Raw genomic sequence first — 55,163 nt, 5'->3', positions numbered from 1 at the left:
CACGTCAGCATGATGTACATTGCCCGTTACGCCTGACGACCATAGCGAGCGTGAACCACCTGATCCCTTGCCGAACTCAGTAGTGAAACCGCTTAGCGCCGATGGTAGTGTGGGGTCTCCCCATGCGAGAGTAGGTCATCGTCAGGCACTTATTATGAAAAATCCCCCCGGGCTTGCGCCTGGGGGGATTTTTTTTGCGTGAAAGAAAAGTCAGTGCACTTCACCATTCGATACGCTCTCTAGTCCAATCTCAGAAGCTACCGCTATCTTCTGGCGTGCACTTATTGATAACAGCCAGTATCTGTCTGGTGGGCTGGCTATCCAGCAAGCTTCTGCTTTAACGCAGCTCGCCCCTCCTCGGTAAAGTGAGCGAACTGCCCCGCTCGTCGTTGATGACAAATGATTGATGGGTAACCATAGTAATTCGGCCAGTACGCGAGGAGGCTAAGAGCTGATTTAAGAATGCATAGCCAGACGCCGGTAATCAAAGCCGTATAGCTGCCAGGAAGTATGGCTAGCCTGTAAGAGCTTAATGCGAAATAGGAGAGTTCTTATTGAAGCCGTAGAGAGGGAGTCTGCTTATTTAGGCCGAGGCGTTAATTCTTCCGGACTGTGCTCCGGTTCGGCCATTTGGCTTGTATAGCGTCTTTTCAGCAATCTGTCGTATATAGTTGAGCATTTCTTGGTTATGCTTCATGCGCAAGGAAAGCATCTGCCCGGTTAGTTCGTTCATTCTGGCTGCCCGTTCGCTTTTTGCAAGCAGGGCTTCCCAGGCGTCCAGGCACTTGGCATCGCTCGCGGCCGCTCTTGCACCGCTGGCGTTTTCTTCATAGCCAAGGCGCTTTTGTACATTGCGGCGCAGCGTCTCGATACGCTCAATCTCGGTAAGGAGTATTTGCTTGTCGACTGCTAAACTGGCGAGTGCTTCGCCGTCGATGTCGCCCTGCGTTAAAAGTGTCTGCTCACGCGACAGCAATGCCGTGAGTTCTTCAAGGCGTTGTTGTTGATCAGAAAGCAAGCGAGCAAGGCTCATAACCATCTATCCTATGATTCTGTGAGACTAGCAATTAGACCATCGGCGATACGCTCAGCGTTCATCTCAAGGCGGCCTTCGCGAATAGCATCACGTATTTCCTGGACTCTCGCCATATCAATATCGTGCGTTTCATCAAAGCGCGACTGGCTAAGCTGAGTGGATTCGCGCGAGGAGTTGCCCGATTCCACAGGTTTGATACCGTTCGCTTTTTGAGTTTCATCGCGCTGATGTGCTTGGCTCGCACGTAGCAGCGAATTTACATTATCAATTTTCACGTTGTGTGCCTCGCATGGTCAACGTCTGTGTATTCGGCGCAGTGTTACAACTATCGGCTTGGGTGGCTAAAACTTTAGACCAGAATTAAAAATCCACCACTAAAATACCCTGCCCACTAACACGCGCCGTGACAATTTCACGTGTATCAAAGCGCACGCGGATACGGTCGTTCTGCCCCCCATCTTCAAGCGCTTCACCCTCTCGAGATACTCGAAACGAGCTGCCCTGGGCAATCACCGTAACACGTTGACCACGCTCCACAAGCGCAGGGGCTTGCAGTGAGTGGGTTTGAAACGTACTTCCACTACGAATCGGGCGTTGAGCGACTTTGCCCACTATGTCTGCTTCATCAATTAACGCCTGAGAGGGTAGTGCACTTAAATTGCCGCTCTGCTGCGTTAGCATATCGGGCGTAATAAGCGTGCCTCGCTCAATATTATGCTGAGCTACCCAGTAGCTACCGATAACATCGACCTGCGCTTGGAGATAGCGTACCTGCTGGTGTGTTTCGCCGCAGCGAACACCAACCGAGACGCGCCCAAGCGGTGACTGGCCCGCATTAGGCAAAAAAGGCTCTGGCTGAATACAAGGTGGAAGATGCGGCGAGGGCGGGCGCAGGTCAATGATTACTTCTTCCCCTAGCGCCTGCGTCTGCTGATATAAAAACTGATGCACCTGCTGGAGAAGAGCGTCGTCGGCCTGCGCATTGGGGAAGCAAAGCAAAAAAATGCCTAGTAAAAAGTAACGCTTGAGTACTGCCAGACAGCAGCGTGCGACGTGCAGCAGATATGGCATGGTGGAGGGCTCAAAAGGGGAAATAACGAAATCTGGCTGATAAGTGTAGCGAAAAAGGCTTAAAGGAAACAGGCGAAATACTGGTGTAAATACTAGCTGTTCCATGCTTTGGCTGACAGCCGGACGCGTATTCTCCACCATCAATAAATTTCATTTTGTTTTTGCCCCCAGCGAGTGAGTGTTCGGCATGATTGATCAGCTAGAGTCTGCCTTTAACTTCCATCAGCGGGCGCTCGGCTTGCGACAAGCACGCCATGAAGTGTTGGCTGCCAATATTGCCAACGCTGATACGCCCAACTACAAGGCGCGCGATATTGACTTCGCAAGTGAGCTGAAGAAAGCGGTTGAAAGTGGTGGTGCTCAGCAAGGCAGCCATGGTGGTTTAACACTATCGCGCACTTCTGAGCAGCATATGGCAGGCACAGGGCCCGCTTGGCGGGGCGTTGGAAATACGGATCTGCTATACCGGATTCCTGATCAGCCGAGCTTAGATGGCAATACTGTTGATATGGATCGTGAGCGCACTCAGTTTGCTGATAATGCCGTTCGTTACCAGGCGGCGCTGACGATCATGAATCGCCGTATCCAGGGTCTGAAAAACGCGATGCAGCCCGAGTAGGCTGATTGATTGCGTAGGAGATAAGTTATGTCGATGTTTTCAGCGTTTGATGTTGCTGGTTCTGCCATGAGCGCCCAGTCGCAGCGTATGAACGTTACCGCCAGCAATATGGCCAACGCCGATAGTATTGCCGGGCCTGATGGGGAAACCTATCGCGCGAAGCAGGTAATGTTTGAATCGCAGGCACAAAACACCCGCTATGGCGTGGGAGGAGTGAGAGTCTCAGAGATTGTCGAAGATGACTCGCCGCTACGTCTTGAATATATGCCGAATCACCCCGCCGCTGATGAAGACGGTTATGTGGCCAAGCCCAACGTAGAGCCTGTTCATGAAATGGTGAATATGATTTCTGCGTCGCGCTCCTACCAAGCGAACGTCGAGGTTTTCAATACTACCAAGCAGATGATGATACAGACACTGTCGCTGGGTGAGGGATAATTATGAACATCGATACAAGTGTCCTAAATAGTGTCAACAGCGGTGGTTCAAATGGCCTATCGGCGCGGCAGTCAGATGAGCTGCGCAGCAGCTTCATGACCCTGCTGATTACCCAGCTACAGAATCAAGATCCGCTCAATCCCATGGAAAATGCGGAGATGACCTCTCAGCTGGCACAAATCAATACCGTGAGCGGGATTGAAGAGCTTAATACCACGCTAAGCGGTATTACCCAGCAGATGGATGCGGCGAAAACGCTTCAGGCAGCGGGGTTGATCGATAAAGCCGTATTGGTGCCTGGCAATAACGTGATGGTCAGTGTTGACGAGGAGAACGGTTCCTACGCAACCCCGTTTGGTATTGAACTGGCTTCATCCGCTGAGAAAGTTGAAGTTACTGTTACCAGTAAGGCAGGCGAGGTGCTTTACACCAAGGATCTAGGCGCGGTGGCAGCAGGCGTTGAATCCTTTAGCTGGGGTGGTTTAACCAATGCAGGCGTGGCAGTACCTGCAGGTGCCTACAGCGTTAACTTCAAGGCGACTAATGCAAAAGGTGAGCTTATTGAGTCTCGAGCGCTCAACTATGCGCTGGTGCAAGGAGTATCGCCAGGCGCTGGTGGCAGTGATGTTCGTCTGGATCTGGGGGCCATCTATGGTCAGGTAGCTCTCGATCAAATTAAACAAATTCTTTGATTCTTCGCTAAATAACACCTTTTTCAGGGGAACATTATGAGCTTCTCACAAGCACTCAGTGGCTTAAACGCACAGCAACAAAAACTAGGCGCTATCGGTAACAATATTGCCAACTCGCAAACAGTAGGCTTTAAAAGCTCTAACGTTCAGTTTGCTGATGTTTATGCCGAGTCGCGTATTGGACTTGGTGTTCGCACTTCTGCCGTACTGCAGGATTTCAGCCAGGGCAACATCGAGACCTCATCGCGCAATATGGACCTTGCCATTTCAGGTGAAGGTTTCTTCCGCTTTCAGCAGCCGAATGGTGAAGTGGGATACTCGCGCAATGGACAGCTGACCATGACAGCAGATGGTCGCCTGACTAATGCCCAGGGCGCGCAGATTATGGGCTACCCGGCTGATGCAGATGGAAATATACAGGCGGGTGGCAACGTGCTGGGGATGCAAGTGCCTTCTGGTGATCTTCAGGCTAATGCAACCACTGAGCTAGATATATCTCTTAACCTGGACTCAGGGCAGCCAGTTATCGATCTTGCGGCTACCCCGTTTGATGCCAACAACGCCAATACTTATAACTATTCTACCAATGCTACCGTATTCGACTCTCAAGGGAATGCGCGTAACCTTTCACTATATTTCACTAAAACTGCTGATAATCAGTGGGCTGTTAATGGACGAATGTCAGGTGGGCCTGCCGGTGGTGGTACTTATGATATCGGTTTAGGCAGCTTAGCCTTTAATCAAAACGGCACATTGAATGCCACTACGAATATCAACAATGCGGCTTTTAATGGCCCGGGTTCTGAGTTTGGTGCCGGGAATCCGTTTGAAGCATTAGATATTGCAATAAGCTTCGACGGCTCAACACAGTTTGCCAATAGCTCGACTGTTAATGATATTAACCAGAACGGCTATACATCAGGATCTCTGGTAGGTGTGACTATCCAGGATGATGGCACCATCATGCGTAACTACTCTAACGAGCAGTCCCGCGCAGCTGGCCAAATCGCACTTGTCAGTTTTCGTAATCCAGAAGGCTTAAAGCCTGAGGGCGATAACCTTTGGACGGCCACGGCATCTTCTGGACAGGAATTAGTGGGTGCAGCGGGCACAGGTCTGCGCGGTATGATTCAAGCAGGTGCAACGGAAACTTCTAACGTTGATATGGCCCGTGAGCTCGTTGATATGATTGTGGCCCAGCGCGCGTACCAGGCAAACTCGAATACGATCAGCACCCAGGATGAACTCCTGCAAACCATTATGAACCTTTGATAGTGGATCATTCTTGTAAGGAGTAAGTCTGAGTGGATCGAATGTTATATACCGCCATGAGCGGTGCTAAAAACGCTATGGATCAACAGTCGGTGGTGACCAACAACCTGTCGAATGTGACCACTACCGGGTTTCGCGCCCAGCTGCAGGCCGCACGCTCGGTGCCTGTTCAGGGCGACGCATTGCTGACAACGCGTACTTCAGTGGTTACCACGACGCCTGGCAGCGATTTTTCCCAGGGGCCGGTCGAGTTTACCGGCCGTGCGCTGGATGTAGCGATGCAAGGCAACGCCTGGATGGCGGTATTGGCAGACGATGGCACTGAAACCTACACCAAGCGCGGCGATCTGCAGCTCGATAGCGATGGTGTGCTGCTTAACGTCGGACGCCCAGTTATGGGCGATGGTGGCCCGATCGCGGTGCCTCAGGGCGCCCAGGTATCCATTGGCGCTGATGGCACGATCAGCGCCATTCCTGAGGGCGAAGGCCCCGAGGCGCTGGTGGAAGTTGGCCGTATCAAGCTGGTTACGCCTGATGAGCAGGAGCTGACGCGCGGCAATGATGGCCTGTTTCGTGGCCCGCTTAATGAAGAAGGTGAGCCTGGCGCCTTGCCGGGCGACGAGAACGCTCGCCTGGTAAGTGGGGCACTTGAAGGCAGCAATGTCAGCGCCGTAGATGCCATGGTTTCAATGATCGATGTTGCCCGGCGCTACGACATGCAAATGAAAATGCTCAGCACCGCTGATGAAAATGCTCAGCGCGCCAACAGTATTCTCTCTATTCAGGGCTAAACCCTAGCCGCTTACCCAAGGGAACACGATTCTCATGATTACTTCTTTGTGGACCGCCAAGACGGGGCTGGAATCTCAGCAGACAAAGCTGGATGTTATCTCCAATAACCTGGCCAACGTCAGCACCAATGGCTTTAAGCGCTCACGTCCTGTATTTGAAGATTTGCTTTACCAAAATATGCGTCAGCCGGGTGCTCAGAACAATATCCAGGACCGCCTGCCATCCGGTATGCAGGTAGGTACGGGGGTTCGAGCCGTTGCCACCGAGCGGTTGCATACGCAAGGAGGTCTGGAAGAAACCGGGAACTCACGTGATATTGCCATTAACGGTGAGGGCTTTTTTCAGGTGTTACTGCCTGATGGCACCAATGGCTATACCCGAGATGGGAGCTTTCAGCTCAATGAAAATGGTCAGATGGTGACGGCAAATGGTTACCCATTAGAGCCCGCTATTTTTATACCCGAAAATGCACTATCGGTCACTATTGGCGAAGATGGTACGGTCAGTGTCCGTCAGCCTGGAATAGCCCAGGATGCTGATATTGGTCAAATTAACGTAGCGTCGTTTATTAATCCTGCAGGCTTAGAAAGCATAGGCGGCAATTTATATTTGGAAACAGGCGCTTCTGGGGCACCTAACCAGAACGTACCGGGTAATAATGGCGCAGGACGTTTATTCCAAGGCTACGTCGAAACCTCGAACGTTAACGTGGTGGAAGAGATGGTCAGCATGATCCAGACCCAGCGTGCGTATGAAATTAACAGTAAAGCGGTATCTACCAGCGATGAAATGCTGGCACGTTTAAGCCAGCTGTAAGGGCGCTTTGAGGTCTACTGAGCCATGCGGGAATTTTATAATGTTAGCCGTCAGCTAAGCGTCATTGCTTTGCTGTTTTTCATATTGCTGGCTGCTGGCTGCGCGCAGATACCCCGTGCTTCGGTTGTGGGTGAGCAGGAGCAGATTGAAATTGTGGACCGCCCACCGCCCGTTCCCAATGGCTCAATCTATCAGGCCCGACGTGGCTACCAGCCGCTTTTCGAAGACCGCCGGCCAAGAGCCATGGGCGATATCTTGACCATCGTGCTGGATGAGCAGGTCAGTGCAAGTAAGAACGCGCGCACGAATGCCTCGCGTACCGGTAGCTCTTCGCTTGAGCTTGCTCAGCTGCCTGATGTGCTGGATACCTTGGCCGAATATGGCTTTGATCTTTCTGGTGCCAGCGACTTTAACGGTGGTGGGGGAGCGCAGGCGAACAACTCCTTTACCGGTACGATTACCGTCTCGGTACTAGAGGTCATGAATAACGGTAATTTGCGTGTCAGGGGTGAGAAACAGATCGCTATCAATCAGGGAACGGAGTTCATCCGCTTTTCAGGCGTTGTGAATCCTCGAACGATTACTACGCAGAATACGGTGCCCTCCACCCAAGTAGCCGATGCTCGGATTGAATATGTCGGCGATGGTTATATCAATGAGGCGCAGCATATGGGATGGCTGCAGCGCTTTTTCTTAAATGTCTCGCCTTTCTAATGCTATTCAGAATGGCTAAACAGCACAGTGACCTAGAGTGATGGCAATGCGGCAAAACGGTTTTCGATCAATTAAAGTGCGGCTAAATCAACTAGGTACTGTGCTATTAATGTGCCTGCTCGCCTTGCCCGTTCATGCTGAACGCATTCGTGAGCTGGCCAATTTTGCAGGCGTCAGGGATAACCAGCTTGTAGGCTATGGCCTGGTCGTAGGCCTGGACAGCACGGGCGATCAAACAACCCAAGCACCCTTTACCGGCCAGAGCCTGACTAACATGCTCTCTCAATTGGGTGTCACCATTCCCCCAGGTACTAATATGCAGCTGCGTAACGTAGCCGCTGTTATGGTGACGGCTGATCTACCTCCTTTCTCCCGCCCAGGTCAGCGTCTGGATATCGTGGTTTCATCGATTGCCAATGCGCGAAGTTTGCGTGGCGGTACACTCTTGATGACGCCCTTGAAAGGGGCCGACGGTGATACCTATGCGATCGCCCAGGGCAATATGCTGGTAGGCGGCGCGGGTGCCCAAGCCGGCGGTAGTAGCGTACAGATTAACCAGCAAGCCTCTGGGCGCATTCCCGGCGGCGCGCTCGTCGAACGTGAAGTGCCGCTAAATTTGGGTGGCAATGGCGGCATGCTGGAACTGCAGCTCAACGACGCTGACTTCGGTACCGTGCAGCGTATGGTCGCCGCTATTAACAATGAGTTTGGCCAGTCGGTTGCCTATGCCCGTGATGGGCGTGTCATCGCATTGGATGGCCCTCTTGATCCCAATGCACGCGTCAACTTTATGGCGCGGGTAGAAAATGTGCAGGTAACGCCGACAGAAGCACCGGCCAAAGTGGTGTTAAATTCACGAACGGGGTCGGTGGTCATGAACAGCGCCGTGACGTTACGCCAAGCCGCAGTCGCCCACGGCAGCCTGTCGATCATGATTGATACGCGCTTTGGTGTGAGCCAGCCAGCACCTTTAGGGCAGGGGCAAACCGTCGTGGTGCCGGATGCCGATATCAATATCGAACAACAGGAAGCCTATCTTCAGATTGTTGAAGGGGCACAGCTTAATGAAGTGGTTAACGCTCTGAATGCGCTGGGCGCAACACCGCAGGATCTGATGTCGATTCTGGAAGCTCTAAAAGCGTCCGGCTCGCTTCGTGCTGAGCTGGAGGTTATCTGATGAGTATCTCCAATGATATGACCAGCCAGTTTGCACTCGATATGCAGGGGTTTCAGCGCTTGCAGCACACCGCGCGCGTTGATCCAGAAGCGGGGGCACACTCAGCCGCGCAGCAGTTTGAAGCGCTCTTTGTACAGATGATGATGAAGAGTATGCGGGATGCGATCCCTACCTCTGGACTAATAAGCAGCACCACAACGGATACCTACCAGCAAATGCTGGATCAGCAATGGTCACAGGTGATTGCTTCCAAAGGAATTGGGTTAGCTGATGTGCTGGTCGAGCAGCTACAGCGCCAGGGCGCGATCGGTGGAGCTTCCAATGCAGATCAAGAGTTGCAAGCGCTGATTGCAGGCATTCCACGTGGAACGCCACGCGTACTGGATGGCGCGTTACAGCCTCAAGGTGAACGCGCCGTGGGAACTCAGGCGGACGGCCGATTCTTGAGCGAGCTTGAAGCCATACGCCAGAAAACCATCGCTGAAACAAGCGCACCGGCTGTGGCTCAATCATCGACGCCAACAAGTACAGCTGACCATGTACAGCGGTTTATAGACAAGCTTGCCTCGCCTGCCCAGGCTGCCAGTAAGGCCAGCGGTGTTCCCGCAGAGCTTATTCTAGCCCAGGCAGCCTTGGAAACGGGTTGGGGGCGGCACGAGATACCAACCCACCAGGGCGGGAATAGCCACAACCTGTTTGGCATCAAGGCAGGAAGCCATTGGCAAGGTAAAACCACGGATATTGTGACTCATGAGTATATTAACGGCCAGCGCACCCAGGTGGTGGATACTTTCCGGGTTTACGATTCGTTTGAGCATGCGCTTACCGACTATGCCAATCTGATAGGCAAAAATCCGCGTTATGCCGAGGTAGTGCAGGCGCCTAATGCCGAGCAAGCCGCCCATGCGCTTCAACGGGGAGGGTATGCAACAGACCCGCGTTACGCTCAAAAACTCGTCGCTGTCATGAACACAATGGGGACGCTGCCCGCCGAGAGTACCTTCCTGGCCGATTCGCGCTAACGGGTTCTTAAGTTTTTCAGGATGCTGCCGATAGACTAAGTATCGGTCTGAGGATATAAATTATGAGCATGTTTTCTGTTGGTTTAAGCGGTCTGAGTGCGGCACAAAACGCCCTTAATACGACCAGCAACAATATCAGCAACGTGTTTACGCCAGGCTATAACCGTGAGCTTACTCAATTGGGAGAAGGACGCACGGGGGGCGGTGTACGCGTTGACAGTATTGAGCGTCAGTTCAATACCTATGTGGCCAATCAGCTAAACAGTGCGAAAACCCAATCCAGTGCTCTGGATACCTACAATAATCAGATTTCGCAGATCGATAATTTATTGGCAGATCGGGCGGCGGGTCTTTCCCCGTTAATGCAGAATTTTTTCTCATCCCTGGAAGATCTGGCAAGTGCGCCTTCTGACCCGGCGGCTCGCCAGGGCGTACTGGGTACCGCTAATACTCTGAGTGCCCAGTTCCGCTCTTTTGATGGCTACCTGCAGGATATGCAGAGCAACATCAATAATCAGATAAAAGATGAAGTTACCCAGATTAATAATACAGTAGAACAGATTGCCGGATTAAATAAAGAGATTGCTTTAGCGCGTGCACGCTCTGGCGAGGCGCCAAACGGCTTACTTAATCAACGTGATCATCTGGTTTCTGAGCTTAACGAGCGTATGGATCTGCGTCTCAATGTTCAGGATGGCAAAACGTATAATATCAGTCTGCCTAATGGTCAACCGTTAGTAACGGGGACCAACTCGTTCAAACTGGAGACCATGCAGGCCGATTATGATCCTCAGCGCACCGTAGTCGGCTATCGTGATGGCGGTGGAAACCTAACTCAGTTAAATGAATCGACTATTAAAGGTGGCGCGCTGGGTGGGCTGATGAGCTTCCGCTCAGAGACGCTGGATAAGACCCAGAACCAGATTGGCCAGCTAGCAGTTTCTCTTTCAGTTGCCTTTAACGAACAGCATAAGAAGGGCATTGATCTTAATGGGGATAATGGCGAAGACTTTTTCAACGTGCGTGCGCCCCAAGCGTATAGCTACGCTGGAAATAGTGCGGATGTAGCATCCATTGAGTTCGATGCTGACAACCTGGGACAACTGCGAGCAACGGATTACATCGTCAGTTATAGGGACGACACCTTTACCGTTACGCGTAACGACAATGGTGCCAGCGTTGACTTCGAATGGAGCAACGACACGCTCTCATTTGGTGGTGTGGATATTGCCTTCACCAACATGCCAGCCAATGGCGACAAATTTGAAATCCAACCCGTTCGCCGCGCAGGCAATGGCATGGAGGTCAATATTTCAGATGTAGATCAGATTGCCGCCGGAGAAGAGGCTTCTTCAGGTGATAACCGTAATGCCCTGGCGCTGCAGAATCTGCAAAGTGAAAATATTGTAGGCGGTAATGCGTCCGTAAGCGGCGCTTATGCATCGATCGTAAGTGATGTGGGTAACCGCGCTAATATTACCCAAGTGAACCTGGATGCGCGGCAAGGGCTAACCGATCAGCTGCGCGCGGTTCAGCAGTCCGAGTCCGGCGTTAATTTGGATGAAGAGGCCGCCAATCTGCTTCGCTACCAGCAGTACTATATGGCTAACGCGCGTGTTATCGATACCGCGGGCTCAATCATGGACACCATCCTGAATTTGCGTAACTAATTTTCGGAGTTCCCGTTATGCGTATTAGCAGCGTTACCATGTTTGAGCAGAGCACGGCTTCGATGAATCGCCAGCAAAGCGATTTCTTGAAAGTGAGCCAGCAAATCGCCAGTGGCCGCCGTGTGGTAAATCCCTCTGACGATCCTCAGGCCGCCGCGCGTGCGGTGGGGGTTGATCAGTCGATGGCCATCACAGAACAGTATGCGGATTCGCGCGTCTCGGCCCGCAATTCGCTTTCTCAGACAGAGAGCATTTTAAACAGCGTCAGTGATGCGGTAACTAGCGCCAAAACACTGCTAATCCAGGCCTCCAGCGATACCCTTAGCAACGCTGATCGTGAGTCGATTGCAAGTGAGCTAAAAGGGGTCTATGAAACGCTGATTGGCCAAGCTAATGCTACCGATGGCAATGGCCGCTATTTATTCGGTGGCTATAAAGATAATGCGCCGCCTTTTAGCAAAACGGATGCAGGCATCGAGTACCGAGGTGATTCGAATGGCCGTAAGCAACAGGTAGATGCCTCGCGACAGATGCCAGTGACTGAAAACGGCAAAGCCATTTTCCAAAGCGTCACGGGTGGCGCTGGTTATATAGCGAAAGCTGAGCCGCAAAATAGTGGCAATGTGACCTTCTCCGGGCCTACTGCTAAAGATGTCAATGATGATAGCTATGGTCAGGCATTTACCATCGAGTTCAGTGTCGATGATAATGACACTACCTATACCGTGACTGGGCCCGAGGGTGAAATTACTTCGGGCGCGTATGTCGGCGATGGACAGCAGATCTCATTTGGCGGTATCAGCCTTGCCCTTAAAGGGGAGCCGGCCAATGGAGATAAGATTTCCATGGCCAAAGCTGGGAGTGAAGATATGCCAGCGGACCTCTTTAAAACTTTAGAGGCCGCTATTGGTGTGCTTGAAAACCCTGCTGAAACCGATGCTGAGAAAGCGGCTCTGCGCAATACCCTAAATAGCTCCATGCGGGAATTGGATAACGCATTGGATAACGTACTGACAGTACGTGCATCTGCAGGCGCACGTCTGAATGAGCTGGACGTGATTGACGCAGTCGGCAGCAACCGCATGATGAACTATACGCAAACACTATCGGATCTGGTGGATCTGGATTATGCCGAAGCTATTTCCGAATATAGCTTGCGTCAGGTGGGTCTACAGGCAGCACAAAAAGCATTTGTAGATATTAAAGGTTTATCGCTATTTAACTATATGTAAGGCAATCTAAACGTCTTGTGACTTCCCTTAGCCTCCTTATGGTTATCCATTAAGGGGGTTTAGTTTAAAGGGCCATGGTTTCAATGAGCATTTGTACCATGCCAAGGCCCTGGCTGAAGAGTGACTGTAGGAAGCGCCCAATATCCGTCATAAGTACCATCATAAGGATCAATCCTACAATTAATGAAGTAGGAAAGCCGATATTGAAGACAGTGAGCTGCGGTGCCGAACGGTTAAGAATTCCGAGGGCGAGATTGATAATTAAAAGAGAGCCCACAAGCGGCAGTGCCAGCAGCATGCCCGAGGCGAATATAGTCCCTGCATAACGAGCAAGAAGCTCAAAGGCGCCAGGGTTAAGGCCCGAAAGGCCGATGGGCAGTGTCTCAAAACTCATGATCAGCGCTTCGAGTACCATCAAGTGGCCATTGAATGCCAGGAACATCAGTAACGTAATCATGTATAAAATACGTGAAAGCACCATGATGTTGGTGCCGCTTGAGGCATCGAAAAAGCTGGCAAATCCTAGCCCCATCTGTAGACCAATATATTCCCCCGCCGCCTGAACAACGGCAAACACCATATGCATGACCAAGCCAATGGCCAGGCCGATAATAATTTGCTCGACCATAATACCAACTCCTGCCCAGGACATAATGGCCACATTGGGCATGGCAGGCAGTATGGGAGCAATAACGATGGTCACCAGAGCCGCAAGGCCCACCTTTGCCTGATTAGGAATACTGGTATGCCCCCAGAGCGGAGCGGCCGCCATGAAAGCCGTAATACGTGCAAAGGGCCACAAAAAAGCGATTAGCCATGCTTGTAGCTGAGCAAAAGTGATTTCCACCATGGCGCTACATCACCATATTGGGAATATTACTGAACAGCCGGTAGGTAAAGTCAGTGATCAGACCAATCAACCAGGGGCCTGCCAATACTAAAACAGCAAACACCGCCAGGATCTTAGGAATAAACGTCAGCGTCATTTCATTGATTTGAGTAGCCGCTTGAAAGAGGCTGATGATCAAACCCGTGAAGAGTGCTGCCAGCAATACCGGACCTGCAAGAAACAGCGTTACCCGCATGCCCTGATACGCCATGCTCATTACCATTTCTGGGGTCATCTCATTGCTCCTTTAAAGCACATAAAAGCTTTCGGCCAGTGAGCCAATGATCAATTGCCAGCCGTCGACCAATATAAAAAGCATCAGTTTAAACGGTAGTGAAATGGTTACCGGCGGCACCATCATCATACCCAATGCCATCAGGGTACTCGCCACTACCAAATCAATAATCAAAAAAGGAATAAAAACAGTAAAGCCAATTTGAAAAGCCGTTTTAAGCTCGCTGGTCACAAAAGCGGGCAGAAGCACTCGCATGGGAAGTTCCTCAGGGCCTTGCAAAGGGCCAACTTCGGCCAGACGAACGAACAGCGCAAGGTCAGGCTCCCGGGTCTGGGCAAGCATAAACTCCCGAAACGGCAGCTGCGCGCGAACCAAAAACTCTTCAAAATTGATGGTCTCATTGGATAACGGCTGCCAGGCAGTGTCGTACACCTGGGCCAGTACCGGCGACATAATAAAGAAGGTTAAAAACAGTGCGATACCCAGCAAGACCTGATTAGGAGGTGTGGACTGAGTACCCATCGCCGTGCGTAATAGGCTCAGTACAATAATAATGCGCGTGAAGCTGGTCATCATTAACAGCATCGCGGGCAAAAACGCCAGCGAGCTTAAAAATAGCAGCGTTTGAAGGGACAGTGACCACTGCTGACCACCGTCTTCCATCGGTTGCGAAATAATACCGGGCAACTGTTGAGCGCAGGCGGAACCTGCCAACGTACAAAGCGCGATAGCAATACTAAATAGCAGCCAACGCTGCCCGTAGGGCCAGGGAGAGCGCATCCTATGCCTCATGGTGTTTGATGTGGATCGTCGTCAGCGCGGTTACGCCGGTGTTTGGCAAGCGCTTGAGAGAGCCGTTGTGAAAAGCGTGTGGTATGGGGGGGGGCGGTATCATCAACTGGACGTTCATCTGGCGCCGGGCGCTCATGGAGCTTGGTGATACGCCCGCCGCTGACGCCAAGCACCAGCCAGGTATCTTCTATTTCCACGACCACGACCCGCTCGCGGCTGCCCACGGCGGTACTGGTAATGACGCGAAGATGAGCACCCTGGTGGATGCGTGCGCTCTGCCAACGCTTTAATAGTGCTGTGCAAAGTAGAATAAGCGCAATGACAAATGCCAAGGCCGCAGCTGTCTTGCCTAGCATTGCCAGGCCCACAAACGCATCGCTGCCATTACCCAGCGCATCCAATGCATCCTGTTGTAGCGGCGCTGTTTCGACACTCATCGGTTAAGCTTGTGGATACGCTCAGAAGGAGTAATGATTTCCGTAATACGAATACCATACTTATCTTCGATAACCACTACTTCGCCTTGGGCGATTAAATAACCGTTGATCAGAATATCCATGGGCTCGCCCGCCAGTCCTTCCAGCTCAATAACGGATCCCTGAGCAAGCTCAAGCAGTTGCTTGATGGTCAACTTGGTGCGGCCAAGCTCGACAGTCAACTTGACCGGAATGTCCATGATCATTTCGAGATCCCGGGCCTGCTCATTTCCAATTGCAGGGCTCAAGGGTCTGAATATCTCATCGCTTGCAGCTTTGGCAGCAGAAGTGTCAGGCGCCGGGTCGCTGGGAGCCTGGTCTTCCTCTGCGGCTTCCTGCTCCGCCATAGCGGCTGCCCACGGATCTTCCTCATCGGCGATATCTGCGGTATTTGACGTTTCTTCTTGTTCAGACATGGCGTCCGCCCAATCGTCGTCGGAGACATTTTGATCGGGTTTATTAGGATCAGTCATGCTTTGGGTTCCTTGGCTTTCTGTCGCGTCGAACCTTTAATAAAGTCCTTTGACGATACGTTATTCATGGCGGCATGGTCGATCATACGGAGTACGCGCAGCGCACGTTGCTGGCGCTGGCTACCATACTCGCACTCCATCACAGGAACACCATCAACACGAGCGGTAATCGTATTGGGAATGTCCAATGGCAGTACGTCGCCTTGCTTTAGCCCCATTACATGAGCAATGCGGCTGGGTATTTGGGCAAACTCGGCTACTAGTTCAACTTCTGATTGGCGTAACTCACTGGCCATACGCCGTGACCAGGTGCCGTCATGATCGTGATTGCTGTCATTGATGGGGTTGGCAAGCAAGTCGCGCAACGGCTCAATCATGGCGTAGGGCATGCAAATCTGGAAATTACTTGAAAGGTTGCCCACCTCGATATTGAACTTGGTATTAACCACAATCTCGTTAGGAGAGTTGGTGATGTTGGCGAACTTGGACTGCACCTCAGAACGCATGAAGTTAACTTCAAGCGGGTACACGACCTTCCAGGCTTCCTGGTAAGCATCAATGGCCAGATTCAACAGGCGATAAATAATACGCTGCTCCGTGTTGGTAAACTCACGGCCGTCTGACTTGGTAACAAAACGCCCATCTCCGCCAAACAGGTTGTCCACCACCATAAACACCAGGTTAGGGGGGAACACTACCAGCGCTGAACCACGTAAAGGCTTCATCGACACCAGGTTAAGGTTGGTCGGCACCGGCACATTACGCGAAAATTCGCTAAAGCTCTGGTAGCGTACGGACTCAACCGTGATGTCGGCACTACGCCGAAGCAGGTTAAACAGACCGTTGCGGAAGTAACGGGCAAAACGTTCGTTAATAAAGTCGAGCGCATGCAGGCGCTCACGAATGACCCGGTGCTGTGTCGAAGGATCATAGGGGCGAATTCGCGCCTCTTCTTTCGACGATGACGATGATGCCGATGGCTCATCATCACCACTGACGCCTTTCAATAAGGCGTCAATCTCTTCCTGGGACAGTAGATCGTCCTGCGACATGAACGGCTCCAGTTCCCGGGTTATTGCACGATAAATTCGGTAAACAGCACTTCACGCAAATCAAGCGGCGGCTGGTTTTCCGTTAAAGGGACGCTAAGGCGGCTGATAATGGACTGCGCCAACAGCTCCTTGCCTTCAGTGGAGGTGAGCTCGCTTGCCTGCTTGCCTGATAGCAAGATTAGCAATCGGCTACGTACCTGAGGCATATGCTCTTCAATGATGGCCTTGCTCTCCTCGTTACCAACGCGCAGCGTAATGCCTGTATACAGTAGGCGCGAGCCGTGTCGATCATCGGCAAGGTTAACCGTAAAAGGATCAATACGCGTAAAGACCGGTGTTTCACGCTCCAGCGGTTTTTGGGGTTCGCCCTCAGCACCGTCGCGCTGGTCAAGCACCATATAAATGGCTGCTGCTGCACCTGCCGAGGAGAGCAGCACCAGAACAATCATTATCCAGAGCAGTTTTTTGGACCCGCCGCTTTTCTTTTCAGCCATTTGCCTTTCCGTTCCCATAATCACTACACATGCTACACGGCAAGCATTATGCCTAATGTGGCTGTGGGTGATGAAATGAACAGGCTCGCTTGGCAAGCCTATCTTTTGGTTTAGCTGTTTTGCACCTGTGCCGCTTGTGCGCTTTTACTCATCGTGCTGATGATCAGGCGTAGAGATCAACCCGGCCATCAGCCATCAATGAGGTGTTTTCATTGGCTGGCAAGACTACGGCGCTATCGCTGCTGCCCGTAATACTATCCCTGCCGCCTAAACCATCTCTTTTACCCTGGTGGGCAAAGGCCTGTTCTTGGGGATTCTGCTGTTCGCCAACCGAGGTTTCACCTAATGATATGCCCTGTTCCGCCAGCGTTTCGCGGAGCTGAGGGATAGCCTGTTCAATTATCTGACGAACCTGCGCATGCGCTGATAAAAAGTGCGCTTGAGCACCCTGCTCGGTGACTTTTAAGGTAATTGCCAGCGGCCCAAGCTCTGCCGGATGCAGCTGCATCTGTACCTGCTGTTCGCCGCCGCGTTGGGTAAATTGAACCAGCTGTTGGCCAAGCTGCGAAGGCCAGGCAGGGCTAGTAACAGAAGTGCTGATAAAGGGGCTTAGCGCTGTACTGGTTTGGCTTGCTGGGGTCGATGGCTGAAAACCGGCAGCCAACTGGCTGGGCCGCAAAGGTGCTAAGTCCTCAAGCGCAGGGGAGGCCTCGCGGTTGCCAAGCGGCGTGAGGAAAGCCTGCGTTGCCAGTGCTTCTTGTGCATTGGACAGCGAGGCCGGCTGATTGCCGAAAGCCAGCGCCGATGTACTCAAGGGCCCTGAAAGCGTGGTGTCCCCGTCGCTGATCACACCAAGCCCCTGCTGTGTATTGGATGCCAGCGAAGAAAATGCATAGCGAAACGGTTCTGCTGGTACGCTAGCTACCTGTTTGTTGTCACCCTGTAACGGGGCGAGCAAGGTGCTTAGTGCACTGCTGATTGAGGCGAATTCACCTTCTGTAGGATCGATCAACTGGTCCAGAGCGCTAATAATATCGGCTGCTTTTTCTTCGCTAATAGCTAACTGCTGCGCAATGCTTTCAAGTGTCGGCACTGCAACAAGAGAATCCTGTGGTGCTGACATTTCGGAGAAAGCGGCCACCAGCCTTAAGCGTTCAGCAATTTCTTCAAGAGGCGATAGGGATTCGTTAGTTGACGGATCTAGCGACAACTGAGAATCCATCGCATCACTATCTATCAGTGAAAGTTGGTCCAGCAGTGAGGCGAGATCGTCTTCGCCGATTTCAACGCCACGATCTTGCAGCTGTTGCGCCAAGGTCGCAACTGGCCCGGCACTAGAGGTGTGTACAGTGGTTGAGCGTAACGGCGTATTAGCCGCTTGGGAAAGCGCCTGACGAAAAATACCTTGGGAGGACTCCAAGGTGTTGGATAGTGACTGTTTGGCTGTCGAGGCCGAGCCTTGATTTTGCGCCCCTGAAAGCAATAACTGTATATTCATGTCGTATTCTCCGGGGCCGCTAGTGCGGTGTTTCGTTACGTTGGCGAGCCAAGCGACCCGTTACCAGCTCATCGTTATTTTTTTGCTCAGAGCGTTCGAGACGGCGATGCTCTTCCAATAGCCTGCGTGAGGCCAACGTGTCGTAGGAAGAGAGTTTGCGCTGCTCTTGTTGCCAATGTTGCTGGCTTTGTTGAACCCGCTGCTGTTGAGCGATTAAGGCCTGGCGGGCACGGCTTAACGCCGCGTCAAGTGACGCTAGAAACTGCTGGTAATTGTACATGGTGGCCGGGTCTATGCCTTCACGCATCGCCTTTTGTAAGCGCTCGGCATATTCCGCGCGGTACTGGTTAAGCGATTGCAGTTGGGCAGCCGTTTGTTGTTCGGTCTGGCGCTCATGAGCGAGCAGTTTGCCCGCCTGATCACGGGCATCCTTGGCCATACCTGTTAGCATCTCAAGCTGTGAATGACTCATGTTCGGCCTCCCACCACGGCGTGCAGTGCTTGGTGTGCCTCTTCAAGCGTTGCTCGCTCATCAATGTTCTGTTGAAGAAAACGCTCCAGTGCGGGGAAAAGGTTCACCGCTTCATCAAGCCTGGGGTCGTGTCCCGGACTGTAAGCCCCAACGCTAATCAGATCGCGATTACGCTGGTAGCGAGAAAACATCTGTTTGAAAAGCCGCGCCTCTTTTAACTGTTCTGGTGTCGCAATCGCTGTCATGGCACGACTGATAGAGGCTTCAATATCAATCGCTGGGTAATGACCGGCTTCGGCCAGGTTACGCGATAGCACAATATGACCATCTAAAATTGCCCGGGCTGAGTCAGCGATGGGGTCTTGCTGATCATCGCCTTCCGTCAGTACGGTATAAAACGCGGTGATGGATCCTCCGCCGCGCTCAGCATTGCCGGCACGTTCAACCAGGCCGGGCAGTTTGGCAAATACCGAAGGCGGATACCCCTTGGTTGCCGGAGGCTCACCAATGGCCAGGGCGATTTCCCGCTGAGCCATGGCATAGCGCGTAAGTGAATCCATGATCAGTAGAACGTTACGTCCTGCATCGCGGAATCCCTCGGCAAGGCGCGTGGCATAGGCGGCTCCTTGAAGGCGTTGCAGCGGAGAGGTATCGGCAGGTGCTGCCACCACCACCGAGCGGCGTCTGCCCTCAGGTCCTAAAATATGATCAATAAAATCCTGTACTTCTCGGCCACGTTCACCAATCAGGCCTACCACGATGACATCGGCCTGGGTGTAGCGGGCCATCATGCCGAGTAGAACCGATTTACCCACCCCGGAGCCTGCAAATAACCCCATCCGCTGGCCTCGGCCAACGCTTAAAAGCGCATTGATCGCGCGAATGCCCACGTCAATCTGATCTTCAATGGGGGCGCGGGAGAGCGGGTTAAGCGGCGCTGAGCTGAGGGTGGCATGAGGTACGTCTTCAACGCTTTCGCGATCATCCAGTGGTTTGCCATTACCGTCTAGGACGCGTCCCAAAAGCTCATCACCAATGGGAAAGCGGCGCGCGCTATGGCCGCTGCCATCGCCAATTGGAGAAACGCGAGCGCCGGGCATCAGTCCGGAAATTTCCTCCAACGGCATAAGAAAAAGTTTGTCACCAGCAAATCCCACAACTTCCGCTTCGGCATGCCTGCCACTATCAGCCAAACGGCCATCCGGCCCTGGTAGCTCTATACGACAGGCGCTGCCCACGGCTACACGCAGGCCAACCACTTCGATCACCATGCCGGTCGCGCGTGTTACCCGCCCACTGCTGCGATGGCGTGGCAAATGGCTTACCCGTTGCGTGGTGCGGCGTAACGCTTTATGCCAGCGATATTGATGAGGACAAGTGGAATCTGACATGCATGATCCGCCTATGAAGACACAGCACTGGGTGAATGACGCTTACGGGTCTGGGCCTGTATCGCTTGCCAACGGCTTTCAAAGGTCGCATCCAATTCACCCTGAGCACTAGTGACCCGACAACCACCTCGGGCTAACTGGTCATCAGGCTGTAACTTCCAGTTTGCAGCGCTGAGTTCGTTGCCCAGATGGGCTTCCACCACGGTATGGTCATCAGGGTTTAACCATAAGCGTTGCTGACCTACCAGGGGTGGCTCGGTATGTAAAAGCTCACGAACAATATTTAAAATCTTCTCAGGTGTTTCCTGCAGGGCTTCACCAGCAAGCTGTTTGCCTGTAGCCAGAGCAAGTTCGACCAAGTCATGAGCAACTACCTCATCAATACGCTCCAGGGCATCAGAAAACTGTTTTGCCAGTGCCTGCAGCGGGGCTACCGTTTGACGTGCCTGTTCCTTTAGCTCATCACGCGCTTGGGCGCGCCCCTCTTCCAGACCTTTGGCCATACCCTCAGCATGGCCTTTCTCAAGACCCGCCTGGTAGCCTGCCTCTTCTGCTTCCTGACGAAGGCGTTCATAAAGCGCCTGACGTTCTTGCTGTTCGCGCTGGTGCGCCTGCTCCGCTGCCTTCTGGGCGGCCAACACCTTGCGCTGATGCGCGCTAGGCTCAGCAGTAAATATTTCACTGCTACTTTCGCTAGATGAACCAAGCTCATCCATTTGCCAGCGTCGCCAGTTGCCATGGCGATCAAACTCGGGGGGGGACGAGTTAGACATACTCGTCATCTCCACCGGCCAGGACAATTTCACCTGAGTCCGCTAAGCGGCGAACCACTTGCAGGATGGCTTTTTGTTCCGTTTCGACCTGTGAGACGCGTATGGGGCCGCGCGCCTCCATATCTTCGCGAACCAGATCGGCGGCGCGCTGAGACATATTGCGCAGGAATTTGTCGACCAACGCCTCCTGAGCGCCCTTGAGCGCCACCACCAGCGAGTTGGTTTCGACTTCCTGCAGCACCATTTGAATGGCACGGTTGTCCAGGTCGAGCAGGTTCTCGAAAAGGAACATTTCGTCGATGATCTTTTGGGCAAGATCCTCGCTGTGTGCCCGGACAGTTTCGATCGCCGTTTCTTCCTGGGATGAGTTCATCAGGTTGAGTATCTCGGCTGCCGTTCTTACGCCACCCATCTTGCTGCGTTTAAGGTTCTGGCCATCCAGCATGCTGGTCAGCACCTCCGTTAATTCTTGCAGTGCGGCTGGCTGAACGCCGCTAAAGGTCGCGATGCGTAGCACGACATCGTTACGCAGTTTCTCTTCAAAATGCTCAAGAATATCAGCTGCCTGATGGCGATCCAGGTGTACGAGAATAGTGGCGATAATCTGTGGGTGCTCATCTCGGATAAGCTCCGCTACCATGGTAGCTTCCATCAGATTAAGGGCATCAATGCCTGAATTTCCGCCTGTCGTTTCTAGAATGTCCTCAATCAGGCTGGTGGCGCGTTCGCTGCCCAAGGCCTTGGTAAGGACAGAGCGGATGTGCTCGCTGGAGTTAAGGTTGAGCGCCACAAACTCTTCGGTTTCGCGATGAAACGCTTCTAAAACCGCTTTCATATCTTCATGGGACACCTGGTTCAGGCGCGCCATTTCCATACTGATCTCTTGTACTTCACTAGCACTCAGGTACTTGAAGACCTCAGCCGCGCTGTCTTCGTCTAGAGCTAGGAGCAGAATGGCGCTCTTGCGAGCACCACTCATATCGGCCGTTGCGCTACTCATTAGCATTCATCCAGCTGCGAATGATCATGGCGACCATGCGAGGATCTTCTTGAGCCATTTCGCGTAGGTCGTTAAGGTTGTGCTCATACAGCGACGTTTTACGCCGACGCTTGGGCTTGTTGCCGTAGGTATCATCTTCCTCATCGACAGTTTCGTCTTCATTGTCATCTTCCTCACCACCCACGCTGGTAGTGAGCGTACGCCCTGGTTCTGCTGCTGGCGCTACTACCGGTGTCTGGGTGTAACGCTTGATCAAAGGACGCAAAATCAGCAGATAAAGAAGCAGTGAGGCAATCGCCACTAGCAGGTAGCGGCCCAAGGTGCTGGCAATGGCCAATGTATCGGGGTCCTTCCACCAGATGGTTTCTGCTATCTCTTCGCGCGTATCGGCAAAGGGCGAGTTCACTACTTCAATCTGGTCTCCGCGTACCTGAGAAAAGCCAATGGCCTGCTGAACCAGCCGCTCAATTTGCTCAACTTCCACGTCTGTTAAAGCAACGCGCTCAACCTCGCCATCTTCATTGACGATATTGCGGTAGTTGACCACGACCGCAGCTGACAGCCTTTGTACCTGCCCTAACCGATGTTGAACATGCTCAACGCTGCGATCGACTTCGTAATTGACCACGTCTTCCTGGCGCAGGCTGCGCAGTGCGTCGGGCGGTGTATCTTCCTCATTGCCCTCTTCGCCATCAGGCTGGTTGATGGGTGAGAGCGCTGTGCCGGGCGGCGTATTGCTCAAGGCGCCGGGGATGCCGCTAGCCATAGGGTCTTGGCCATCAAGCGATAGGCTAAGCTGACGGCTACGTACGGCCGCTTCGTTAGGGGGCTGGTTCGGGCCATAGCGCTCAGACGTTTGTTCGCGTCGAGAAAAGTCAATCTGTGCGGCGACCTGAGCGCGTACGTTAGCACTGCCCAATAGCGGGGTAAGAATATGCTCGATACGCCGCTGGTAGGAGCGCTCAACCTCGGCTATATACTCAAGTTGAGTGCCGTCCAGGTCATTCCCTTTTGTCGTGTCGGCAGACAACAGTCGACCGTTTTGATCAACGACCGTCACATTTTCTGCCGCAAGCTCCGGCACGCTGCTGGAAACCATATGAACAATGGCACTTACCTGCCCATCGCCCAGTACACGGCCGGGGAGTAGGGTAAGTATCACTGATGCCTTGGCCGGCTCGCGGTCACGAATAAAGACCGAAGGCTTTGCCAATGAAAGGTGCACACGAACGCGCTCAACGGGGCCAAGGGATTCAATGGAGCGAGCAAGCTCCCCTTCCAGTCCTCGCTGAAAATTTACCTGCTCCGCAAATTGGCTGATCCCGAAGGCCTGGGTATCCATTAACTCAAGCCCAAGATTGCCGCCACGGGGCAATCCCTGTTCGGCAAGCTGTAGCCTTAGCGTGTGGATCTGGTCGCTAGGTACGAGCAGCGCCTGGCCACCCTCACTAAACTGGTAGGGCACACCGCGGCTATCAAGCTCGGCAATAATTCTTCCCCCGTCAGCTTCATTAAGGTTGCTATAGAGGACGCGGTAGTCAGGGCTACTTGCCCACATGAAAAGCGCCGCCACCACGGCAATAGACGCGGCGCCCGCAATAAGCAGCATTACCAACGGGTTGCCGCGCAGCTGCTTTAGCATGCGATCGATCGCTGGTTTGCTGCTTGCGTCGCTGCCTGTCGAGTTACTGCGGGGGGCGTTTTGTGTCGTGCTGTTTTGACGGCCTGCCGATGCACCAGTTTCGCTCATGCGTTCCTCCAAAGAGGTAAGCAAAACAGGTGTCGGCTCAGGCGCATCACCAAAAAAGGCATAGGCTATATCCGTCAATCGCGGTTATCCGCCAAACAAAAAGGGGCGGAATTGTGATGGGCGCCATTATCCCGGGGTATGTCGAGCATAAACGAGCGAAAAGGTTGGCTTTTGGTACTTATTTGTTCGTATGAGGGTTGGGGTAGTGGTGTTAGGCTTCCTCATCTTTTTATTTTAAGCCGATGAGGCATATGTATGAGTACGCCGGCGATTCAGGCAGCACTTCAGCAAATGCAGGGGCTGGCCACACAGGCGGCAGCGCAGCCATTAAAAGGTGGGCATGTCGCGACAGCCGTGGGGCAGGGCAGTTTTGGCAGCGAACTTCAGGCTTCCATTCAGCGCATCAACCGTCTTCAGAAGGCGGCGGACGCAAAAGCCATGGCCTTCCAGTCCGGGGAGCCGAACGTTGCGTTGAACGATGTTATGGTGGATATGCAAAAAGCGAGCGTTGCCTTTCAGATGGGGCTCCAGGTGCGCAACCGCTTGGTAACGGCTTACCGCGATGTGATGAATATGCAGGTGTAATCGCTGGAGGCTCCTTGGTTGTAACGCTAAGACAGGAAGAGCGCAGTTTGCTCATGCGCTCATTCTTTCAGCCTTCTTTTTATACTTCTAATGAAATAAGGCGGCCCTGTATTTCTTCTAGGCGTTCAGCGATCAATATGACCTCCTCTGCAGGAATCTGTCGGATAACGTCGCCTGATTCGCGATCAATGACACGTGTAATGATGCGTGATGACTGTTCACTCATCTCAAACTCCAGCCCATGGGGCCGCATGACAGTATTGATGCGCTGAAGCGGCTCGACTAATTCACCCTTGTTTATAGGCTCTTTATGGCTGGCCGTTTGGGCAGAAGCATTATCGGCGATGGAAAGCTCGGTTAGCGTACTATCCAGGCGCTGCTGCGGCGTTAAGCGGGGTGATGAAGCAGCTAGTAGCGATGTTATTGTACCCGTGAATGGTGATGTCATGTCAGCCGTTCCTTAGTGAGGTTAAGCGCTAAATATTAATTACCCATTGATAAAGCTTGAATTTAATGAAGCTGAATATCGGTATCTGTTATTGAGCTTCATCAATGTCATCGGCTGATACACCGTAAACTTTATGTGTCAGGACCACGGTGACGTATTACCAGGCCGTATGTATGAGCATTGGTGTGGAGTTACTCGGCTTTTTTAAACGATAGATAAGTATCGCCTGGCAGGGGCAATATCGGAGTCTAATGTAAAAAGCACCTAATATGCTCTGCCACTTTGCAGTAGATTTCGAACGGTAGTTTTCGATTAACGCGGTCGCTAAAACGAGGCGGACATGCTGGCGCAGCAAGATGAATATGAGACGATTGCCAACTCGGCGGCAATTGAGTCGCTACTAGATGCCATGATTGAAAGCGGTGGCGTGTCGCTGCGCATGGACTCGCCTGATGCAAGGGCTGAGCCGATCGTCTTGATGGAACAGCATCCGGGTGAAGCACTTGTGCTGGATCTGTCATCGGTCGACTATTTGCTTGGTCGTCTTCAAAACGGCGAAGCATTTTATCTGTATGCGCAGGCTCAAAATAAAGTTGTTCGTACCCCTCTTCTTTCGCTGACTGAAGCGCGCCGCTCAGGAGGGCGTTTTTTATGTTGCAGCGACTACCCGGCGACCGTTGATGTTTTGCAGCGCCGCGAGTCCTTTCGAGCCGAACTGCGCATGGGGATGGCCGTATCTGCGACCTTATTCGGTGTGCTGGGTAATACAGCCGTAGGCGAGTTGCGCGATATTTCCCAGACAGGCTGCCAGCTGGAGCTGCCCCTTGCCGCCAGCGGTGTATTGGCGGAGACGGATGGTCCTTTCAAGCTGGTACTAAGATTTCCCGACGGCTCCTATTTCGAGGGTCACGGCGTTGTTCGCCATCAAAAAATTGATCCCGAAAGGCACTTGCTGCGCGTCGGGTTTGAGTTTTCAGGATTGACTGCCGAACAAGAACGTCAAGTGTGGTACTTCGTATGTGAAATAGAGCGTGAGGCGGCCCGCTACAATCAGGAGAGTGCGGATGAGCGGCAGCCCTCACCGCTATTTGAACAGTCCAGTAAGCGCGCCAACCTGGAGCGTGTTGGGCGGCGAGATATAAAGCATTATGCAACGCCTATGGCACGTCGGCTTGTGAAAGTGGCTGCCTACCTAGATGCCCAGTTGCTGCTTTTGCAGCAAGGAAGCGATATCGATGCTCAGCGATTGTCACGCAACGCTGACCGTGTGTTGGCACTTCATGAAGAAGATCGTGAAGCATTATTGTTTGCCTCTCGCTGCATGTCGCTTGAGCCGATGCTGGTGCGTCACGGCATAGCCGTTGCGGTGCATTTGCTGGACCTGGTGGGCGCTAATATGCCTCGCGAAATACGTAAAGCTATTGTGGCCAGCGGTTTGATCCACGATTTGGGCAAGGCGCTGGTGCCTCAGGTCATTTTTAGAGCGCCGAACTTTGAGGCGACTCACCGCCAAGCCATGAGCGAACATGTGACCCTATTGGTCGATCGTCTCCAGCATTGCCAATGGCTGTCGGTAAACATTGTCCAGGCGGTCATTGGCGGGATTAACGAGCGCCTGGATGGCAGTGGCTATCCAGGCGGCTTGAGTGGTGAAGATATCAATGAGCTTGCTAAGGCCTGTGCCGTGGTTGATGTGGTCGAAGCCATGCGACGCGACCGCCCTGATCGCCCGGCTAAAACTACCCAGCAGATCTATCGGCATCTTTTAAGCCACCCCCATCAGTTCGATTTGCGTTGGGTAAAGCGCTATATCGAACACTTCAAAGGGCTGCCGGTTGGCTCTCTGGTGCGCTTTACCAGTGGGCAGCTGGCGTGGGTGACGCGCTTGGATGAAGCGGGCGTGCCCATCGAAGTATGGCCGACTCGCCAAGCCGAGCCTCCAATGGGCGATACGCTTGGAAATCTGGTAAATGGTGACGTGCGGGAAAGGCTTGGAATACCAGCGCAGGAAATAGCCGTTTCAGCTTAAGGTAAGAGCTAGGTCATTGGCCAAAGCAAAAGTAAGGTTAAGCGTTAAAGTATGCCCCAAGAATGCCGATATAGTTTATAGCTGGGCATGATGTGCTCGTATCTAATGATGAAAAGCATGTGGCGCTGATTGGTGTCTAGTCAACTGCCGCCATACATAAGGAGCTTTAGCTAATGACATACTCTCGCGGCAATGCTGCCTACGGACGCGGTGCTAATGCTTATGCACGCGTTGGCGTAGAAAGCGGCGTTATGTCAGCTGATCCGCATAAGCTTATTGTAATGTTGTTTGAGGGAGCGCAGACGGCTATTCGTGCCGCGCGTATTCACATGCAGGATGGCAATACAGGCGAGAAGGGCAAGGCAGTTTCCAAGGCGCTGGATATTATCAATAACGGACTTGCGGCCGCACTTGATCAGGAGAAGGGGGGCGATATCGCTGAACGATTGGCATCGCTGTATGACTATATTGCACGTTTATTACTTACCGCTAATCTTCGTAATGATGAAGAGAGTTTAAATCAAGCAGAGCAGTTGCTCGAAAATATCGCCTCCGCATGGCGTGAAATCGGCCAGCAGCAAAGCGCATGAGGCGACCATGGCAGCTTCCGTAAATGCCCACAACGCCACACAGGACGCGCTTTTAGACGCGTATGAGGGGTTGCTGGTTCACGTATCTCAAATGCACGAACTGGCCAGCACCGAGCAGTGGGAAGAGCTGATTGAACAGCGCACACACTACGTCATGCTGGTAGAAAGGCTGCATGAACTTGATGGCGGAGTGATACTAGACGAATCGGGCAGGCAGCGTAAGGCAAAGTTGCTTGAAGATATTTTAGGATATGATGTGGAAATCCGGCGCCGACTGGTTACTAGGCGCGATGAATTGGGCAAGCTGATTGGTGTCTCCCTGCGCCAGCGTGATTTGCATCGTGCTTATGCGCCTCAGCAGGGCGTTCAGATGCATAACGATGATGGGGTAGATGCGTGAGTGGAATTACACCGCTGATCGATACGCTGATGCACCAAGTGCTGGGTCGGCAGGGTGAGGTGTCGCTCCAGCGTGCGTTAAGTGAGCCGGTCAAGGCTATTCCGCCTGGTGAGGGGCCGCGTGCCCTGCCGGGGGATTCAAGCCTGGATGGCCGCGCTGCGCCAGGAACGCTAAATGATCTAAGGCGCCTGCCTGAGCTGCCTGTTGGTGAGCGCTTGCCGGCGAGGGGGGACACACCGGGGGCGCCGCCTGGGTCAACGCAAACCCATTTTAGTCCTGCAGCGCGTACTATTGCAGATGTTTTATTGCGCTTTCCTGCGCCTGTGCCCGTTATACGCCCTGCAGCGCCATTGCTAACCGCACAAGAGCCGCCAGCAGCAGGGGTGGTCGCGGAGCGCCTGGAAGCGAGCGTGCGCGATAGTGGGCTGTTTTATGAGGCGCATTTAAAACGATGGTTTCAAGGTGATATGTCGCGCCAGCAGCTGCTACGTGAGCCGCAAATGCAGCCTGGGCCACGGCCTGTAATACTGCCGGGCGCGCTGCTTTTACAGCCCAGCATGCCATCGCCACCTGGAATGCCATTGGCTGGGGCAGGCGCAGGTGCGGAGCCACTTTCAAGCAGGATGATACTGCCTGGCAGTACGTTGCTATATATGCCCAGTGGTGCCGCCACAACCTCCGCTGGTATGCCTAATACGGCTGGTGCCGTGCCAGCTCAGATGAATGCCGTTGCGCCAGGTTCAGACGCTGCTGCCAATCTGGCGTCTCGCGAAGCCGCCGCTTTTGTGGAAGAAGTCGAGAGTCTGAAAACACGTGGCCAGCGCGAGATTATTCATGAGAGTTTGCAGGGCCTGGTGCGTCAACAGCTGGATATGCTGGTAATGCCTGCCATCCGTTGGGAAGGCGACGTGTGGGCTGGAATTTTTATGGCATTGGTAATTCAGTTGCCGACTCAAGATAAAACCCAAGGGGATCAACGGGAAAGCAATAATTCAGATGATGGGTGGCGCTCTGAAATGCGCCTGGAAGTGCCTAGTGTGGGAGCATTTAGCGTCTCTTTGTGGTTTTATCGAGCGGTGTTAAGTGTCGACTTAACAGCGGCCGATAGCACCACCCACCAATATCTTGAAAGAGGCATACCCGCGTTAGAGCAGCGTTTGAATGCTCTGGATTTGGAAAAGGTCCAAGTGCGTGCTCGGCATATACCGCAGGAGCATGACAATGACCTTGCCGGATGAGCGCCGCCGCCAAGCCGTGGCACTTGCCTATCAGGAAAAAGAACGTGCACCGCGCGTGGTGGCAAAAGGCTACGGGGAGCTTGCTGAACGTATTATGGCCGAGGCTCAACGTCAGGGAATTTATGTGCATGATGCGCCTGAAATCGTAGCGCTTTTGATGCAATTAGATTTAGACACTGAAATACCACCCCAACTTTATCAGGTGGTGGCTGAGCTACTGGTATGGGTATTTGAGTTATCGGGAGACGGGTTGGAATACCGAAGCCCAGCCATGTAGCTAATGCAGATATAGTGTGCAACCATGATGTTGAGTACGGAAAAATTCATCAGGGCGCCCGTATAATGGTTACAAAACTGCGCCTGCGGCATTAGATGGAACACTATGAGTCACACTAATTTTCTCGATGAAATTCAAGAAATAAATTTAGCTTATTTGCTTCTCGCGCAGCGCCTGTTAAGTGAAGACCGGGAAGCAGCATTGTTTCGTTTGAAAATAGATGGCGATATGGCTGATTTGTTGTCAACGCTTAGTGCACGCCAGCTAACGAAGTTGGCACGCACCAATCAACTGATATGTCGGTTCAGTCAGACCAGTGCTCAACGGCTGCGGCAGTTAACGCAGAATCCGCGGGACCAGGGACTAGCCGGCCTGCATGCATCATTGCTGTTAGCGTGCGATACATTCGAATCATTACCGTTAGGAGATGAGGAGTGAGCCAGAAAAGCTTGGTCGATGAAATGCACCAAGTACAGCTGGCAATAGAGCTGATTGAGCTAGGTGCACGTCTTCAGGTGCTGGAAACGGAAACCGAGTTAAGCCGTACGCGCCTGATTAAACTCTATAAAGAAGTCTGTGGAGTGTCACCGCCGAAGGGCATGCTGCCTTTTTCGGCAGATTGGTTCATTACTTGGCTACCCAATGTCCACTCCTCGCTTTTTTACAATGTCTACGCCAGTTTACGTAAGGATACATGCTGTGAGCGGATTGAAGCCTTTGTAAAAGCCTATCGACTTTATGACGAGCAGATGATGTTGGAGGGTGCAGAGCCAGTGCTTGGCTTGACGCGTGCCTGGACGCTAGTGCGCTTTTTTGAAAGCGACCTGCTTCAAATGAATAAATGTACACGCTGTGAAGGGCACTTTGTTGCGCACGCGCATAGCCCCGCGCGTGGCTACGTTTGCGGTATTTGTCAGCCGCCTTCTCGAGCAGGAAAGACGCGCAAATCACAGCTTGCTCAGGAGGAAAAGGATAACACTAACGATGCTCAACAAAGTATTAGCGGAGCAAGCCTTTAACGCATAGATAGCGGTAAAAGACGGCGGTACTTTTTAATTAAAATGCGCATCATCGTTAGTATGATGAAGCTAATTTGTGCTTGAACTGGAACTACACATGACCATCTGAACAGATGGCTAAATTTTAGTTCCCCTACTTAATATTGAAACACCGCAAGGACTCTGCTTGTGCTGATACTTCTAGGCTATGTAGTCGTTTTGTTATGTGTATTTGGTGGCTATGTGCTGGCAGGTGGCAGCTTAGGCCCTCTATACCAACCACTTGAGCTGCTCATTATTGGCGGGGCTGGTGTTGGTGCATTTATTGCTGCTAACAACATCAAAGCCATAAAAGCCACATTTAAGCTGCTGCCCAGGCTCAAGGGAGCAAAAAAATATAACAAAGCGTTTTACATGGAAGTGATGGCGATGCAGTACAAGCTATTATCGAAAATTCGCCGTGAAGGAATGTTGGGTATAGAGCGAGATATCGATAATCCTCAAGAAAGCCCTCTTTTTCAAGAGCATCCCACTGTATTAGCTGATCCCCATGTCATGACTTTCTTGACGGACTATCTACGCCTGATGGTGAGCGGTGGCATGGAGCCTATGGAAATTGATGAGCTGATGTTGCACGAAATCGAAGTATTTGAACAAGAAGCCCATGTTCCAATCGATGCTATTGCAAAAGTTGGCGACGCCATGCCCGCCTTCGGCATTGTGGCGGCAGTCATGGGGGTAATTAAGGCGCTGACCTATGCTGATGCGAGTCCCGATCAGATGGGCGAAATGATTGCTCACGCGCTGGTTGGGACCTTCCTGGGTATTTTGTTGGGTTACGGCTTTATTAGCCCTATCGCCAGTTTCGCAGGCCGGCAAGCCCAGGAAGCAGAGAAAATGATGCAATGCATCCGGATAACATTATTGGCGAGTTTGCATGGCTACGCACCACAGCTTGCCGTTGAGTTTGGCCGTAAAGCGTTATATACCGCTGAGCGCCCCACCTTTACCGAACTTGAAGATTATGTGAAAGATGCCAAAAAGGCCGGTGGTGCATGAGCAAGGGAAGCGATAAGCGCCCGATTATTATTCGGCGTAAAAAAGTGGTGCATGCACATCACGGAGGCGCCTGGAAAATTGCCCTTGCGGACTTTATGACCGCCCTGATGGCACTCTTTCTCGTCATGTGGATTTTAAGTGTTTCCAGTGAGGAAACACGGCGCGGCGTGGCCGAGTATTTCAGCACCCCACTGGTTACGGCGATTACCGGGGGCGACCAATCCGGCAGTACCAGCGTCATTCCTGGCGGCGGCCCGGACCCCACTCATAGCGATGGAGAGCGGGCACGGATTGATGTCATGCAGCACACTCGGCCCAGCATGCAGGAACGGCGCTTTTTTTCTGATCTTCAGGAACGCATCGAGCGGGCAATTGAGCAGGACCCAGAGCTGCGTCAGCTGCGTAGCCAAATGCGCTTTGATCTGACGCGTGAAGGTCTGCGTATTCAACTGCTGGATACAGAGCAGCGGCCCATGTTTGAGCTGGGTAGTAATAGAGTCGCGCCGTATATGCGAAATTTATTGCGCACGATGGCCCCCTTATTAAATGAGTTACCCAATGACCTGAGTATTGGTGGATATACCGACAGTGTGCCTTATGCGGGCGGTTATCGCGGCTATAGCAACTGGGAGTTATCCAATGATCGCGCCAACGCATCACGGCGGGAGTTGGTTGCCGGTGGCTTGGACCCCGATCAATTGCTGCGTGTATCAGGCTTTGCTGATCGTGTGCCGTTACCTGACACCGGGCCGACAGATCCGGTTAATCGACGTATTGAGCTAATCGTTCTGCTGCCCGAAATCGCAGAGGCGATTCGTAACCCTGGCACCATGGGAACCGATGTTCCAACGCCTACTTCTGCTAACGAGTTGGTAGAAGACGTGCCACAAAATACTTCACCGGACGATGCTTCGGAATGAGTCTGACCGGTGACAAAAATATGACGTTAGAGTGGAGTGGGGCATGGATATAGCGGACTTTTTTGAGACTTTTTTTGAAGAGGCTGAAGAGCTGCTCGCTGATATGGAGCAGCACTTGCTGGAGCTCGACATCGATAATCCGGATGGCGAGCAGCTAAACGCTATTTTCCGCGCTGCGCACTCAATCAAGGGAGGCGCAGGAACCTTCGGTTTTAACGTGCTGCAGAAAACCACGCATATTTTCGAAAACCTGCTGGATCACGCACGTAAGGGGGAACTTACCTTGCGTGCCGACCTCGTTGATACCTTTCTAGAGGCTAAAGACATCATGCATGAGCAACTCGATGCCTATCGCAACGAGGAAGCGCCCGACCAAGAGGCGTATGAACGGATTTGCCAAACCTTACAGCAAATAGCGTTGGAAGAGATTGGCCAAACGCTGGAGGCCCCGGCCGCACCGCCTGCCCCCCTTTTCAAGGCGGAAGAACCGCCAGTCCCTTCTGGTAGCGAACACCAGCTGGTGGTGGCCCTGCTTAACGTAAGTGAAAAGGACCGCACGTTATTGGTGGAAGAGCTTGAACAGCTGGGTGAGATTCAAGCGCAGTCCGGTGATGACAAGCGCTATGAAGTCATTTTAGCCGGTGATAGCAGCGCCGATGATATTGAAGCCGTCATGTGCTTTATTATCGAGCCAGAGCAGATCGAGATTAAGGTAGCGGATCGCGCCCAGCCAGCTGCCCCGGCGAGTGCTGTCCCGGCTGTCGCGGCCGTGCCAACAGCTCCGGTCTCTGCTGAACCTGCTGAGAAGCCCCAACCGCCCGCTGAGAGTGCCCGTAAGGAAGCCGCTGCCAAACCCAAGAAGGCCGCTGCCGAATCCTCGTCCATTCGCGTGTCGGTAGATAAGGTTGACCAGATCATTAACTTGGTGGGTGAGCTTATAATCACCCAGTCGATGCTGGATCAGACGGTAAGCGATCTTGAAGATCAGTCGGTAGGTAATAGCTCGCTGCAAAACGGCATGAGCCTTTTGCAGCGTAATGCCCGGGATCTCCAAGAAGCGGTCATGTCCATCCGCATGATTCCTATGGAGTTCGTATTTAGCCGTTTTCCCCGTGTGGTACGTGATACAGCAGGCAAGCTGGGTAAGGAAATCGAGCTCGTAACCGAGGGCAAGTCCACTGAGCTTGATAAGAGCCTAGTGGAGCGAATTACCGATCCTTTGACCCACCTGGTGCGTAATAGCCTTGATCACGGTATCGAAATGCCGGACAAGCGTGAGGCACTGGGCAAGCCGCGAACCGGCAAACTCACCCTGTCTGCCCGTCATCAGGGCGGCAATATTCTGATTGAAGTGCGTGACGATGGCGCCGGCATGGATCGGGAACGCCTGTTAGCCAAAGCGCGGGAAAATGGTCTTAGTGTCTCTGACACCATGACTGATGAAGAAGTCTATCAGCTGATTTTTGCGCCAGGCTTTTCGACCGCCGAAGCCGTGACCGATGTCTCCGGGAGAGGCGTGGGCATGGATGTGGTCAAGCGTAATATTCAAGGAATGGGCGGCCGCGTCGAAATCCAATCCAAAAAAGGCGAGGGCACCAATACCAGGATCGTGCTGCCGCTGACGCTTGCGATACTGGATGGCATGTCGATCAAGGTCGGTGGGGAAACCTTTATTCTGCCATTGTCTACCGTGCTTGAGTCCTTGCAGCCGACCAAAAACGACATGTATGCCATGGCAGGAGATGATGTTGTCTTAAAAGTACGCGACGAGTACCTGCCAGTGATCGCAATTCATGAAGTGCTGGACGTAGAAAATGCGATTACCGACCCTACGCGAAGTATCGCCGTCATCGTTCAGGGCGAAGGGCGCCGTTATGCCATGCTGGTTGATGAATTGATTGGCCAGCAGCAAGTCGTTGTTAAAAATCTTGAAGATAACTATCGCAAAGTGCCAGGCATCTCCGCAGCCACCATTCTCGGTGATGGCAGCGTGTCATTAATTCTGGATATCACAGGATTGCACCGCTTGAGCAGGGTCAAGAAAGAAGCGGGCAAAATCGTTAATAATCAACATTACTCTTTTTATAAGGAGGCTGAGCCGTCATGAGTCAGGTAAACAATGAGGCGGTACTGGCCGCTGAAGCTGAAAATCGCGAATTTCTGGTCTTTTCGTTAGGCGAGGAAGAGTACGCTATCGATATCCTGAAGGTTCAGGAAATTCGTGGATACGAAAATGTCACACGCATTGCCAACGCACCTGATTTTATCAAGGGGGTCACCAACCTGCGTGGCGTGATTGTGCCTATTGTTGACCTGCGTATCAAATTTCACCTTGAAAACGTTGAATATGGCGGCCAAACCGTCGTTATCGTAGTGAATGTTGCTGATCGTGTGGTGGGCATCGTAGTTGATGGCGTTTCTGATGTCATGACGCTTGTCCCGGATCAGATCAAACCTGCTCCTGAATTTGGCGTCACCCTGTCTTCCGATTTCCTGAGCGGGCTAGGTAGTCTGGATGATCGCATGCTGGTACTGGTGGATATCGATAAGCTCCTGACCAGCGAAGAAATGGCCTTGGTAGATAGCACCAGCAACCGTTAATTCTCCATAAAAGACACAGGGAACGTGTCTGTCTAAGCAAAAAAGACTTACCCATGCGTTAGGGAAAACGCCTGCGAGTAGATGTTGTGTTAGGAGACACAAGGGTGACACAGCTAATGCGGCAGATAATGGGCAATATGACCGTGCGACTCAGTTGGGGACTTGTACTTGTCTCTTTCTCATTGCTGGTGATCGTAGCATGTGGCATCGGTTTTTATGCTTTGCAGCATGGGGCAACCATCATGCAGGCGGCTAGTGACGGACAGGCACAGCAGGCCGTTTTTACCGAGTTCTCTGCACGTATTCGCTGGGCTCTGATCGCCATTGTGTTGATTACGGCCTCCACCGTAATAGTGGTCATCTGGGGTGTTACTCGCAATGTTCTAAGGCCGTTGGATCGTCTGGTAGGTTATTTTGAACTGATGGCGCAGGGGGATTTAAGCCAGCGGATTACCGCACCGGGAAATAATGAAATCGGCCGCCTGTACATTGCCATGGCGCACATGCAGGCATCGTTATCAGAAACGGTCGGCGTAGTGCGTGGCAGTGGCGCCTCAATTTTTGAGCGCTCCCAGCAAATTGCTAGCGGCAACAATGATCTCTCCTCGCGTACCGAACAGCAGGCCTCTTCGCTTGAAGAGACCGCCTCCAGTATGGAACAGCTTGCCTCAACGGTTGGCCATAACGCCGATAACGCACGCCAAGCCAGTCAGTTGGCTCAAAACGCTACGATGACCGCACGCCGCAGCGGGGAAGAAGTCGGCGCTATCGTTGAGACGATGCAGGATATTAGCGCCAGCTCCCATCAAGTAGCCGACATCATTACCATAATCGATAACATCGCGTTCCAGACCAATATCCTGGCACTCAATGCATCTGTCGAAGCCGCTCGGGCAGGCGAGCATGGCAAAGGCTTTGCCGTGGTGGCGCAAGAAGTGCGCAGTCTGGCTAGCCGAAGCGCCAACGCCGCCAAAGAGATCCGCACGCTTATTGATACTTCGCTTAGCCGAGTGGGTACCGGTACCCAGCGCGTTAATCAAGCGGGTGAAACCATGCAGGCGCTGGTCGATGCTGTTCAGCGTGTCAGCGATATCATGGATGAAATTGCCGCAGCGTCAGAGGAGCAGAGCAACGGCATTGGCCAAGTCAATCAAGCGGTGGCGCAAATGGACCAGGTGGTTCAGCAAAATGCTCAGCTTGTTCAGCATGCCGCGCATAGCGCCAATGAGCTTGAAAGCGAAGCCGCCCGATTGAGAAGCGCCGTTGAACGCTTTCAGCTGGCCTCTTCTGGTGCGACTGCCTCGCCCGCTCCATCCAGCACGCTATTAAGGCCTGCTTTACCCTCCCGACCTTCGCCCGTTATTGCTACCGCAAATGCGGTCGATAGTGATGCCTGGGAAGCCTTTTAAATCGTCTTTGTTGGCTAAATGACACCACTCGTAACTTATAAACAATAAGGCATAAAAATGCGCAATAACCAGCCTATTTCTCAGCGCGAAGTTGAGTTAAAAGAAGACGATTTTTTAGTCTCTCGCACGGATTTGAAAGGCCGCATTACCTATACGAATCCCGCTTTTATTGAAATAAGCGGCTTCGCGCACGATGAATTGATAGGGGCTCCTCATAACCTGATTCGCCACCCCGATATGCCGTCAGCGGCCTTTGAAAATTTATGGCAAACCTTACTGGCTGGCGATACGTGGCGTGGGCTGGTAAAAAACCGCTGCAAAAACGGTGACCACTACTGGGTCGATGCCAGCGTAACGCCGATTATTGAAAATGACGAAGTGGTGGGCTACGCCTCGGTACGCGTTCAAGCGTCGCGTGAAGCCATCAAACGCGCCGAACAGGCCTATGCTGAAATACGTGAGGGCCGCAATAAACGCCTCTATCTGGATAAAGGGCGTCTTCGTCAGCGAGGCATAGGTCAGCGACTGAAAAATATTCAGCTTACTACCGTGCGCGCCAAGCTAATCGGCATGATGATAGTCGCAGGTGCCTTGCTACTGGTGAGTGGCGGTTTAGGGCTTTACGGGTTGCAGGCATCAAGCGAGCGCTTGGAGCAGATCAATCGCGATGGTCTGCGCGATGTTATCAGACTGCAGCAGATCGATCAGACGATTGCCATTACGCGTCAGGGAATCATTGAGCCTGAACGGATGGAGCTGATCAATCAGCGCTTTGATATAGGCCAAACGATTGAACAGCGCGCCGAAGAGGTCGCAAGTGTATGGCAAGCCTTTTACTCACGCTCGGTGAATGCCACTCCGCTGGCCGATGCGTTTAATGACCAGCTACAGACATTTTTAAATGATGGGATGAGCCAGGCAGCCAGCATTTTGCAAGCCGAAGAGACCTATCAGGCCTTTGTCGGCCTAGATGCCGTGATCAGCGTCATGTCAGATGAAGGGCGGGCGTTATCGGAAAGTGTGAATCAACTGATTGCTCAAAAACAGCAGGCTGCCGAAATAATGACCGCCGACGCTCAGCAGGCGCAGAACACTATTATTGCCTTCCAGGCAGTAGTACTGGCTATTGGCTTATTGTTGCTGGTTTTAATTGGCCTGTTTACCCTGCGGTCCATTGTTCGGCCCTTGAAAAGCGCTTCGCGGTTTACGCTACAAATTGCCGGAGGCAACTTGGCGGCAGTAACTCCCAAGCGTCGCCATGATGAAGTAGGCCAGCTCATTGATGCGCTCAATGCCATGCGTAAAAGCCTGAGCAGTATCATTGGTGATGTAAAAGATGGCATCAATATTGTTACCCCCGCCGCTCAGAATATCGCCAGCGGCAATGAAGAGCTCTCCTCGCGTACCGAGCAGCAGGCTGCTTCACTGCAGCAAACCGCCGCTAGCATGGAAGAAATGACCGCAACGGTGCGTCAGAATAGCGAGAACGCTCAAGAAGCGCGCCAGCTTGCCGATAATAATGCTATACGGGTTTCGCAAACGGGCGAATTAATGACGCAGCTAGTCGAAAACATGCAGCGCATAACACAAAGTTCGCAAAAAATGGCCGATATTATCAACGTTATCGATTCCATTGCGTTTCAAACCAATATTCTGGCGTTGAATGCCTCAGTCGAAGCTGCACGCGCGGGTGAGTATGGTCGCGGGTTTGCGGTCGTGGCAGAAGAAGTGCGAAATCTGGCAGGCCGTAGTGCTGGTGCCGCCCAGGAAATCCGTGGGCTGATTGATGGGTCAAACCAGGAAGTCGCCGTGGGCGCCGGGCTAGTTGAAAAAGCGGAAGCTGCCATTAGTGATGTAGCCGAAGCAGCGCGCAGCGTTACGCATATCATGTACGAAATTTCTGCCGCTTCTGAAGAGCAAAGCAGCGGTATTGCTGAGGTTAATCAGGCGGTGGCTGAAATGGATCAGGCAACCCAGCAAAATGCCGTTCGGGTTCAGGAAACCGCACGCGCGGCCGTCGCTTTAGAGCAGCAGGCAAGCATGCTCGCGCTATCGGTCGAGGCATTTAGACTTAATCACCAACGCTCTGGGCGCTCCCTGGCTTCAGCAACGACATCAATTGCTAAGCCAGCACCCAGGCTCACTGGTTCTACAGAGCGCACCTTAACACCCGTGCCATCTGAAAGACGCCAAGCGGCACCTGTAGAGGAATGGGAAGCATTTTGACTGAGCAACGCGAACGGGGTGTCGACGCCGGCCAATGGACGTCTGGTAACCAGATTGAACGGGATCTGGTATTAACCGATGCTGATTTTGCACGCATCAGGGAGCTGATTTATCAGCGTGCAGGAATCGTATTGGCAGAGCATAAACGTGAAATGGTGTATAGCCGGCTAGCCAAGCGGTTGAGGCACCACAACATGACGCGTTTTACCGATTACCTTGTACGCCTAGAGCGTCAGCCTGAGGCAAAAGAGTGGGAGGCATTCACCAATGCACTGACCACTAATTTGACTGCATTTTTTCGGGAGGCACACCACTTTCCGCTTTTGGCAGAGCATATTCGCCATAAGCAAGGTCCGGTAACCATTTGGTGTTCGGCAGCCTCAACTGGCGAAGAACCTTACTCGCTGGCCATGACGCTTCTGGAAACGCTGGGTCCCAAAGCCGCGCAGGCCAAGATCATTGCCACCGATATCGATACGGATGCGTTAAGCCGCGCACGAGCGGGAATTTACCCTCAAGAGCAAGTGCGCAAACTCGATGAAGCGCGTGTAAAACGCTTTTTCCAGAAAGGCACCGGTCAGCACCAGGGGCTTGCCCGAGTGCGCCCTGAGGTATCTGAATTGGTTGAATTTATGCCGCTTAATCTGCTTGCGCCGCAGTGGCCCGTCAAAGGGCCGTTCGATGCTATTTTTTGTCGCAATATCATGATCTATTTCGACAAAGAGACGCAGGCAAAGATTCTTAAACGATTTGCGCCGCTAATGAAACCTGATGGTTTGCTGTTTGCAGGACACTCAGAAAACTTTTCGTACATCAGTGATGCATTCAAGCTGCGTGGGCAGACGGTATATACCCGGGCCTGATCCAAACCATTGTCGTGCCGTTCATACGCTCAAGGCGGGGTAGCCCGAGCACATGGAACTGCACATCAAGCGTCAATTGCAAGAGGAGGCGTGCTTTGAGCGCTGCCAAAATCAAAGTGTTGTGTGTCGATGATTCGGCACTTATTCGTGACTTGCTGACCGAAATTATTAATTCGCAGCCCGACATGGAAGTGGTTGCTGTCGCGCCTGATCCTCTTGTTGCCCGGGATCTGATTAAACAACACAACCCTGATGTGCTGACGCTCGATGTTGAAATGCCGCGCATGGACGGCCTGGATTTTCTTGAGCGCTTGATGCGCTTACGCCCCATGCCGGTGCTAATGGTGTCATCGCTAACCCAGAGCGGCTCGGAAATTACTCTGCGTGCGCTTGAACTGGGAGCACTCGACTTTGTCGCCAAGCCAAGCCTGGGTATTCGTCATGGAATGATGGAGTACGCCAACGAAATTGCTGAAAAGTTGCGGGCGGCCGCACGCTCTCGCCCGCGTCAGGCACGGCACAAAAATACGCCGCCTCCTGCCCAGTTAAAAGCTCCGCTGGTTTCCAGCGAAAAGCTGATTATTATCGGTGCGTCCACCGGCGGTACCGAGGCGATCCGTGCTGTGCTTGAACCTTTACCTGCCAACGCGCCGGCTATTTTGATCACTCAGCATATGCCGGGCGGTTTTACCCGCTCCTTTGCTGAGCGCCTGGATCGGCTGTGTCGCATGACGGTAAAGGAAGCGACCGACGGCGAACGCGTATTGCCCGGTCATGCCTATATTGCCCCCGGTGATCAGCATCTCAAGCTGGTGCGCAGTGGGGCAAACTATGTAGCTCGCCTGGACAGCGGTCCGCCGGTTAACCGGCACCGTCCGTCAGTTGATGTGTTGTTTCGTTCCGCCGCTGAACACGCCGGGCGTAACGCTATCGGTGTGATCTTGACCGGCATGGGCAAGGATGGTGCTGCCGGGCTTTTGGAAATGCGCAAGGCAGGTGCACCGACCATCGCGCAAAACGAGGCTACCTGTGTGGTTTTCGGCATGCCGCGTGAGGCGATTGCGGTAGGCGGAGCAGTGGAAGTTGTCGCGCTCGATGATATCCCCGCACGTCTAATGGCCATGGTGGCAGCCTCTGGGCGAGCTCAGCGGGTATAAACCTTTTCATTATAACAATGCTTGGCTAAGGGAATGATCTAATGACACGTTTACTGCGCAACCTGAGTATTCATGCAACTGTCATAGCAGCACTGGCCTGCTTTGCGACGCTTATAGTGGTGACAGCAGGCATTGGCTTTGTATCGGACCGCAATGCACAAGAGAATCTCGCTATCTATAGCCGCATTAGTGGAGACCAGCTCAGCCAGATTAATCGCGGAGATTCATTGCTTAACCAAGCTATGCTGTCCATGGAAATCGCATCGAATTATATGATGGTCGGCCAGATGCGTGAGGCCAATGAACAGTTAGCGATCGCTGAAGACCGTATTAGACGGGCCGAAGTGCGTTTTGAAAATTTTGCTTCAACGCCACGTGAGCCTCAAGGTGAGGCCTTGGGTGCTGAGCTGATTGAAAATTTCCGTGAGGTGGTCGTGCTGGTCAAACAGCAGCACGAAAGTTTTGCGCAGATGGATATCAATACCTATAACGATTTGCGCGATGCCCTGGTCGATCCTCTGGCCCGCCTTGCTGAAAGCACCACTGCTTTCAGCAGCTATGCGTTTTCGCGCGCAGATACCATCCGTCTAGACGCCCAGGAGCAGGGGCAAGTTTTTGCGCTGATCAGCGCCACTGTGGTGGGCATCGCCCTGCTTGTTACGCTGCTGATTTATATTGGTCTGCGCAAAACGGTCACTGCGCCGCTCAGTGACGCAGTCAAGCGCTTGAATAAAATTGCCGAGGCCGATCTGACCCAGCCCCTGCCGGAAGCGAGCAATAATGAAGTTGGCCGCTTGTTTACTGCAATGGCCGTCATGCAGCAGAACCTGACTGCCATGGTAACGCGGGTACGCGAAGGCAGCTCGGAGATCCATTATGGCACCCGGGAAATTGCCAGTGGTAATGCGGACCTTTCATCGCGGACCGAACAGCAGGCAGCCTCCATTGAAGAAACCGCTGCCAGCATGGAAGAGATGACCGCCACGGTAAAACAGAATGCCGATAATGCCCGTCAGGCCAGCACGCTGGCGGCGGACGCCTCAACCACGGCTGAACACGGTGGTCAGGTGGTGGATCAAGTGGTCCAAACGATGCACGGCATCTCCACCAGCTCGCAAAAAGTGGCCGATATCACTAGCGTGATCGACTCCATTGCATTTCAAACCAATATTCTTGCTTTGAACGCTTCTGTAGAGGCCGCGCGTGCCGGTGAGCAGGGGCGTGGGTTTGCCGTGGTCGCCGGTGAAGTGCGTAACCTGGCCAGTCGTAGTGCCGATGCTGCCAAAGAGATCAGAACGTTGATTGATGCCTCGGTCAACCAGATCAAGCAAGGCTCAACACTGGTCGAGCAGGCGGGAACCACCATGGCGGACGTAGTCACAGCCGTGCGCCGGGTGACCGACATCATGGATGAGATTTCAGCAGCTTCCCAGGAACAGAGCGATGGTATCGAGCAGGTGAGCCACGCTATTGGCCAGATGGACCAGGTAACGCAGCAAAACGCCGCTCTGGTACAGGAAGCATCGGCTGCGGCTTCTTCGCTGGAAGAGCAGGCCAATCGCTTGGAAGAGGCAGTCGCCGTGTTCAAACTGCTGGGCACGCAAGGCTCTCAACACGCTTCCTTGCTCACGAAAGCGCCCGCGTCACTGCCTAAAACGGTGAAGAAAACCGTACCGGCGGCCCCGGCAACACGTTCAGCGCCAAGCCACAGCGACCACGAAGAGTGGGAAGCCTTTTAACCCTGACTGAGTAACCCGTCACTTGGTGACGTGCATTAAATAGAGGATGACCAATGGCCGATAAGAATATGAGTTTCCTGGTAGTCGATGATTTTCCTACCATGCGCCGAATTGTACGTAGTCTGCTGAAAGAGTTGGGTTTTACCAATGTCGACGAGGCGGAAGATGGCCAGGACGCACTGAACAAGCTGCGGGCGGGTAGTTTTGAGTTTGTCGTTTCAGACTGGAACATGCCCAATCTGGACGGCCTGGAAATGCTCAAGGAAATTCGCCAGGACGACGGCTTGAAGCATTTGCCCGTGCTGATGGTAACCGCCGAAGCCAAGAAAGAGAACATTATTGCGGCCGCCCAGGCGGGCGCAAACGGCTATGTGGTTAAGCCGTTTACTGCCGCTACCCTGGAAGAGAAGCTGAATAAAATCTTCGAGAAAATGGGTAAATAAAGCGGCTGGGCCTAAGGGCCTGGTCAGCGAGGAGACACCGTAATGAGTCAGAATGAGCAGACCGACTCTGCCCAAATGTCCGAAGAAGCCGCTGAAGATCTAATTCATCGCATCGGTAAGCTTACCCGGATGCTGCGTGACAATATGCGCGAGCTGGGTTTGGACAAAGAGATCGAAAAAGCGGCGGAAGCCATTCCCGATGCACGGGATCGGCTGCATTATGTGGCCACCATGACCGAGCAGGCGGCAGATCGGGCATTGAATGCCATTGATCGGGCACAGCCGCTTCAGGATCAGCTGGCCGAGCGTGCTGAAGGGCTTGATAAACAGTGGGCTGACTGGTTTGAAGCCCCCAAGGATTTAGAAGACGCCAAGGTGCTGGTTAAGGATACGCGCGCTTATCTGAGCGACGTGCCGACCATCACCGCCGCGACCAACAAAGAGCTTTTAGACATCATGATGGCCCAGGACTTTCAGGACCTGACCGGCCAGGTGATTAAAAAGATGATGGATGTGATCCGCGAGATCGAACATCAGCTTGTCCAAGTGCTGATCGACAACGTCCCGGGCGCTCAAGTACGGGAAACCATGCAGCGCAAGGCAGAAGATCAGTGGAAAAACGACAATGCCCGGCGTAATGAAGATCTCTTGAACGGTCCGCAAATCAAGGATAACGCGCCCGATATCGTCACAGGCCAGGACCAGGTAGACGACTTATTGGATGAATTAGGCTTTTAATGCGGCGTTATTAAGACTTTGTCATCACCTGCCTCTGGCAAAATAAGTGCTTTGTTCAGCCGTCCCTTGGGGCGGCTGAATTTATAGTGCGCCGCGTCAGGCGGGCCGGGTGGCAGCATGGCAGATAACGATAGCGACCAGGAAAAGACCGAAGAGGCCACACCCAGGCGTAGAGACAAAGCCCGCGAGGAAGGCCAAGTGCCGCGTTCTCGCGAACTCACCACGTTTTTACTCCTGCTGGGTGGCGTCATTGGGTTGTGGAGCATGGGCATGATGCTCTATGACCAGCTAGGCATGGTCATGGAGCAGGCGTTCTTGTTCGAACGCCGCCAGGCCATGGAAGAAATACCCATGCTGACCAATGCGCTGGACCTGGGGCAGCGTACGCTTTTTGCCATGACACCGCTGTTTTTACTGCTTACGGTGGTTGCCCTGGTTTCACCTGCATTGCTGGGCGGCTGGATTGTGTCAGCCAAATCCATGCAGCCCAAGCTTTCCAAGCTGAACCCTGTTGCGGGGGTTAAGCGTATTTTTTCAACCCAGGCGCTGATTGAGCTTGCCAAGGCGATTGCCAAATCGGTCCTGATAGGCAGCGTGGCGTCGGCATTTTTGTACTTCAATGTCGGCAAGTTTTTGTCATTGATGGATCAGCCCATTCAGCAGGCCTTGGCCAGTGCGCTTAACATGGCCGCCCAGGCCGCCGGCCTGATGGTGTTCTCGCTGATTGTAGTGATTTTGATGGATGTTCCCTTTCAGCTATGGAGCAACGCAAAAAAACTCCGCATGAGCAAGGAAGAGGTGAAGCGCGAGCATAAGGAGTCAGAGGGCGACCCTCATGTAAAAGGACGAATTCGCCAGCAGCAGCAGGCAATGGCGCGGGGCAGAATGATGAGCAAGGTTCCCCAGGCCGACGTTATTATTACCAACCCCACCCATTACGCCGTAGCCTTGATGTATCAGGAAGGCAGCATGGGCGCGCCGCGGCTGATCGCCAAAGGGGCCGATGCAGTCGCGGCCAGAATACGTGAGCTGGGCAGCGAGGCTGGCATACCCCGTCTGGAAGCCGCGCCGCTGGCGCGGGCGCTGTATCATCATGTGGATCTCGAGGCTGAGGTGCCCGCTGAGCTTTATACCGCCGTGGCTGAGGTGATGGCCTGGGCTTACCGCTTAAAGCACGTTGCACAACAAGGAGGCGAGGTGCCCCCAACTCCCGACAATCTGCCGGTACCCCCGGAAATGGAAAGCCCCGGGCATGGCGCCGGTGGTAATGAGGCGCAACAACCATGAAAGGTTTGAGTCAGTTAATAAGTCAGCGCGACTGGATGAGCGATGTGCGCATGAAACTACTGGTCGGGCCGCTGCTCATCCTGATGATTCTGGGCATGATGATTGTGCCCTTGCCCCCTTTTGCGCTCGACTTACTCTTCACCTTTAACATTGCCCTGGCCATCATGGTGTTAATGGTCAGCATGTTTACGCAGAAGCCGCTGGACTTTGCGGCCTTCCCCGCAGTGTTGCTATTCACTACCCTGCTGCGCCTATCGCTTAACGTCGCCTCTACCCGTGTGGTGTTAATGGAGGGCCACCAAGGCGGTGCTTCCGCCGGCAAAGTTATCGAGGCGTTCGGGGCGTTCTTGGTGGGCGGTAATTTCGCTGTGGGTCTGGTGGTCTTCCTGATTCTGGTCATCATCAACTTTATGGTTATCACCAAAGGTGCTGGGCGTATTGCCGAGGTCGGTGCGCGCTTTACTCTGGATGCAATGCCCGGTAAGCAGATGGCCATCGATGCCGATCTGAACGCTGGCTTAATCGGCGAAGAAGACGCCAAAAAGCGCCGCGCAGAAGTCGCTCAGGAGGCCGATTTCTTTGGTTCGATGGATGGTGCAAGTAAGTTTGTGCGCGGTGATGCCATTGCCGGTTTGGTGATTATGGTGGTCAATATCATCGGCGGGTTGATGATTGGCATGCTGCAGCACGATATGAGCTTTGGCGCTGCTGGCCAAACCTACATGTTGCTGGCTATAGGCGATGGCCTGGTAGCGCAAATTCCGGCTCTGGTAATCTCGACCGCAGCGGGTGTCACGGTATCTCGGGTGAGCACCGACAAGGGTGAGGATATTGGTCAGCAGATGCTCAGCCAATTGTTCGTTAACCCGCAGGTGCTGATTTTGGCCGCCATGGTCATGGGGCTGTTAGGCATGGTGCCGGGTATGCCTAACCTGGTCTTTTTAATCTTTACTGCGCTGCTGGGTGGGTTAGCCTGGTTCTTGATTCGTCACAAGCAGAAGACTCAAGTACAGGAGGAGATGTCTGCCGCCCCACCGGTAACTCAGGAAACCCCCGAGGCCAGCTGGGAAGACGTTCAACTGGTGGATACGCTGGGGCTGGAAGTTGGCCACCGTTTGATTCCGCTGGTGGATTCGCGCCAGAAGGGCGAGCTGCTGGGGCGGATTAAAAGCGTGCGCAAAAAATTTGCCCAGGAAGTCGGTTTTCTACCACCTGTTGTGCATATCCGCGATAACCTGGAGCTGCCGCCCAACACCTACGTACTCTCTATGAAAGGTGCTGAAATCGGGCGCGCCGAAGCGCTCCCGGGCAAGTGGCTTGCCATTGATCCAGGCCAGGTATCTGGCGAGCTGCAGGGTACCGTCACTCAGGATCCTGCCTTTGGCCTGCCGGCCGTCTGGATCGATACCAATCAGCGTGAGCACGCCCAAGTGTATGGTTACACCGTGGTTGATGCCAGTACCGTGATTGCTACCCATCTCAACCATCTGTTACATCGTCACTCACCCGAAATGCTGGGTCGCCAGGAGGTTCAGAAGCTGCTCGACAAGCTGGGAGAGGATCAAAAATCACTGGTAGAAGAAGTGGTGCCTAAGGCGATTTCTTTAACTATTCTCCAGCGTATCCTGCAAAACCTGCTGGAAGAGGATGTCTCCATCCGCGATATGCGCACTATTCTGGATACCCTGGCGGAATATGCTGGCCAGCAGAAAGATCCCAATGAGCTTACGGCCCTGGTGCGTATAGGATTGGGCCGCGCCATTACCCAGCAGTGGTTTGCCGGTCAGGAGACGCTCAATGTTATGGGGCTTGATGCTCAGCTTGAGCAGGTACTGATGCAGGCCATGAACGGCAACGGGGCAATGGAGCCTGGTTTGGCGGATACTCTGATGGCCCAAGCGCAGCAGGCGTTGGAGCAGCATGAGGGTAGCGGTGAAGCACCAGTACTGGTGGTTCAACATTCCCTGAGGGGCGTGCTGTCGCGCTTTTTACGCCGCCGGTTGCGGCATATGGTGGTGATGTCGCAAGCAGAAATCCCGGATGACCGCACTCTGCGCGTAATAACGTCGGTGGGAGGGCGATAATGATCGCTGTACATAAACGCATTGGCAATGTTGACAGACAAAAGGTAAGCCATGAGCGTTAGGCGTTTTATTGGAGCAAACAGTCGCGATGTCATGCGTCAGGTACGCGAAACCCTGGGTGATGACGCCTTGATTCTTGCCAATCGACGCATTGACGAAGGCGTTGAAATTCTGGCCATGGCCGATGAGGCGCTCGCGTCTGTTGACACCACGCCAGCGCCCGTCGCTCCTTTACCTGAGCCGGCCAGGGAGCCTGATTCGCTGCAGGCCATGAGCGAGCGGCTACTGCGGGAAATGCAGGATATGCGCGCCTTGCTGTCCAGTCAGCAGAACGCGCATCCCGCCAGACCTGCCTCGCCAGCAGCCGGCATTTATGAGCAGCTGCGGGAGCTGCTGGGCCGCGTTGGTTTCAGCGCTGAGCTTGGCGATGAAGTGCTCGCCGGGCTGCCCGAATCGCTCAAGGCGCTTGATGCAAAAAGCGATCTGCCGCTGGCCTGGCTGCGCCAACAGCTCACCGAGCGGCTCACTGTACTGCATGACGAAGCCAGCTTTTTCGATCAAACCGGTATTGTGGCACTTGTTGGCCCGACCGGCGTGGGCAAGACCACTACCACTGCCAAGTTGGCAGCCCGCTTTGTCATGCGCCACGGCACGCGCCCTGTGGCGCTGGTCACCACCGATAGCTTTCGTATCGGCGCTCATGAGCAGTTAAGAATTTACGCCCGGCTGCTGGATACGCCCATGTATGCGCTTGATGCTGAGCAGCCAGTGGATGATTTGCTGAACCGGCTGCAGGGCAAGCAGTGGGTCATGATTGATACAGTAGGCATGAGCCAGCGTGACCAGCGTGTGATTGAGCAAATTGCACATCTTCAGGGAGGGCATTCCTCCGTACGCTTAGTGCTATTGCTTAACGCTGCCAGCCAGCCGGAAACCCTCGAAGAAGTGGTGCTTCGCTATCGTCAGGCCGCGCGCGCCGCAGGCGCTGAGCTTGACGACTGCATCATTACCAAACAGGACGAAGCAGGCCGTCTGGCCCCTGTACTGGATATCGTCATCCGCCATGGCATGCGTGTGCTGTTCAGCTCTCATGGCCAGCAGGTGCCGGAAGATATGAGCGTGGCAATGCCTGAAATGCTGGTCAGTCAAGCACTGGAAACCCAGGCGCCGATAACCGGCCACGCAACGATGGCCGCGCCGATCAGCATGCCGCGCTGGTCACGAGACGTGCTGGGCCAGGGGCGGCGGCTATCATCGCTGCTCACACGGCTGCGCCAGCGGGTTACCGGTTTTGCAGCCCTTGAAGCGGCATGGGATATCGGCGCGTTACCTGGCGGATTGCAGGATGCTCAGCTGAGTGAGCTGTTGGCCAAGCCTTTACCTGCCAAGAGTATTGTCTGGGCAGCACGGCGCAATGAGCGCGGCTGTGATTGGGCCATGCCGGACATGGGCATTGACGGGCAGGGCACTTGGCTGGCGCTGCCCTGCCTACAGCATCGTCAGCCCGCGGGTTGGCAGGCCCGCCTGGAAGCGCAGTATGAAAAGGCCGGGGCCAGTACGCATCTACTTCCCGTGCTGCCTGCAGAGGACACCCTGCAATGGCTAACGGATCAGCAGTTGACCTGGGTCAGCCTGGTGGCACCAACGCAGCGGGTATCCTTCCACGGCGAGCGCTCCACGCTACGCTGGCTGTTTAACGAAAGCATGCTTAGCCATTACGTTAACGTGCGTTTTCGCGGTCAGGCCATGCAGCTATGGACTGCTTATGCCGAAGTGCATAGCGAAGCCGGCAATAAGCTGATCGCCTGGTACGGTGAAGTCCGTGATCCTGAAAACGCCAAGATAATCACTCGGCGCTACTGGCTTGCACCTGCCCAACAGGGGGCTGAGATACTGCCGCTACTGGTGACACAGTTGCAGGGCGAAGGGCTTGCGGCGTTAACCAAACGTGCCTGGCAGCAGCTCAAGGAGGCCGATAGTGGCGATCTTAGCGCCGAGGTGCGCCTACTCATGGCCAGTGGAGTTGCTGCTGTCGTAGGCCACCTGGATATTGCCGATGACGAGGCAGCACTTGTCTTGCGCACGGATCTGCTAAATCTTTTGGGCACGCGCCGCAAGCGCCGTGATACGGCTATGCTGGATGCGCTGATCTACGCCTTTATGGCCCGTGATGCGATTCGTCAGCTCGGCAGTATCAGCCGGGAGGTTGGTGTATGAGTCAGGATCAGGCCGCCGGGCTGCGTCAATGGGCCGATGCCCAACGGCTGAAGCAGGCACGTACCACGGATGACGCTTTCGTGCCGCTAGACGCTGAGCCAGTCAGCGCTGCACCTCGTCAGCCTGAGTGGTCACCTGTCGCCCAAATGCTAGAGCCAACCCGGCAGGCGCCGCAAAAACCGTTGTTTATTATCGGCGTAACGGGGCACGGCGTGCAGGCGGTTAGCCGGGTAAAAAGTCGGTTAGAGCAATGGTCCGAGATTGGCCGAAGCTGGGCAGGTAGCCCCGATGATTGGGATATCCACTTGGTGAATGCGGGCGCTCCTGACCTTGCCCGGTTAAGCGCTCAACATACCCGCTGGGCACTATGGATTAATAGCGATGCACAGGCTTTTTCGCAAATGTACCGTGTATTGCGCGAGGCGCGTGAAAATGGTGGGCCACAGCGTCTGCTGGCACTGCATGAGCCTCATTTACCACGCCAGGGGTTATTGAATAATTTGCGTGACGCCGCCGCCTATTATCTGGCGACAGACCTGCTGTTGCTGGCGCGTTAACGTGGCGGTCATAAGCCTGCTTGCGAGAGCAACTTTGATAGGATCCGTGGCCTTGAGGATGTATCAAGCATGTTAAGCTGGTATGTAAAGATAATAGGCAGCTGCTGGCTCGCCGTGGGGCTTATCGGTGCTGCACACGCTGCAGGCAGTTGGAGTGCCCAGGTGCAGAGCGTCATGGTGGCTATGAGCGATCGTGACAGCCGCAGCCAGCCAGTCGCACCACCCAGCGGTGTGCTGTCTCAGGCGGGGGTTATTGACCGGATACACTGGCGTCTGGATGCACCGCCAGGTAGTGCCATCAACGTGTGGCTTTGTCATCCTGAGCAGTGCGTTGCGCTGTCCGGAATGCGCGGCACCGTGACCCAACTGGCAGGCAGGCACGCGAATGAACCGCTGCATTTCCGTTTTAGCTTAAGGCCCGGTCAGCGCCCAGTACGCGTACAGGGGCTCCAAGTCATTGTGAACTATCAGTGAAGGTTGTATAGCCGCGAGGCAAGAAGATGTACACAGCACAAGGCAGGATTCAACAACGTGAGCTTCTGACACAGTATATGCCGCTAGTAAGACGTCATGCCTTAACGCTGCAGGTCAGATTGCCAGCAAGCATTGAACTTGATGATCTTGTTCAGGCGGGCACGGTGGGGCTTTTGGAGGCGCTAGGCCGCTTTGATGCAACGCAAGGCGCGAGCTTTGCGACGTTTGCCAGCCAGCGCATTCGTGGCGCGATGCTTGATGAGCTGCGTACCCGGGACTGGCTGCCACGCAGCGTTAGGCGCGCAGCGCGGGCGGTGGACGATACCATCAGACGCCTGGAACAACAGCTCGGCCGACCGCCGGAAGAGGGCGAAATTGCCCGTGAGCTTGAGATGCCGCTTAGCGAGTATCAACAGCTGCTCAACGATACCAATAGCGGTCAACTGCTGCCGTTTGAGGAACTGGTGGCTGATGGCGGTGAACCGGCAAGCCTGGATGCCGGCAACTTGCCGTTTGACCAGTTGCTTGACGAGCAACAGCGGCAGACCCTGATTGCGGCCATTGATGCCCTACCCGAGCGTGAAAAGCTTTTGATGGCGCTCTATTACCAGGAGGAGCTGAACCTGAAGGAAGTCGGCGCTGTGCTGGGGGTAACGGAATCCCGCGTATCCCAACTGCATAGTCAGGCCATCAGTCGCCTGCGCGCTCGTCTTAATGATGCGGTCTGAATCGCTATTTTAATCCACTATAACCGGCGAGGAGTCGTTGATGAACCCGTCTACGCTGATAGGTATATTCGCTAGTATACTGCTGCTGGTAAGCGTGCTGTTTTTTACTGCTGAATCCCCTGAAAGTTTTATCAACCTGCCCGGGTTAGCCATTGTAGTAACCGGGACTTTGGCCGCCACGTTTATCAGTTATCCACTTAAAGAAGTGCTGCGTGTCGTACGCCTGGTCGGCCTGGTTTTCCGGCGCGAAAACACCTATGTGCGTGATGATATCAACGAGCTGGTTGCCATGGCCCGGCTATGGTTCAAGGGCGATGTCCGGGCGGTGGAAAAAGAGCTTGAGCATACCCGTAACCCGTTTTTGCGTACCGGTATACAATTGGTGATTGCCAATACCAAAGAGGATGAAATCTTCGATATGTTGCGCTGGCGAATTGCCCGCTTGAAGGCCCGCGAACACGCCGAAGCGCAGATTTTTCGCACGATGGCGACCTACGCGCCGGCGTTTGGCATGATCGGTACGCTGGTAGGGCTGGTCAATATGCTCGAAGTCATGGATGCCGGTGACCTGGATGTGATTGGCCCGCGTATGGCGGTTGCGCTACTCACTACATTTTACGGTATCTTGTTGGCCAACCTAGTGTTCAAGCCCATTGCTGTGAAGCTTGAACGGCGTACCGAAGAACGCCTTATCACCATGAACATGGTGCTGGAAGGTATCTCGCTGATTACCAAGCGTCGCTTGCCGTCATTTATTGAAGAGACGCTGAACTCGTTTATTGCCAACTACAACGATGAAATTCGGGATGCGAGTATCAAGCCTCGGCCTAGCGCCGCAAGCACTCCCATAAAAGGTTAAGGCGATGCTGGATCGTGACACGCGCCATGCGCTGGAGCTGCCACCTGGGCAGGGCGAGAGCGATGAGGGTTGGTTGACCAGCTATTTGGACGTTTTGACGCTGCTAATTACCCTGTTTGTACTGTTATTAGCCCTGGCACCCCCAGGTGGAAGTGAAGCACAAGGTAGCGCTGGCATACCCGCCAGCCTAGTTGATTCGCTGCCCTTGGCAACGCTTGCCACCGGGATATATCCGCGCCACAGCGGATTGCAGCCACATATGGCGGCGCTGGACATACCAGGTGTCAGCGTATCACAAGGCCAGGAAGGCGTGACGCTACGTATTGACGATAGCCTTTTGTTCTCCAGTGGTGAGGCAGTACTGACATCTCAAGGCCAGGATGTGATAGAAAGCCTGATTGACGCGCTGGCAACCTTCGAGGGGCAGATATCCGTTGAAGGGCATACTGACAATATTCCTATTGCCACGGCCCGTTTTCCTTCCAACTGGGAGCTTTCCGCCGGACGTGCTATTGCGGTGATGCGTCATCTAGAGCGCCAGGGAGTCGCTATTTCTCGCATGCGGGCCGTTGGCTATGCCGACACCCAACCCATGGAAAGTAACGCAACGCCAGCAGGGCGAGCCGCTAATCGGCGCGTTGAGCTGCTGCTACGCCAACAGCCTGAAGGGTAAATCGATAACTAAAGGCTGGGTTGTAGCTAAGCATTACCCTTTACGGCAATTATTTGGTGCCTTGCTGGTACTGGCCGCCGATAACTTGCGTATTCAGGTCGTCAGTACCAACCTTAATGCCGTTGGTCAGTCTTATGCATTGCCAACGCATCCGATAACCTTAATCTCGCGTGCCGATGCAGCCATGTATCGCGTCAAGCGCAACGGTCGAATCCGTGTTGAGGCAGTAGTGTAAGCGCTTAAACGTCACATCCCATCATCGAAATCTTGGCTAGCTTGAGGCCGTCTCGCACAAGTTCTGCATGCGCTCAATGGCGCGATTGGCACCCTCGAGTTGGAACGTCATGTACCAAGGCGGCTGCTCGCCTTGATCAAAGCCCAGGAAAAGCTGCTCGCCTTGCGCCATCTGATGGATTAATGTCGGCATATCGGCAAGATAAAAGTGTACGTAAAAGCCGTCATCGCCGCGCTCGGTAATAAACTCGGCCATGGTATCCATCACGGGCTGTTCATCAATGCGCAGCCGAGTGGGCACTAGGTTAACGGTTTTACTCTCACCCTGCTGTTGTTCCAGCGTAACGCGCATTTCAAGCCACGGTAGATCACACACGTGTTGTGTAGCGTTCAGGCTAAGGGTGGCATCCGAGTAACTTTGGGTCTCAACGGCGCGAAAGTGGTGCTCATTACCTAGCGCAAGCGTCATTGATTGCCACTGACCATGCGTTTGCACGTCCTCCATATTAAAGCTTGCCGCTGGTGTTAAAGGAGCGATAAGGAGAAGAGCGGCACTTGCCAAAGCAGTTGAATAAGGTTTCATATCGGCACATTAGGGTTGGGTAAGAAAAGCCGGATACTCATGGCAGATCGGCCAGTAGCAAAAGCGCTAGGCGCGCTCTCTAAAAAGCTACCGCGTGCTGGCGGCACGCGGTAAGGGGAGTTAGGCACAGGCTTCAAACAGTGGTCTAACGTTGTCATTCAGGTAGCATTCATCAAACTCACCTGCCGCTGCCAGCGCCTCCAGGTTGGGGATAGTGACATTGTGCCGGTCGCGATACACCAGACCTTCTTCGCTCAGTAGGCTGAACGTGCGGCTAACGTGTACAGGGCTTAAGCCCAGGATGTCGGCAAGCTGCTCTTGGGAGAGAGGAAGTTTGAACTTGCCGTCAAGATGGCTGTTGGTTTGAGACAGCCGGGCATGCATCTCGTAAAGAAAGTGCGCGGTTTTTTGACGTGCGCTACGTCTGGCAAGGGTTATCAGTCGCTCTGTGGTCAAGGCCTGATGTCGGCTGGCAATTGCAAACATCACGGAGGTGAGAGGCACTGACAGGCGAAATATCTCAAGCAGGCGCTTATGCGGGAAATGGCACACCACGCCATTCGTGATCATGCGGACATTTTCCAGGCGCTGGGAAAACGCGAACTCACGCAGCCCAATAATATCGCCGGGTAAGTAAATCTCCAGAATCTGTCGGTCGCCGTTTTCCAGATGGCGATAGGAGTAAGCCCAACCACTCTTTAAAGTACAGAATTCGTTAGCCGAATCACCTATTTCCCACAGCAGCGCGCCTGACTTTATATCCGTAGGGCTCTCTTCGAGTGTCACCAAGAGCTCTTTTTCTTCTTTACTCAACGAGCAGTAATGACTGAAGTGATGAATGATGCAGCTTTGATCTTCGCTCACAGCTTGATCTCCATGAGTATTGCCTAACAAATATCAAGTTATTCGGCTAATGACAATAAGCAATTTAATCGCATGCTGCGCGGCCTAGCTACATTGATACAGAAGTTGATTCGGCTAAATTATGGCATAAAACCAAGAGCAGGGTGGGCGAATGCCCACCCTGGAATGGCAGGTTACGAAGTGGCGCGGTTGCCGCGCTCAAGCAGCGGGGAGAGAAAGCGTCCTGTATGTGACACGCTCTGTTTGGCGACTTTCTCTGGTGTGCCTTCGGCGATAATTTTCCCACCGCCGGAGCCGCCTTCGGGGCCTAGGTCGACAATCCAGTCCGCGGTTTTGATCACATCCAGGTTGTGTTCGATCACCACGATGGTATTGCCGTGGTCGCGCAGGCGATGCAGAACGGTCAAGAGCTGCCGGATATCCTCAAAGTGTAGCCCGGTCGTGGGTTCATCAAGGATATATAGGGTCTTGCCGGTGTCGCGCTTGGCAAGCTCGCGGGCAAGCTTGACACGCTGCGCTTCACCACCGGAAAGCGTGGTGGCGCTCTGGCCCAGGCGAATATAGGAAAGGCCTACATCCATCAGCGTTTGCAGGCGTCGTGCGATAGCCGGCACTGGGCTAAAGAACTCAAGCGCGTCCTCAACCGTCATTTCCAGCACTTCGTGGATCGTTTTACCCTTGTAGTGAATATCCAGTGTCTCGCGGTTGTAGCGCTTGCCCTTGCAGACATCACACGGCACATAGATATCGGGCAGAAAGTGCATCTCGACCTTGATCATGCCCTCGCCTTGGCATGCCTCGCAGCGCCCGCCCTTGACGTTGAAGCTGAAGCGTCCCGGTTTGTAACCGCGCGAGCGTGCCTCCTGGGTGCCGGCAAATAGTTCACGGATGGGCGTGAAGATGCCGGTATAGGTGGCCGGGTTGGAGCGGGGCGTACGTCCGATCGGGCTCTGGTCGATATCGATCACTTTATCGAGCTGGTCGAGCCCTTCGATCTTCTTGTAGGGCGCAGCCGTCAGCGTCGTCGCCCGGTTCAG

General features: G+C 53.6%; 59 protein-coding genes and 1 rRNA gene (1 of these 60 running past the window's edge). 40 read left to right on the top strand and 20 right to left on the bottom strand.

Annotated features, from left to right (window positions below):
- Window positions 1-31: 31 nt before the first annotated feature.
- A 5S ribosomal RNA gene (rrf, locus tag ELY38_RS16690) occupies window positions 32-147 on the top strand.
- Between the two features lie 436 nt (window positions 148-583).
- Here the strand turns inward: rrf and ELY38_RS16685 are convergent.
- The 3 genes from ELY38_RS16685 to flgA all read right to left on the bottom strand — a co-directional run bounded on the left by ELY38_RS16685 (window position 584) and on the right by flgA (window position 2,248).
- A complete protein-coding gene (locus ELY38_RS16685) occupies window positions 584-1,033 on the bottom strand; it encodes a flagella synthesis protein FlgN (protein ID WP_127063315.1) in 450 nt (149 codons plus the stop codon).
- An 11-nt stretch (window positions 1,034-1,044) separates the two neighbouring features.
- On the bottom strand, window positions 1,045-1,311 hold the full coding sequence (gene flgM, locus ELY38_RS16680; RefSeq protein WP_127063314.1) for a flagellar biosynthesis anti-sigma factor FlgM: 267 nt from the start codon (window positions 1,309-1,311) through the stop codon (window positions 1,045-1,047).
- An 85-nt stretch (window positions 1,312-1,396) separates the two neighbouring features.
- Window positions 1,397-2,248 (bottom strand): flagellar basal body P-ring formation chaperone FlgA, encoded by an 852-nt coding sequence (gene flgA / locus ELY38_RS16675; protein WP_340148041.1) that lies wholly within the window; start codon window positions 2,246-2,248, stop codon window positions 1,397-1,399.
- Between the two features lie 46 nt (window positions 2,249-2,294).
- Between flgA and flgB the strand changes: the two genes are divergently transcribed.
- The 11 genes from flgB to flgL all read left to right on the top strand — a co-directional run bounded on the left by flgB (window position 2,295) and on the right by flgL (window position 12,551).
- The gene (flgB, locus tag ELY38_RS16670; protein WP_127063313.1) at window positions 2,295-2,726 is read left to right on the top strand and encodes a flagellar basal body rod protein FlgB; all 432 of its coding nucleotides are present in this window, start codon (window positions 2,295-2,297) and stop codon (window positions 2,724-2,726) included.
- Window positions 2,727-2,753: 27 nt separating this feature from the next.
- Window positions 2,754-3,164, top strand: coding sequence for a flagellar basal body rod protein FlgC (gene flgC, locus ELY38_RS16665; RefSeq protein ID WP_126949814.1), 411 nt, complete (start codon window positions 2,754-2,756; stop codon window positions 3,162-3,164).
- A gap of 2 nt (window positions 3,165-3,166) precedes the next feature.
- Entirely contained in the window at window positions 3,167-3,856 is a 690-nt protein-coding gene (locus ELY38_RS16660; RefSeq protein ID WP_222845166.1) for a flagellar hook assembly protein FlgD, read from the top strand.
- A gap of 36 nt (window positions 3,857-3,892) precedes the next feature.
- Window positions 3,893-5,128 carry a flagellar hook protein FlgE gene (gene flgE, locus ELY38_RS16655; protein ID WP_127063311.1) on the top strand — a complete coding sequence of 412 codons (1,236 nt, stop codon included), beginning with the start codon at window positions 3,893-3,895 and terminating at the stop codon, window positions 5,126-5,128.
- 32 nt (window positions 5,129-5,160) lie between these two features.
- Window positions 5,161-5,919, top strand: coding sequence for a flagellar basal body rod protein FlgF (locus ELY38_RS16650; protein ID WP_127063310.1), 759 nt, complete (start codon window positions 5,161-5,163; stop codon window positions 5,917-5,919).
- A 34-nt stretch (window positions 5,920-5,953) separates the two neighbouring features.
- Window positions 5,954-6,736, top strand: coding sequence for a flagellar basal-body rod protein FlgG (flgG, locus tag ELY38_RS16645; protein ID WP_127063309.1), 783 nt, complete (start codon window positions 5,954-5,956; stop codon window positions 6,734-6,736).
- Between the two features lie 24 nt (window positions 6,737-6,760).
- Entirely contained in the window at window positions 6,761-7,450 is a 690-nt protein-coding gene (locus ELY38_RS16640) for a flagellar basal body L-ring protein FlgH (protein WP_127063308.1), read from the top strand.
- Window positions 7,451-7,496: 46 nt separating this feature from the next.
- Window positions 7,497-8,627 (top strand): flagellar basal body P-ring protein FlgI, encoded by a 1,131-nt coding sequence (locus tag ELY38_RS16635; protein ID WP_127063328.1) that lies wholly within the window; start codon window positions 7,497-7,499, stop codon window positions 8,625-8,627.
- Complete coding sequence (gene flgJ, locus ELY38_RS16630; RefSeq protein ID WP_127063307.1) at window positions 8,627-9,649, top strand: flagellar assembly peptidoglycan hydrolase FlgJ; 1,023 nt, start codon at window positions 8,627-8,629, stop codon at window positions 9,647-9,649. The genes ELY38_RS16635 and flgJ overlap by 1 nt, the downstream gene beginning before the upstream one ends.
- Window positions 9,650-9,711: 62 nt before the next feature.
- Window positions 9,712-11,319 carry a flagellar hook-associated protein FlgK gene (flgK, locus tag ELY38_RS16625; protein ID WP_127063306.1) on the top strand — a complete coding sequence of 536 codons (1,608 nt, stop codon included), beginning with the start codon at window positions 9,712-9,714 and terminating at the stop codon, window positions 11,317-11,319.
- 17 nt (window positions 11,320-11,336) lie between these two features.
- Window positions 11,337-12,551, top strand: coding sequence for a flagellar hook-associated protein FlgL (flgL, locus tag ELY38_RS16620; RefSeq protein ID WP_127063305.1), 1,215 nt, complete (start codon window positions 11,337-11,339; stop codon window positions 12,549-12,551).
- A gap of 64 nt (window positions 12,552-12,615) precedes the next feature.
- Here the strand turns inward: flgL and fliR are convergent, their stop codons facing one another.
- From fliR to fliF, 13 genes are all read right to left on the bottom strand, one after another.
- Window positions 12,616-13,401 (bottom strand): flagellar biosynthetic protein FliR, encoded by a 786-nt coding sequence (gene fliR, locus ELY38_RS16615; protein WP_127063304.1) that lies wholly within the window; start codon window positions 13,399-13,401, stop codon window positions 12,616-12,618.
- 4 nt (window positions 13,402-13,405) lie between these two features.
- The gene (gene fliQ / locus ELY38_RS16610; protein WP_127063303.1) at window positions 13,406-13,675 is read right to left on the bottom strand and encodes a flagellar biosynthesis protein FliQ; all 270 of its coding nucleotides are present in this window, start codon (window positions 13,673-13,675) and stop codon (window positions 13,406-13,408) included.
- A 12-nt stretch (window positions 13,676-13,687) separates the two neighbouring features.
- Window positions 13,688-14,455 (bottom strand): flagellar type III secretion system pore protein FliP, encoded by a 768-nt coding sequence (fliP, locus tag ELY38_RS16605; protein WP_127063302.1) that lies wholly within the window; start codon window positions 14,453-14,455, stop codon window positions 13,688-13,690.
- An 8-nt stretch (window positions 14,456-14,463) separates the two neighbouring features.
- Window positions 14,464-14,904 (bottom strand): flagellar biosynthetic protein FliO, encoded by a 441-nt coding sequence (gene fliO / locus ELY38_RS16600; protein WP_127063301.1) that lies wholly within the window; start codon window positions 14,902-14,904, stop codon window positions 14,464-14,466.
- Window positions 14,901-15,416 (bottom strand): flagellar motor switch protein FliN, encoded by a 516-nt coding sequence (gene fliN, locus ELY38_RS16595; protein WP_127063300.1) that lies wholly within the window; start codon window positions 15,414-15,416, stop codon window positions 14,901-14,903. The genes fliO and fliN overlap by 4 nt, the downstream gene beginning before the upstream one ends.
- Complete coding sequence (gene fliM / locus ELY38_RS16590) at window positions 15,413-16,468, bottom strand: flagellar motor switch protein FliM (RefSeq protein WP_127063299.1); 1,056 nt, start codon at window positions 16,466-16,468, stop codon at window positions 15,413-15,415. The genes fliN and fliM overlap by 4 nt, the downstream gene beginning before the upstream one ends.
- 20 nt (window positions 16,469-16,488) lie before the next feature.
- Window positions 16,489-16,962, bottom strand: a complete 474-nt coding sequence (gene fliL / locus ELY38_RS16585; RefSeq protein ID WP_127063298.1) for a flagellar basal body-associated protein FliL — start codon at window positions 16,960-16,962, stop codon at window positions 16,489-16,491.
- A 163-nt stretch (window positions 16,963-17,125) separates the two neighbouring features.
- Complete coding sequence (locus tag ELY38_RS16580; RefSeq protein WP_127063297.1) at window positions 17,126-18,460, bottom strand: flagellar hook-length control protein FliK; 1,335 nt, start codon at window positions 18,458-18,460, stop codon at window positions 17,126-17,128.
- A gap of 19 nt (window positions 18,461-18,479) precedes the next feature.
- Window positions 18,480-18,932 carry a flagellar export protein FliJ gene (gene fliJ / locus ELY38_RS16575; RefSeq protein WP_127063296.1) on the bottom strand — a complete coding sequence of 151 codons (453 nt, stop codon included), beginning with the start codon at window positions 18,930-18,932 and terminating at the stop codon, window positions 18,480-18,482.
- Complete coding sequence (gene fliI, locus ELY38_RS16570) at window positions 18,929-20,323, bottom strand: flagellar protein export ATPase FliI (protein WP_127063295.1); 1,395 nt, start codon at window positions 20,321-20,323, stop codon at window positions 18,929-18,931. The genes fliJ and fliI overlap by 4 nt, the downstream gene beginning before the upstream one ends.
- A gap of 11 nt (window positions 20,324-20,334) precedes the next feature.
- Window positions 20,335-21,096, bottom strand: coding sequence for a flagellar assembly protein FliH (gene fliH, locus ELY38_RS16565; protein WP_127063294.1), 762 nt, complete (start codon window positions 21,094-21,096; stop codon window positions 20,335-20,337).
- On the bottom strand, window positions 21,089-22,096 hold the full coding sequence (gene fliG, locus ELY38_RS16560; protein WP_127063293.1) for a flagellar motor switch protein FliG: 1,008 nt from the start codon (window positions 22,094-22,096) through the stop codon (window positions 21,089-21,091). Before fliG ends, fliH begins: the two co-directional genes overlap by 8 nt.
- The gene (fliF, locus tag ELY38_RS16555) at window positions 22,089-23,846 is read right to left on the bottom strand and encodes a flagellar basal-body MS-ring/collar protein FliF (protein ID WP_127063292.1); all 1,758 of its coding nucleotides are present in this window, start codon (window positions 23,844-23,846) and stop codon (window positions 22,089-22,091) included. The genes fliG and fliF overlap by 8 nt, the downstream gene beginning before the upstream one ends.
- A 255-nt stretch (window positions 23,847-24,101) precedes the next feature.
- Here fliF and fliE point away from each other — a divergent pair, with 255 nt between their 5' ends.
- Entirely contained in the window at window positions 24,102-24,431 is a 330-nt protein-coding gene (gene fliE, locus ELY38_RS16550) for a flagellar hook-basal body complex protein FliE (RefSeq protein WP_127063291.1), read from the top strand.
- 79 nt (window positions 24,432-24,510) lie between these two features.
- Here fliE and ELY38_RS16545 read toward each other — a convergent pair whose 3' ends face one another.
- Entirely contained in the window at window positions 24,511-24,879 is a 369-nt protein-coding gene (locus ELY38_RS16545; RefSeq protein ID WP_127063290.1) for a flagellar protein FlaG, read from the bottom strand.
- A gap of 340 nt (window positions 24,880-25,219) precedes the next feature.
- Between ELY38_RS16545 and ELY38_RS16540 the strand changes: the two genes are divergently transcribed.
- The 27 genes from ELY38_RS16540 to ELY38_RS19140 all read left to right on the top strand — a co-directional run bounded on the left by ELY38_RS16540 (window position 25,220) and on the right by ELY38_RS19140 (window position 52,680).
- Window positions 25,220-26,908, top strand: coding sequence for an HD domain-containing phosphohydrolase (locus ELY38_RS16540; RefSeq protein WP_127063289.1), 1,689 nt, complete (start codon window positions 25,220-25,222; stop codon window positions 26,906-26,908).
- Window positions 26,909-27,081: 173 nt separating this feature from the next.
- A complete protein-coding gene (gene fliS, locus ELY38_RS16535) occupies window positions 27,082-27,498 on the top strand; it encodes a flagellar export chaperone FliS (protein WP_127063288.1) in 417 nt (138 codons plus the stop codon).
- 7 nt (window positions 27,499-27,505) lie between these two features.
- Window positions 27,506-27,898, top strand: coding sequence for a flagellar protein FliT (gene fliT / locus ELY38_RS16530; protein WP_127063287.1), 393 nt, complete (start codon window positions 27,506-27,508; stop codon window positions 27,896-27,898).
- A complete protein-coding gene (locus ELY38_RS16525; RefSeq protein ID WP_127063286.1) occupies window positions 27,895-29,136 on the top strand; it encodes a flagellar hook-length control protein FliK in 1,242 nt (413 codons plus the stop codon). Before fliT ends, ELY38_RS16525 begins: the two co-directional genes overlap by 4 nt.
- A complete protein-coding gene (locus ELY38_RS16520) occupies window positions 29,120-29,413 on the top strand; it encodes an EscU/YscU/HrcU family type III secretion system export apparatus switch protein (RefSeq protein ID WP_127063285.1) in 294 nt (97 codons plus the stop codon). Before ELY38_RS16525 ends, ELY38_RS16520 begins: the two co-directional genes overlap by 17 nt.
- Window positions 29,414-29,518: 105 nt before the next feature.
- Entirely contained in the window at window positions 29,519-29,851 is a 333-nt protein-coding gene (flhD, locus tag ELY38_RS16515; RefSeq protein ID WP_127063284.1) for a flagellar transcriptional regulator FlhD, read from the top strand.
- A complete protein-coding gene (gene flhC / locus ELY38_RS16510; RefSeq protein WP_127063283.1) occupies window positions 29,848-30,432 on the top strand; it encodes a flagellar transcriptional regulator FlhC in 585 nt (194 codons plus the stop codon). Before flhD ends, flhC begins: the two co-directional genes overlap by 4 nt.
- Before the next feature lie 168 nt (window positions 30,433-30,600).
- A complete protein-coding gene (gene motA / locus ELY38_RS16505) occupies window positions 30,601-31,470 on the top strand; it encodes a flagellar motor stator protein MotA (RefSeq protein WP_127063282.1) in 870 nt (289 codons plus the stop codon).
- On the top strand, window positions 31,467-32,390 hold the full coding sequence (gene motB / locus ELY38_RS16500) for a flagellar motor protein MotB (protein WP_127063281.1): 924 nt from the start codon (window positions 31,467-31,469) through the stop codon (window positions 32,388-32,390). The genes motA and motB overlap by 4 nt, the downstream gene beginning before the upstream one ends.
- 43 nt (window positions 32,391-32,433) lie before the next feature.
- Window positions 32,434-34,497 carry a chemotaxis protein CheA gene (gene cheA, locus ELY38_RS16495; protein WP_127063280.1) on the top strand — a complete coding sequence of 688 codons (2,064 nt, stop codon included), beginning with the start codon at window positions 32,434-32,436 and terminating at the stop codon, window positions 34,495-34,497.
- Window positions 34,494-34,991 (top strand): chemotaxis protein CheW, encoded by a 498-nt coding sequence (gene cheW / locus ELY38_RS16490; RefSeq protein WP_127063279.1) that lies wholly within the window; start codon window positions 34,494-34,496, stop codon window positions 34,989-34,991. Before cheA ends, cheW begins: the two co-directional genes overlap by 4 nt.
- A gap of 128 nt (window positions 34,992-35,119) precedes the next feature.
- Window positions 35,120-36,400 (top strand): methyl-accepting chemotaxis protein, encoded by a 1,281-nt coding sequence (locus ELY38_RS16485; RefSeq protein WP_127063327.1) that lies wholly within the window; start codon window positions 35,120-35,122, stop codon window positions 36,398-36,400.
- Between the two features lie 57 nt (window positions 36,401-36,457).
- Window positions 36,458-38,626 (top strand): methyl-accepting chemotaxis protein, encoded by a 2,169-nt coding sequence (locus tag ELY38_RS16480; RefSeq protein WP_127063278.1) that lies wholly within the window; start codon window positions 36,458-36,460, stop codon window positions 38,624-38,626.
- Entirely contained in the window at window positions 38,623-39,489 is an 867-nt protein-coding gene (locus tag ELY38_RS16475; RefSeq protein ID WP_127063277.1) for a CheR family methyltransferase, read from the top strand. Before ELY38_RS16480 ends, ELY38_RS16475 begins: the two co-directional genes overlap by 4 nt.
- Before the next feature lie 95 nt (window positions 39,490-39,584).
- Window positions 39,585-40,646: a protein-glutamate methylesterase/protein-glutamine glutaminase gene (locus tag ELY38_RS16470; RefSeq protein ID WP_127063276.1), complete on the top strand. Its 1,062-nt coding sequence runs from the start codon at window positions 39,585-39,587 to the stop codon at window positions 40,644-40,646.
- A gap of 41 nt (window positions 40,647-40,687) precedes the next feature.
- On the top strand, window positions 40,688-42,385 hold the full coding sequence (locus tag ELY38_RS16465) for a methyl-accepting chemotaxis protein (protein WP_127063275.1): 1,698 nt from the start codon (window positions 40,688-40,690) through the stop codon (window positions 42,383-42,385).
- Between the two features lie 53 nt (window positions 42,386-42,438).
- On the top strand, window positions 42,439-42,828 hold the full coding sequence (cheY, locus tag ELY38_RS16460) for a chemotaxis response regulator CheY (RefSeq protein WP_127063274.1): 390 nt from the start codon (window positions 42,439-42,441) through the stop codon (window positions 42,826-42,828).
- A 42-nt stretch (window positions 42,829-42,870) separates the two neighbouring features.
- Window positions 42,871-43,566: a protein phosphatase CheZ gene (gene cheZ / locus ELY38_RS16455; protein ID WP_127063273.1), complete on the top strand. Its 696-nt coding sequence runs from the start codon at window positions 42,871-42,873 to the stop codon at window positions 43,564-43,566.
- 117 nt (window positions 43,567-43,683) lie between these two features.
- Window positions 43,684-44,853, top strand: a complete 1,170-nt coding sequence (flhB, locus tag ELY38_RS16450) for a flagellar biosynthesis protein FlhB (protein ID WP_127063272.1) — start codon at window positions 43,684-43,686, stop codon at window positions 44,851-44,853.
- Window positions 44,850-46,937, top strand: coding sequence for a flagellar biosynthesis protein FlhA (flhA, locus tag ELY38_RS16445; protein ID WP_127063271.1), 2,088 nt, complete (start codon window positions 44,850-44,852; stop codon window positions 46,935-46,937). The genes flhB and flhA overlap by 4 nt, the downstream gene beginning before the upstream one ends.
- A gap of 51 nt (window positions 46,938-46,988) precedes the next feature.
- Window positions 46,989-49,154, top strand: coding sequence for a flagellar biosynthesis GTPase FlhF (gene flhF, locus ELY38_RS16440; protein ID WP_127063270.1), 2,166 nt, complete (start codon window positions 46,989-46,991; stop codon window positions 49,152-49,154).
- Entirely contained in the window at window positions 49,151-49,711 is a 561-nt protein-coding gene (locus ELY38_RS16435; RefSeq protein ID WP_127063269.1) for a hypothetical protein, read from the top strand. Before flhF ends, ELY38_RS16435 begins: the two co-directional genes overlap by 4 nt.
- A gap of 69 nt (window positions 49,712-49,780) precedes the next feature.
- Window positions 49,781-50,185: a flagellar protein FlhE gene (locus ELY38_RS16430; protein WP_127063268.1), complete on the top strand. Its 405-nt coding sequence runs from the start codon at window positions 49,781-49,783 to the stop codon at window positions 50,183-50,185.
- 26 nt (window positions 50,186-50,211) lie between these two features.
- Window positions 50,212-50,913, top strand: coding sequence for an RNA polymerase sigma factor FliA (locus ELY38_RS16425; protein ID WP_127063267.1), 702 nt, complete (start codon window positions 50,212-50,214; stop codon window positions 50,911-50,913).
- Window positions 50,914-50,953: 40 nt separating this feature from the next.
- On the top strand, window positions 50,954-51,772 hold the full coding sequence (locus ELY38_RS16420) for a motility protein A (RefSeq protein ID WP_127063266.1): 819 nt from the start codon (window positions 50,954-50,956) through the stop codon (window positions 51,770-51,772).
- A gap of 4 nt (window positions 51,773-51,776) precedes the next feature.
- Entirely contained in the window at window positions 51,777-52,445 is a 669-nt protein-coding gene (locus ELY38_RS16415; protein ID WP_127063265.1) for an OmpA/MotB family protein, read from the top strand.
- 61 nt (window positions 52,446-52,506) lie between these two features.
- On the top strand, window positions 52,507-52,680 hold the full coding sequence (locus ELY38_RS19140; RefSeq protein ID WP_185859003.1) for a hypothetical protein: 174 nt from the start codon (window positions 52,507-52,509) through the stop codon (window positions 52,678-52,680).
- A gap of 36 nt (window positions 52,681-52,716) precedes the next feature.
- Here the strand turns inward: ELY38_RS19140 and ELY38_RS16405 are convergent, their stop codons facing one another.
- From ELY38_RS16405 to uvrA, 3 genes are all read right to left on the bottom strand, one after another.
- Window positions 52,717-53,262 carry a hypothetical protein gene (locus ELY38_RS16405; protein ID WP_127063263.1) on the bottom strand — a complete coding sequence of 182 codons (546 nt, stop codon included), beginning with the start codon at window positions 53,260-53,262 and terminating at the stop codon, window positions 52,717-52,719.
- Between the two features lie 120 nt (window positions 53,263-53,382).
- Window positions 53,383-54,126 (bottom strand): Crp/Fnr family transcriptional regulator, encoded by a 744-nt coding sequence (locus ELY38_RS16400; protein ID WP_127063262.1) that lies wholly within the window; start codon window positions 54,124-54,126, stop codon window positions 53,383-53,385.
- 173 nt (window positions 54,127-54,299) lie between these two features.
- Window positions 54,300-55,163, bottom strand: partial view of an excinuclease ABC subunit UvrA gene (gene uvrA / locus ELY38_RS16395; protein ID WP_127063261.1) — the final stretch only. The gene runs 1,980 nt beyond the window's last position; 864 of the gene's 2,844 nt are visible here — the last part of the coding sequence; its start codon lies off the right edge, out of view; it ends in the stop codon at window positions 54,300-54,302.

Source organism: Vreelandella nanhaiensis, assembly GCF_003990185.1.
GTDB lineage: Bacteria > Pseudomonadota > Gammaproteobacteria > Pseudomonadales > Halomonadaceae > Vreelandella > Vreelandella nanhaiensis.
This window is presented reverse-complemented; position numbering and strand designations above follow the sequence as displayed.

Coding starts and splice junctions, on each gene's coding strand:
- fliE (WP_127063291.1), top strand. CDS start 24,102: ATGAGTACGCCGGCGATTCAGGCAGCACTTCAGCAAATGCAGGGGCTG.
- flgC (WP_126949814.1), top strand. CDS start 2,754: ATGTCGATGTTTTCAGCGTTTGATGTTGCTGGTTCTGCCATGAGCGCC.
- fliP (WP_127063302.1), bottom strand. CDS start 14,455: ATGCGCTCTCCCTGGCCCTACGGGCAGCGTTGGCTGCTATTTAGTATT.
- fliF (WP_127063292.1), bottom strand. CDS start 23,846: ATGAGCGAAACTGGTGCATCGGCAGGCCGTCAAAACAGCACGACACAA.
- ELY38_RS16420 (WP_127063266.1), top strand. CDS start 50,954: ATGAACCCGTCTACGCTGATAGGTATATTCGCTAGTATACTGCTGCTG.
- fliS (WP_127063288.1), top strand. CDS start 27,082: ATGACATACTCTCGCGGCAATGCTGCCTACGGACGCGGTGCTAATGCT.
- flhB (WP_127063272.1), top strand. CDS start 43,684: ATGGCAGATAACGATAGCGACCAGGAAAAGACCGAAGAGGCCACACCC.
- flgL (WP_127063305.1), top strand. CDS start 11,337: ATGCGTATTAGCAGCGTTACCATGTTTGAGCAGAGCACGGCTTCGATG.
- flgJ (WP_127063307.1), top strand. CDS start 8,627: ATGAGTATCTCCAATGATATGACCAGCCAGTTTGCACTCGATATGCAG.
- ELY38_RS16545 (WP_127063290.1), bottom strand. CDS start 24,879: ATGACATCACCATTCACGGGTACAATAACATCGCTACTAGCTGCTTCA.
- fliO (WP_127063301.1), bottom strand. CDS start 14,904: ATGAGTGTCGAAACAGCGCCGCTACAACAGGATGCATTGGATGCGCTG.
- cheA (WP_127063280.1), top strand. CDS start 32,434: ATGGATATAGCGGACTTTTTTGAGACTTTTTTTGAAGAGGCTGAAGAG.
- fliI (WP_127063295.1), bottom strand. CDS start 20,323: ATGTCAGATTCCACTTGTCCTCATCAATATCGCTGGCATAAAGCGTTA.
- ELY38_RS16685 (WP_127063315.1), bottom strand. CDS start 1,033: ATGAGCCTTGCTCGCTTGCTTTCTGATCAACAACAACGCCTTGAAGAA.
- fliN (WP_127063300.1), bottom strand. CDS start 15,416: ATGACTGATCCTAATAAACCCGATCAAAATGTCTCCGACGACGATTGG.
- fliJ (WP_127063296.1), bottom strand. CDS start 18,932: ATGAGTCATTCACAGCTTGAGATGCTAACAGGTATGGCCAAGGATGCC.
- ELY38_RS16480 (WP_127063278.1), top strand. CDS start 36,458: ATGCGCAATAACCAGCCTATTTCTCAGCGCGAAGTTGAGTTAAAAGAA.
- cheW (WP_127063279.1), top strand. CDS start 34,494: ATGAGTCAGGTAAACAATGAGGCGGTACTGGCCGCTGAAGCTGAAAAT.
- fliL (WP_127063298.1), bottom strand. CDS start 16,962: ATGGCTGAAAAGAAAAGCGGCGGGTCCAAAAAACTGCTCTGGATAATG.
- fliT (WP_127063287.1), top strand. CDS start 27,506: ATGGCAGCTTCCGTAAATGCCCACAACGCCACACAGGACGCGCTTTTA.
- fliQ (WP_127063303.1), bottom strand. CDS start 13,675: ATGACCCCAGAAATGGTAATGAGCATGGCGTATCAGGGCATGCGGGTA.
- flgB (WP_127063313.1), top strand. CDS start 2,295: ATGATTGATCAGCTAGAGTCTGCCTTTAACTTCCATCAGCGGGCGCTC.
- fliR (WP_127063304.1), bottom strand. CDS start 13,401: ATGGTGGAAATCACTTTTGCTCAGCTACAAGCATGGCTAATCGCTTTT.
- ELY38_RS16485 (WP_127063327.1), top strand. CDS start 35,120: ATGGGCAATATGACCGTGCGACTCAGTTGGGGACTTGTACTTGTCTCT.
- flgA (WP_340148041.1), bottom strand. CDS start 2,248: ATGGTGGAGAATACGCGTCCGGCTGTCAGCCAAAGCATGGAACAGCTA.
- fliG (WP_127063293.1), bottom strand. CDS start 22,096: ATGAGTAGCGCAACGGCCGATATGAGTGGTGCTCGCAAGAGCGCCATT.
- cheY (WP_127063274.1), top strand. CDS start 42,439: ATGGCCGATAAGAATATGAGTTTCCTGGTAGTCGATGATTTTCCTACC.
- fliM (WP_127063299.1), bottom strand. CDS start 16,468: ATGTCGCAGGACGATCTACTGTCCCAGGAAGAGATTGACGCCTTATTG.
- flhF (WP_127063270.1), top strand. CDS start 46,989: ATGAGCGTTAGGCGTTTTATTGGAGCAAACAGTCGCGATGTCATGCGT.
- ELY38_RS16425 (WP_127063267.1), top strand. CDS start 50,212: ATGTACACAGCACAAGGCAGGATTCAACAACGTGAGCTTCTGACACAG.
- motB (WP_127063281.1), top strand. CDS start 31,467: ATGAGCAAGGGAAGCGATAAGCGCCCGATTATTATTCGGCGTAAAAAA.
- ELY38_RS16415 (WP_127063265.1), top strand. CDS start 51,777: ATGCTGGATCGTGACACGCGCCATGCGCTGGAGCTGCCACCTGGGCAG.
- ELY38_RS16660 (WP_222845166.1), top strand. CDS start 3,167: ATGAACATCGATACAAGTGTCCTAAATAGTGTCAACAGCGGTGGTTCA.
- flhD (WP_127063284.1), top strand. CDS start 29,519: ATGAGTCACACTAATTTTCTCGATGAAATTCAAGAAATAAATTTAGCT.
- ELY38_RS16430 (WP_127063268.1), top strand. CDS start 49,781: ATGTTAAGCTGGTATGTAAAGATAATAGGCAGCTGCTGGCTCGCCGTG.
- fliH (WP_127063294.1), bottom strand. CDS start 21,096: ATGTCTAACTCGTCCCCCCCCGAGTTTGATCGCCATGGCAACTGGCGA.
- ELY38_RS16635 (WP_127063328.1), top strand. CDS start 7,497: ATGCGGCAAAACGGTTTTCGATCAATTAAAGTGCGGCTAAATCAACTA.
- cheZ (WP_127063273.1), top strand. CDS start 42,871: ATGAGTCAGAATGAGCAGACCGACTCTGCCCAAATGTCCGAAGAAGCC.
- flgK (WP_127063306.1), top strand. CDS start 9,712: ATGAGCATGTTTTCTGTTGGTTTAAGCGGTCTGAGTGCGGCACAAAAC.
- ELY38_RS16640 (WP_127063308.1), top strand. CDS start 6,761: ATGCGGGAATTTTATAATGTTAGCCGTCAGCTAAGCGTCATTGCTTTG.
- flgG (WP_127063309.1), top strand. CDS start 5,954: ATGATTACTTCTTTGTGGACCGCCAAGACGGGGCTGGAATCTCAGCAG.
- ELY38_RS16405 (WP_127063263.1), bottom strand. CDS start 53,262: ATGAAACCTTATTCAACTGCTTTGGCAAGTGCCGCTCTTCTCCTTATC.
- ELY38_RS16540 (WP_127063289.1), top strand. CDS start 25,220: ATGCTGGCGCAGCAAGATGAATATGAGACGATTGCCAACTCGGCGGCA.
- ELY38_RS16520 (WP_127063285.1), top strand. CDS start 29,120: ATGACCTTGCCGGATGAGCGCCGCCGCCAAGCCGTGGCACTTGCCTAT.
- ELY38_RS16580 (WP_127063297.1), bottom strand. CDS start 18,460: ATGAATATACAGTTATTGCTTTCAGGGGCGCAAAATCAAGGCTCGGCC.
- ELY38_RS16465 (WP_127063275.1), top strand. CDS start 40,688: ATGACACGTTTACTGCGCAACCTGAGTATTCATGCAACTGTCATAGCA.
- ELY38_RS16435 (WP_127063269.1), top strand. CDS start 49,151: ATGAGTCAGGATCAGGCCGCCGGGCTGCGTCAATGGGCCGATGCCCAA.
- flgE (WP_127063311.1), top strand. CDS start 3,893: ATGAGCTTCTCACAAGCACTCAGTGGCTTAAACGCACAGCAACAAAAA.
- flhA (WP_127063271.1), top strand. CDS start 44,850: ATGAAAGGTTTGAGTCAGTTAATAAGTCAGCGCGACTGGATGAGCGAT.